This is a genomic window from Aliiglaciecola sp., from assembly GCF_039982535.1.
In the GTDB taxonomy this organism is placed as follows: Bacteria; Pseudomonadota; Gammaproteobacteria; order Enterobacterales; family Alteromonadaceae; genus Aliiglaciecola.
The window spans coordinates 57,672-115,342 of the sequence record NZ_JBDWYG010000041.1 but is presented as its reverse complement, the minus strand read 5'-3'; the positions used below and the strand labels follow the sequence as shown (position 1 = coordinate 115,342).

At 41.0% G+C, this 57,671-nt stretch carries 50 protein-coding genes, 3 tRNA genes and 1 pseudogene (1 of these 54 only partly in view); 14 read left to right on the top strand and 40 right to left on the bottom strand.

The features are described 5' to 3' along the window. Positions 1–262: 262 nt before the first annotated feature. The 6 genes from pspF to ABJV04_RS13730 are packed head-to-tail and all read left to right on the top strand — an operon-like array spanning position 263 to position 6,699. Positions 263–1,372, top strand: a complete 1,110-nt coding sequence (gene pspF / locus ABJV04_RS13755; RefSeq protein WP_348492114.1) for a phage shock protein operon transcriptional activator — start codon at positions 263–265, stop codon at positions 1,370–1,372. Positions 1,373–1,376: 4 nt separating this feature from the next. Then, positions 1,377–3,014, top strand: a complete 1,638-nt coding sequence (gene sapA, locus ABJV04_RS13750; protein WP_348492112.1) for an ABC transporter substrate-binding protein SapA — start codon at positions 1,377–1,379, stop codon at positions 3,012–3,014. Further along, positions 3,014–4,045: an ABC transporter permease gene (locus ABJV04_RS13745; RefSeq protein WP_348492161.1), complete on the top strand. Its 1,032-nt coding sequence runs from the start codon at positions 3,014–3,016 to the stop codon at positions 4,043–4,045. Before sapA ends, ABJV04_RS13745 begins: the two co-directional genes overlap by 1 nt. Further along, positions 4,032–4,925 (top strand): ABC transporter permease subunit, encoded by an 894-nt coding sequence (locus tag ABJV04_RS13740; protein ID WP_348492110.1) that lies wholly within the window; start codon positions 4,032–4,034, stop codon positions 4,923–4,925. The genes ABJV04_RS13745 and ABJV04_RS13740 overlap by 14 nt, the downstream gene beginning before the upstream one ends. After that, positions 4,925–5,920 carry an oligopeptide/dipeptide ABC transporter ATP-binding protein gene (locus ABJV04_RS13735; protein WP_348492108.1) on the top strand — a complete coding sequence of 332 codons (996 nt, stop codon included), beginning with the start codon at positions 4,925–4,927 and terminating at the stop codon, positions 5,918–5,920. Before ABJV04_RS13740 ends, ABJV04_RS13735 begins: the two co-directional genes overlap by 1 nt. Further along, positions 5,917–6,699 (top strand): ATP-binding cassette domain-containing protein, encoded by a 783-nt coding sequence (locus tag ABJV04_RS13730; protein WP_348492106.1) that lies wholly within the window; start codon positions 5,917–5,919, stop codon positions 6,697–6,699. Before ABJV04_RS13735 ends, ABJV04_RS13730 begins: the two co-directional genes overlap by 4 nt. 71 nt (positions 6,700–6,770) lie before the next feature. Here ABJV04_RS13730 and ABJV04_RS13725 read toward each other — a convergent pair whose 3' ends face one another. From ABJV04_RS13725 to ABJV04_RS13685, 9 genes are all read right to left on the bottom strand, one after another. Further along, positions 6,771–7,901: a sodium ion-translocating decarboxylase subunit beta gene (locus ABJV04_RS13725; RefSeq protein ID WP_348492105.1), complete on the bottom strand. Its 1,131-nt coding sequence runs from the start codon at positions 7,899–7,901 to the stop codon at positions 6,771–6,773. 4 nt (positions 7,902–7,905) lie between these two features. Continuing rightward, positions 7,906–9,678: a sodium-extruding oxaloacetate decarboxylase subunit alpha gene (oadA, locus tag ABJV04_RS13720; protein ID WP_348492104.1), complete on the bottom strand. Its 1,773-nt coding sequence runs from the start codon at positions 9,676–9,678 to the stop codon at positions 7,906–7,908. Positions 9,679–9,708: 30 nt separating this feature from the next. After that, the gene (locus ABJV04_RS13715; protein ID WP_348492103.1) at positions 9,709–9,966 is read right to left on the bottom strand and encodes an OadG family transporter subunit; all 258 of its coding nucleotides are present in this window, start codon (positions 9,964–9,966) and stop codon (positions 9,709–9,711) included. A 405-nt stretch (positions 9,967–10,371) separates the two neighbouring features. Continuing rightward, positions 10,372–10,448: transfer RNA gene (locus ABJV04_RS13710), tRNA-Arg, on the bottom strand. Positions 10,449–10,656: 208 nt separating this feature from the next. Beyond that, positions 10,657–10,733, bottom strand: a tRNA-Arg gene (locus ABJV04_RS13705). A gap of 33 nt (positions 10,734–10,766) precedes the next feature. Next, positions 10,767–10,859: transfer RNA gene (locus ABJV04_RS13700), tRNA-Ser, on the bottom strand. A 246-nt stretch (positions 10,860–11,105) separates the two neighbouring features. After that, positions 11,106–11,321, bottom strand: coding sequence for a carbon storage regulator CsrA (gene csrA, locus ABJV04_RS13695; protein WP_216050093.1), 216 nt, complete (start codon positions 11,319–11,321; stop codon positions 11,106–11,108). A gap of 132 nt (positions 11,322–11,453) precedes the next feature. Next, positions 11,454–14,051, bottom strand: coding sequence for an alanine--tRNA ligase (gene alaS / locus ABJV04_RS13690; protein WP_348492102.1), 2,598 nt, complete (start codon positions 14,049–14,051; stop codon positions 11,454–11,456). Positions 14,052–14,183: 132 nt separating this feature from the next. Continuing rightward, a complete protein-coding gene (locus ABJV04_RS13685) occupies positions 14,184–14,642 on the bottom strand; it encodes a regulatory protein RecX (protein ID WP_348492101.1) in 459 nt (152 codons plus the stop codon). A gap of 39 nt (positions 14,643–14,681) precedes the next feature. On the opposite strand from ABJV04_RS13685, the gene ABJV04_RS13680 reads away from it, so the two are divergent. Further along, positions 14,682–15,824, top strand: coding sequence for a GNAT family N-acetyltransferase (locus ABJV04_RS13680; RefSeq protein WP_348492100.1), 1,143 nt, complete (start codon positions 14,682–14,684; stop codon positions 15,822–15,824). Between the two features lie 9 nt (positions 15,825–15,833). Here the strand turns inward: ABJV04_RS13680 and ABJV04_RS13675 are convergent, their stop codons facing one another. From ABJV04_RS13675 to ABJV04_RS13630, 10 genes and pseudogenes are all read right to left on the bottom strand, one after another. Then, positions 15,834–16,421 carry a DUF938 domain-containing protein gene (locus ABJV04_RS13675; RefSeq protein ID WP_348492099.1) on the bottom strand — a complete coding sequence of 196 codons (588 nt, stop codon included), beginning with the start codon at positions 16,419–16,421 and terminating at the stop codon, positions 15,834–15,836. A gap of 22 nt (positions 16,422–16,443) precedes the next feature. Beyond that, positions 16,444–19,080, bottom strand: coding sequence for a methionine synthase (gene metH, locus ABJV04_RS13670; protein ID WP_348492098.1), 2,637 nt, complete (start codon positions 19,078–19,080; stop codon positions 16,444–16,446). Positions 19,081–19,092: 12 nt separating this feature from the next. After that, positions 19,093–20,148, bottom strand: a complete 1,056-nt coding sequence (locus tag ABJV04_RS13665) for a homocysteine S-methyltransferase family protein (RefSeq protein WP_348492097.1) — start codon at positions 20,146–20,148, stop codon at positions 19,093–19,095. A gap of 11 nt (positions 20,149–20,159) precedes the next feature. Further along, positions 20,160–21,086, bottom strand: a complete 927-nt coding sequence (gene metA / locus ABJV04_RS13660) for a homoserine O-succinyltransferase (RefSeq protein WP_348492096.1) — start codon at positions 21,084–21,086, stop codon at positions 20,160–20,162. A 191-nt stretch (positions 21,087–21,277) separates the two neighbouring features. Then, on the bottom strand, positions 21,278–22,918 hold the full coding sequence (locus ABJV04_RS13655; RefSeq protein WP_348492095.1) for a phosphoethanolamine--lipid A transferase: 1,641 nt from the start codon (positions 22,916–22,918) through the stop codon (positions 21,278–21,280). A 183-nt stretch (positions 22,919–23,101) separates the two neighbouring features. Further along, positions 23,102–24,889: a glycosyltransferase family 39 protein gene (locus tag ABJV04_RS13650; RefSeq protein WP_348492094.1), complete on the bottom strand. Its 1,788-nt coding sequence runs from the start codon at positions 24,887–24,889 to the stop codon at positions 23,102–23,104. Continuing rightward, positions 24,873–25,607, bottom strand: a complete 735-nt coding sequence (locus ABJV04_RS13645) for a VTT domain-containing protein (RefSeq protein WP_348492093.1) — start codon at positions 25,605–25,607, stop codon at positions 24,873–24,875. The genes ABJV04_RS13650 and ABJV04_RS13645 overlap by 17 nt, the downstream gene beginning before the upstream one ends. Continuing rightward, positions 25,597–26,325 (bottom strand): glycosyltransferase family 2 protein, encoded by a 729-nt coding sequence (locus tag ABJV04_RS13640; RefSeq protein WP_348492092.1) that lies wholly within the window; start codon positions 26,323–26,325, stop codon positions 25,597–25,599. Before ABJV04_RS13640 ends, ABJV04_RS13645 begins: the two co-directional genes overlap by 11 nt. A gap of 215 nt (positions 26,326–26,540) precedes the next feature. Then, a pseudogene (locus tag ABJV04_RS13635) lies at positions 26,541–26,689 on the bottom strand (type I methionyl aminopeptidase); the annotation flags it as partial. Positions 26,690–26,766: 77 nt separating this feature from the next. Beyond that, entirely contained in the window at positions 26,767–27,366 is a 600-nt protein-coding gene (locus tag ABJV04_RS13630; protein ID WP_348492091.1) for a TetR/AcrR family transcriptional regulator, read from the bottom strand. Positions 27,367–27,585: 219 nt separating this feature from the next. On the opposite strand from ABJV04_RS13630, the gene ABJV04_RS13625 reads away from it, so the two are divergent. Further along, a complete protein-coding gene (locus ABJV04_RS13625; protein ID WP_348492090.1) occupies positions 27,586–28,347 on the top strand; it encodes a haloacid dehalogenase type II in 762 nt (253 codons plus the stop codon). Between the two features lie 222 nt (positions 28,348–28,569). Here the strand turns inward: ABJV04_RS13625 and ABJV04_RS13620 are convergent, their stop codons facing one another. The 15 genes from ABJV04_RS13620 to pssA all read right to left on the bottom strand — a co-directional run bounded on the left by ABJV04_RS13620 (position 28,570) and on the right by pssA (position 43,865). Beyond that, entirely contained in the window at positions 28,570–29,598 is a 1,029-nt protein-coding gene (locus ABJV04_RS13620; protein WP_348492089.1) for a proline iminopeptidase-family hydrolase, read from the bottom strand. A gap of 25 nt (positions 29,599–29,623) precedes the next feature. Next, positions 29,624–30,034 (bottom strand): DUF2802 domain-containing protein, encoded by a 411-nt coding sequence (locus ABJV04_RS13615; protein ID WP_348492088.1) that lies wholly within the window; start codon positions 30,032–30,034, stop codon positions 29,624–29,626. A gap of 32 nt (positions 30,035–30,066) precedes the next feature. Beyond that, positions 30,067–30,561, bottom strand: coding sequence for a chemotaxis protein CheW (locus ABJV04_RS13610; protein WP_348492087.1), 495 nt, complete (start codon positions 30,559–30,561; stop codon positions 30,067–30,069). Positions 30,562–30,586: 25 nt separating this feature from the next. Next, positions 30,587–31,297, bottom strand: a complete 711-nt coding sequence (locus ABJV04_RS13605) for a chemotaxis protein CheW (protein ID WP_348492086.1) — start codon at positions 31,295–31,297, stop codon at positions 30,587–30,589. After that, positions 31,294–32,076, bottom strand: coding sequence for a ParA family protein (locus tag ABJV04_RS13600; RefSeq protein ID WP_348492084.1), 783 nt, complete (start codon positions 32,074–32,076; stop codon positions 31,294–31,296). The genes ABJV04_RS13605 and ABJV04_RS13600 overlap by 4 nt, the downstream gene beginning before the upstream one ends. A gap of 34 nt (positions 32,077–32,110) precedes the next feature. Further along, positions 32,111–33,262: a chemotaxis response regulator protein-glutamate methylesterase gene (locus ABJV04_RS13595; RefSeq protein WP_348492083.1), complete on the bottom strand. Its 1,152-nt coding sequence runs from the start codon at positions 33,260–33,262 to the stop codon at positions 32,111–32,113. 32 nt (positions 33,263–33,294) lie between these two features. Then, positions 33,295–35,589: a chemotaxis protein CheA gene (locus tag ABJV04_RS13590; protein WP_348492082.1), complete on the bottom strand. Its 2,295-nt coding sequence runs from the start codon at positions 35,587–35,589 to the stop codon at positions 33,295–33,297. A 13-nt stretch (positions 35,590–35,602) separates the two neighbouring features. Continuing rightward, on the bottom strand, positions 35,603–36,370 hold the full coding sequence (locus tag ABJV04_RS13585) for a protein phosphatase CheZ (RefSeq protein ID WP_348492081.1): 768 nt from the start codon (positions 36,368–36,370) through the stop codon (positions 35,603–35,605). Between the two features lie 33 nt (positions 36,371–36,403). After that, positions 36,404–36,787: a chemotaxis response regulator CheY gene (cheY, locus tag ABJV04_RS13580; protein ID WP_303474294.1), complete on the bottom strand. Its 384-nt coding sequence runs from the start codon at positions 36,785–36,787 to the stop codon at positions 36,404–36,406. A gap of 38 nt (positions 36,788–36,825) precedes the next feature. Further along, positions 36,826–37,557, bottom strand: coding sequence for an RNA polymerase sigma factor FliA (locus tag ABJV04_RS13575; RefSeq protein ID WP_348492080.1), 732 nt, complete (start codon positions 37,555–37,557; stop codon positions 36,826–36,828). After that, positions 37,554–38,420, bottom strand: coding sequence for a MinD/ParA family protein (locus ABJV04_RS13570; protein ID WP_348492079.1), 867 nt, complete (start codon positions 38,418–38,420; stop codon positions 37,554–37,556). The genes ABJV04_RS13575 and ABJV04_RS13570 overlap by 4 nt, the downstream gene beginning before the upstream one ends. Beyond that, complete coding sequence (gene flhF / locus ABJV04_RS13565) at positions 38,417–39,787, bottom strand: flagellar biosynthesis protein FlhF (protein ID WP_348492078.1); 1,371 nt, start codon at positions 39,785–39,787, stop codon at positions 38,417–38,419. The genes ABJV04_RS13570 and flhF overlap by 4 nt, the downstream gene beginning before the upstream one ends. 54 nt (positions 39,788–39,841) lie before the next feature. Then, positions 39,842–41,938, bottom strand: a complete 2,097-nt coding sequence (gene flhA, locus ABJV04_RS13560) for a flagellar biosynthesis protein FlhA (RefSeq protein ID WP_348492077.1) — start codon at positions 41,936–41,938, stop codon at positions 39,842–39,844. A gap of 267 nt (positions 41,939–42,205) precedes the next feature. Beyond that, complete coding sequence (locus tag ABJV04_RS13555; RefSeq protein WP_348492076.1) at positions 42,206–42,799, bottom strand: PEP-CTERM sorting domain-containing protein; 594 nt, start codon at positions 42,797–42,799, stop codon at positions 42,206–42,208. A 235-nt stretch (positions 42,800–43,034) separates the two neighbouring features. Next, on the bottom strand, positions 43,035–43,865 hold the full coding sequence (pssA, locus tag ABJV04_RS13550) for a CDP-diacylglycerol--serine O-phosphatidyltransferase (RefSeq protein WP_348492075.1): 831 nt from the start codon (positions 43,863–43,865) through the stop codon (positions 43,035–43,037). A gap of 455 nt (positions 43,866–44,320) precedes the next feature. On the opposite strand from pssA, the gene xdp1 reads away from it, so the two are divergent. Then, positions 44,321–45,121, top strand: a complete 801-nt coding sequence (xdp1, locus tag ABJV04_RS13545) for an exosortase-dependent surface protein XDP1 (RefSeq protein ID WP_348492074.1) — start codon at positions 44,321–44,323, stop codon at positions 45,119–45,121. 177 nt (positions 45,122–45,298) lie between these two features. Beyond that, entirely contained in the window at positions 45,299–48,085 is a 2,787-nt protein-coding gene (prsT, locus tag ABJV04_RS13540; RefSeq protein ID WP_348492073.1) for an XrtA/PEP-CTERM system TPR-repeat protein PrsT, read from the top strand. A gap of 130 nt (positions 48,086–48,215) precedes the next feature. On the opposite strand, the gene clpB is transcribed toward prsT, so the two are convergent. The 3 genes from clpB to rluD form a co-directional block, all read right to left on the bottom strand. Further along, entirely contained in the window at positions 48,216–50,786 is a 2,571-nt protein-coding gene (clpB, locus tag ABJV04_RS13535; RefSeq protein ID WP_348492072.1) for an ATP-dependent chaperone ClpB, read from the bottom strand. Between the two features lie 184 nt (positions 50,787–50,970). Continuing rightward, entirely contained in the window at positions 50,971–51,726 is a 756-nt protein-coding gene (pgeF, locus tag ABJV04_RS13530) for a peptidoglycan editing factor PgeF (protein WP_348492071.1), read from the bottom strand. After that, positions 51,719–52,702, bottom strand: a complete 984-nt coding sequence (gene rluD, locus ABJV04_RS13525) for a 23S rRNA pseudouridine(1911/1915/1917) synthase RluD (RefSeq protein ID WP_348492070.1) — start codon at positions 52,700–52,702, stop codon at positions 51,719–51,721. The genes pgeF and rluD overlap by 8 nt, the downstream gene beginning before the upstream one ends. A gap of 231 nt (positions 52,703–52,933) precedes the next feature. On the opposite strand from rluD, the gene ABJV04_RS13520 reads away from it, so the two are divergent. Continuing rightward, entirely contained in the window at positions 52,934–53,701 is a 768-nt protein-coding gene (locus ABJV04_RS13520) for an outer membrane protein assembly factor BamD (protein ID WP_348492069.1), read from the top strand. A gap of 97 nt (positions 53,702–53,798) precedes the next feature. On the opposite strand, the gene ABJV04_RS13515 is transcribed toward ABJV04_RS13520, so the two are convergent. The 3 genes from ABJV04_RS13515 to ABJV04_RS13505 are packed head-to-tail and all read right to left on the bottom strand — an operon-like array spanning position 53,799 to position 55,716. After that, a complete protein-coding gene (locus ABJV04_RS13515; RefSeq protein WP_348492068.1) occupies positions 53,799–54,470 on the bottom strand; it encodes a ChrR family anti-sigma-E factor in 672 nt (223 codons plus the stop codon). Then, entirely contained in the window at positions 54,463–55,077 is a 615-nt protein-coding gene (locus tag ABJV04_RS13510; RefSeq protein ID WP_348492067.1) for a sigma-70 family RNA polymerase sigma factor, read from the bottom strand. Before ABJV04_RS13510 ends, ABJV04_RS13515 begins: the two co-directional genes overlap by 8 nt. Before the next feature lie 57 nt (positions 55,078–55,134). Further along, complete coding sequence (locus tag ABJV04_RS13505) at positions 55,135–55,716, bottom strand: LON peptidase substrate-binding domain-containing protein (protein ID WP_348492066.1); 582 nt, start codon at positions 55,714–55,716, stop codon at positions 55,135–55,137. Between the two features lie 186 nt (positions 55,717–55,902). Between ABJV04_RS13505 and ABJV04_RS13500 the strand changes: the two genes are divergently transcribed. The 3 genes in view from ABJV04_RS13500 to ABJV04_RS13490 are tightly spaced (each overlapping or abutting the next) and all read left to right on the top strand, a layout consistent with a single transcriptional unit that may run on beyond the window. After that, positions 55,903–56,325, top strand: coding sequence for a nuclear transport factor 2 family protein (locus ABJV04_RS13500; protein WP_348492065.1), 423 nt, complete (start codon positions 55,903–55,905; stop codon positions 56,323–56,325). Further along, on the top strand, positions 56,322–57,050 hold the full coding sequence (locus ABJV04_RS13495) for an SDR family NAD(P)-dependent oxidoreductase (protein ID WP_348492064.1): 729 nt from the start codon (positions 56,322–56,324) through the stop codon (positions 57,048–57,050). Before ABJV04_RS13500 ends, ABJV04_RS13495 begins: the two co-directional genes overlap by 4 nt. After that, a protein-coding gene (locus tag ABJV04_RS13490; RefSeq protein ID WP_348492063.1) for an FAD-dependent oxidoreductase crosses the window boundary here: on the top strand, positions 57,047–57,671 show its start. The gene runs 665 nt beyond the window's last position; 625 of the gene's 1,290 nt are visible here — the first part of the coding sequence; it begins with the start codon at positions 57,047–57,049; the stop codon falls past the right edge of the window. Before ABJV04_RS13495 ends, ABJV04_RS13490 begins: the two co-directional genes overlap by 4 nt.

The following is a 57,671-nucleotide window of genomic DNA, read 5'->3' as shown; positions in this document are numbered from 1 at the left end:
CTGCATTAACTTATTCAATATACAGGCCAACTAATCAATTTATATTAACCTTATGATTTTTAAATAAAAATAATTTTATTCCTTAACTTTGTGATTTTAGCGTATTATGATTATCAACCACATATTAGCGGATTAGACCACTTTTTATTTTGATGTACACATGAACGAGTAAAAACCTTGAGGTTTTATCTCTTTGAACATGATTAGCATCTTCGATAAAGTCGTTTAATCTCCACAACTTTCAAATAGAGGACACCTGTCAATGAGCCGATTTCGTCAACAAGACAATCTGCTGGGACAATCCAATAGCTTCCTTGAAGTACTTGAACAAATCTCTCAAATTGCTCCCTTAAACAAGCCGGTTTTAATCATTGGAGAAAGGGGGACAGGTAAAGAACTTGTGGCAGCTCGGCTGCATTACCTATCTAAGCGTTGGGAACAAAATTATTTAAAGCTCAATTGTGCAGCCTTGAGTGAAAGTTTATTAGAAACCGAGCTTTTTGGTTATGAAGCTGGCGCGTTTACAGGCGCACAAAAACGCCGTGAAGGTCGTTTCGAGGTGGCTAACAACGGCACCTTGTTCTTAGATGAACTAGCCAATACCTCTGGTCTGATCCAAGAAAAGCTGCTTCGAGTCATCGAGTATGGTGAATTTGAACGTGTGGGCGGTTCCCGCTCGGTAAAAGTGGATGTTCGAATTGTCGCTGCCACCAACGAAGACTTGCCCTCTCTGGCTGCTTCAGGGGAGTTTAGACCGGACTTATTAGATCGACTCGCATTCGATGTTATTACGCTCCCTCCTCTACGAGAGCGGCTTGATGATATTATGATGCTGGCTGAACATTTTGCCATAAACATGGCTAGAGAATTAGAAATGGAATTGTTTAGCGGTTTTACAGAAAAAGCTAAACGCACATTGCTTGAATATGAATGGCCTGGCAACATTCGTGAATTGAAGAATGTAGTGGAGCGAGCCGTATATCGCAGTAACAACCCCCATGTGCCCGTTCATCAAATCATTATCGATCCCTTTGAGTCCATATATCGCCCAACAGGCAGAATAAAAACCCAAGACAGAATTACCGCTGTTGCACCTACGCCAGCAACCTCTCAACCTGTTGCAGTAGACAACTCAAGCACTAATGATGAACCTAAGGTAGCAGCAAAGGACACTAAAACGTTGCAGTTCCCCGTTGATTTAAAAAACCTATCCCAAGACTTTGAAGTAGATTTAATTAAACAAGCTCTAGCAGATAGTCAATTTAATCAAAAAAAGACCGCAGAGAAACTCTCTTTGACGTATCATCAATTACGCGGCTATCTGAAAAAGTATAATTTGTTGGATACTTCCCCGGAAGATATAGAAGATTAAGGTAATGCATTTTAAAAACGCCAATCGATTTTTGCGCTCCACATTTGCTGCTTTTTCAGCAGTAATCGCGCTGAGTTTAAGCGGTTGCTTTGATAAAACCACTGAAACATCTCCTGTTACGGGTGTGATTTATTGCTCTGAGGGAAACCCGACTAGCTTCAACCCACAACTGGACACCTCTAGCACCACCTCGGATGCATCTTCCCATCAAATTTACGATCGTTTGCTCAACTTCGATCCGCAATCTGGAAAAATCGTCCCCGCATTGGCCAGTAGTTGGCTGATTAGCCAAGATGGCCTGACTTACACCTTTCAACTTAGGCGAGGTGTTAAATTCCACGATACAGAATACTTTTCCCCTTCTAGAACCTTCAATGCTGACGACGTTATTTTCAGTATCGAACGCTGGCGAGTCCCTACTCATCCATATCATTATGTCTCTGGCGGTAATTATCCGTATTTTACGAGCATTGGCCTAATTGACTTAATCTCAAAAGTAAAACGGATAAATGGTTACCGCGTGGAAATTACCCTATCCCGCCCAGACAGTTCTTTTTTGGCTAATTTAGCCACAGACTTCGCAGTGATTCTTTCTGCTGAGTACGCACAAAAACTTACCCAGAGTAAACAAAAAGAACGGATCGATAATTATCCTATCGGCACAGGTCCTTTTAAATTTGTAGAGTACAAAAAGGACCACTATATTCGCTACAAAAAGCACCAAGATTATTGGCAGCATGAAAACGCGCCGGAAAAACTAATCTTCGACATAACCACCACTAGCTCACTGCGATTAGCCAAGCTAATGACCGGAGAATGTGATGCTATCGCTTTTCCAGCCCACAGTGAGCTTGACACTATTCGTGAAAGAGAAGATTTAACCTTAGATGGTAGGCCAGGTCTGAATGTTGGATTTTGGGCGTTTAACACCTCAAAATATCCATTCAATAACCCTAAAGTAAGACGGGCATTGGCCATGGCCATTGATAAAAACACCTTACTTGAAGCTGTGTATTATGGCAGCGCGGTAAGTGCAAAAAGTTTGCTGCCTGAGTCATCATGGGCTTATCAGTCTGATATTAGTGAAACCAATTACAATCCAGTGCTATCCCGCAAACTACTAAGAGAAAGTGGCATAGATGAAGGCTTCACCATGAATATTTGGGCCATGCCCGTTGAAAGAGCTTACAACCCTAATGCTCGAAAAATGGCTGAGCTAATGCAAAACTATCTTATTCAAGTGGGTATTCAAGTTAATATTGTAAGTTATGAGTGGACGACTTTTCGTGAGAAGCTCAAAGAAGGGCAACATGACTCGGTACTCATTGGTTGGTCAGCTGATAATGGCGATCCGGATAACTTTTATCGACCTTTATTATCGTGTTCAGCAATAGAGTCAGGCACCAACCGAGCTATGTGGTGTTCAGATGAATATGACTCCCTTATCAATCAAGCGTTACAATACTCTGAAATTGAACAAAGAATTGAATATTATAAATTGGCCAATAAATTGTTAGCCGAACAAATGCCTTTGCTGCCATTGGCCCATGCTTATCGTTATCGAGCACATCGACGGGAGCTTAATGGCTTAGTCATTAATCCATTTGGTGCAATTCGTTTTGGGGATGTTGATAAACAATGATGCTGATCCAAATTATTCGAAAATTCAATTTGCTAATTCTTACCTTATTTGTATTAAGCGTTTTGTCTTTTTCGTTAGTGTATTTATTTCCTGGCGACCCACTAGTCAATTTAACAGGTATCAAATACACCTCTGACGAAACCCATCAATATCTAACAGAACTCCATGGTTTCGATCATTCTTATATTTATCAATATTGGGTGTATCTAAATAACCTTGTAGAGGGGCAATGGGGGCTGAGCTTTAGTTCTGATAATCCATTATGGGAAGAAATCTCCCAGACCCTGCCAGCAAGCATGGAATTAAGTGCTTACGCGTTACTATTTTCATTGTTAATTGGCGTCCCTTTGGGGTTTTTAGCCGGCTTTCAACACTACAAAACTTCTGATTACAGTTTGTTAGCGGCAAGTGTTATCGGCTATTCCACACCTGTTTTTTGGTTGTCGCTGATTATGATTCTGGTGTTTTCGTTGCAACTGGGCTGGTTTCCATTGTCGGGGAGAATTAGTTTACTGTTTGATATTCCCCATCAAACAGGCTTTATGTTTATCGATATTTTTTTGAGTGATTTTGAGTTTAAAAACGATGCCGCTCGAAGTGCCCTGCAGCATTTAATTTTGCCGACCTTATCTTTAACCATAGTTACTGCATCTATTATTTTTCGCATTACCCGTCGTTCAGTTATCGATGTGATGGCAAGTCAATATATTCTGACCGCTTACACCCGTGGGTTGAGCGGTTTACAAGTGGTTTTTCGTCATGGGGTTAGAAATGCGCTGATTCCTATTATTCCATTATTTGGGATGCAATTTGCAGTGCTACTTACCAACGCCATGATCGTTGAAGTAATTTTCTCGTGGCCAGGCATTGGCAATTGGTTAATTCAGGCCATTTATCAGCGAGATTATCCAGCGATAAGAGCCGGGATGCTTGCAGTTTCAACTATAGTAATTATTTTGACTGTCTGTACCGACTTATTTGCAAAACTGCTTAATCCAGCACTGACGGGAGAACGTCGTGCCCAAATTTGATATCTACCAAGAAGAGTTTCATCCATCACCATTAATTCACACATGGTGGGAGTTTCGTAAGAGCCATATTGCTGTCCTCGGCTTATGGATTCTGGCATTTTTTGTTTTTCTAGTGGTTTTTGGCCCCCTTATCGCGCCTTTCGATCCTGTTTTGCAAAACCCCAATGCATTTTTAGTCAAACCGTCTTGGGATGTAAATGGCTCTATTCGCCACTTGTTTGGTACCGACAGTTTAGGCAGAGACCTGCTCTCGCGGCTGATTTACGGCTGCAGAATGACCCTGGGTATCAGTTTATTGTTGGTCTTATTAGCCATGCTGGTTGGCGTGGCATTAGGAGCGCTTGCAGGTCTAACTCACGGCGTACGTTCTAGTGTATTGAACCACTTATTAGATTCCATTCTTGCTATACCAACGCTGCTTATTGCTATTGTCATAGTCGGTATTTTAGGAGTGGGTTTGGTGAACAGTATGTGGGCCATCAGTTTGGCTCTGATCCCACAGTTTGTGCATAACACCCGAGAAGTAGTTAGAACAGAAATGGCCAAAGAATATATTTTGGCCTCTAAATTAGATGGTGCTAAAAATACCTATCTATTCTTCTACTGTATTTTACCTAATATGTACGAAATGTTGGTTGTACAGGGAACCATGGCTTTATCCATTGCGATTTTAGATATTAGTGCTCTAGGATTTTTAGGTTTGGGGGCACAAGCGCCAGCACCAGAGTTGGGAACAATGCTTTCTGAAGGCTTACGTGTAGCTTACAAATCTCCTTGGAGTATTGCCTTGCCCGGCAGCGCGATATTCTTGATGGTGTTATCAGTTAATGTAGTAGGTGATGGACTTCGCTCTGCCCTTCGAAATAGGCTGCAACGATAATGGCTTTATTAGACATCAAAAACCTAACCTTGGAAATCAACGGTTCAACGGGCTGGATTAAAGCCCTCGATAAAGTGAACTTACGTATCGAAGAAGGAGAAATCCGTGCCCTCGTGGGTGAATCTGGTTCAGGTAAAAGTTTGATCGTTAGAGCCGTGGTTGGCGCAATACCCGAAAACTGGCGACTAACCGCAGATAGGCTCACGTGGAAAGGACGAGACTTACTTAAAATTAGCCAATCTGAAAGACGTAAAATAATGCGTAGTGAAATAGCGGTAATATTTCAAAACCCCGTGGCGTCACTCGATCCCTCATCCACCCTTGGTGAGCAATTAATAGAAAGTATTCCAGGACATATTTTAAAGGGCAAGTGGTTTTGGCAGAGAAGCCAACACAAGCTGCAAATCGCAATAAAACTGCTGCATAAGGTTGGCATTAAGGATCACAAAAAGTATTTACAGGCTTACCCTAACCAAATTGCCGATGATATAGGTCAGAAATTTTTAATCGCATGTGCATTAGTGTCATCTCCCCAGTTATTAATCGCTGATGACCCAACCCGAGGCATGGAAATCACCACGAAAATACAAATATTAAAATTACTTGCGCAACTAAATAAGACCCGTAATTTAAGTATTTTATTCGTAAGTCACGATTTACTCGCCATCTCCAGCATGGCAAACAAAATGACCGTTTTATATTGTGGGCAAACCGTAGAAGATGGCAAAATGGCGCAGTTGCGCAAGCGTCCGTTGCATCCATACACTAAAGCACTGTTAGACAGTGCGCCAAGTTTTAGAAAAGACTTACCACCTAAATCGCCTCTTTCGACCCTTGATGGCACCATCCCTACTTTGCAACATTTACCCATAGGTTGTCGCTTAGGCCCACGCTGTCCTCGAGCCCAACGAGAATGTGTAAAGGTCCCTGAGTTACGATACGTTCAAGATCATTTTTACAGTTGCCACTTCCCTTTGATACGAGAAAAAGAATGACAGCTTTACTGAAGGTTGAAAACCTCGAGTACACCCAAAAACCCGTAAGAAGTCTGTTTAAGAAACAGTCCGGATTCACCTTAGGTAAAATAAACTTTGAGCTTAATGAAGGAGAAACCTTAGCCATACTCGGCGAGAATGGTTCGGGAAAATCACTTTTAGGCAAACTTTTAGTGGGAGCTGAAAAACCCACGTCGGGTAATATTTACCTGAATAATCAGAAGTTATCCCCGCACAATTTACGACAACGCTGTTTAAATATTCGCATGATTTTTCAACACAGCAATGAGTCCTTAAATCCAGGCATCAACATCGCCAAAATATTGGAAGGACCGTTAATTCTTAACACCAAACTAAAAGCCTCAGAACGACTACAAAAAATTGAACAAACCTTGAAGTTAGTTGGTTTATTGCCTGACCACATGTTCTTTTATCGGCATATGTTATCCGATGGTCAACGACAGCGCCTAGCTTTAGCCAAAGCCCTGATCCTAGATCCGCAAGTCATAGTCGCCGATGAACCTTTTGCAGCCTTAGATCCGTCTGTTCGTTCACAAACCATAAACCTAATTATGAAATTGCAAAAAGACCTAGGTTTGGGGTTTATCTTTATTTCCCATAATTTAGGCATCATTCGTCATATTAGTGATCGCGTATTAATTCTTCAAAACGGTAATTTGGTGGAAGCGGGTAAAACCGATGTGGTATTTAACTGGCCTAAAAGTTCATACACCGAAAAACTTGTCAAATCTCACCAGTCTCTTATTACCCCCAATTAACTTTGCGCATAAAAAAACCCGCAGTGATGAACAGCTGCGGGTTTTGTTGATGTTTTTAAGCAGTCGCTAACTTAGCCAACCAAAGCTAGCAATATACCTGCAGCTACAGCTGACCCTAATACGCCTGCTACATTAGGTCCCATGGCGTGCATCAGCAAAAAGTTATGGGGGTTTGCTTGTAGCCCCACTTTGTTAACAACTCTTGCCGCCATAGGAACAGCTGAAACCCCTGCTGCACCGATTAACGGATTAATATCTGCCTTGCTATACTTATTCATTAATTTTGCCATTAGAACGCCTGTGGCGGTTCCTATGGCAAATGCAACGGCACCTAAAGCTAATATACCTAGGGTTTCTGCTTTCAAAAATTTATCAGCAGACAATTTAGAGCCCACTGCCAAACCTAAGAATATCGTAACGACATTAATCAACTCGTTTTGCGCGGTATTACTTAGTCTATCCACTACCCCACACTCTTTCATTAGGTTGCCTAAACAGAACATACCAACTAAAGGCGTTGCGGTAGGTAAGAACAAAATAGTCATTAGTAGCACCGCTAGTGGGAAAACGATTTTTTCTCGTTTTGAGACTATACGTAATTGCCCCATCTGAATTTGTCGTTCTTCTGGGTTAGTTAGTGCTTTCATGATTGGCGGTTGAATTATCGGCACTAAGGCCATGTAGGAATAAGCGGCAACGGCTATAGTTCCTAATAATTCAGGGGCTAGTTTTGACGCTAAGAAAATAGCTGTCGGTCCATCCGCACCACCAATGATGGCAATAGCAGCGGCATCTTTTAAGGTAAACTCAAGACCCGGCACAAAATTAAGTAGTATTGCCCCTAGTAGGGTGGCAAAAATACCAAACTGTGCTGCAGCGCCAAGTAAAAGCATACGCGGGTTTGCAATAAGCGCACTAAAATCAGTCATTGCTCCTACGCCCATGAAAATAAGCAGAGGGAACACCCCTGTATCGATTCCAATAGCATAGATGTAATGCAGTAACCCACCAGCTTCACTAAAACCGGCTAACGGGATATTGGTTAGTAGGGCACCAAATCCGATAGGCAATAATAATAATGGTTCGAATTTTTTAACGATGGCCAGATAAAGCAGCAATAGGCCAACCACCATCATGATCACCTGACCGGCTTCGAAATGCGCAAGGGCAGTGCTTTGCCACAGGATTTCTAACTTCTCCATGGAATTATCCTACACTCAATAAAGGTTGGCCAGATTGAACTGCTTCACCTTCGGCAACAAACACTTCGGTAATAGTGCCGCTTTCGGTAGCCCGTATTTCTGTCTCCATTTTCATCGCTTCCATAATAATGACCACATCACCTTCACTTATCTCATCTCCTTCACGGACTAAGACTTTGAAAATGTTACCGGCTAAAGGTGCATTTAATTCAGCACCTTGAACTGGGTATAAAGTAGGGATGGGAGTTTCTGAGCTTTTTACTGAAGACAACTGCCCACTGGGTGCCACTTCGACTTCATAAGACTTACCATCAACCCGTACTGAGTAACTTTCCGCTTTTCCTTGGGCGGGTGCTGCAGCAGCTGCCTCGGGCTTAGTGTCGGCCACACCAGTAGGTACAGGTTCAAATGCGTCAGGATTTCCTCTGTTTTGCAAAAACTTAAGTCCAATTTGTGGAAACAGTGCGTAAGTCAACACATCATCCACTTGGTCATCTGCTAAGGTGATATTTTGCTGTTGAGCAATATCTGTCAACTCAGCCGTTAAGCTAGCTAATTCAGGCTCAATCAGATCAGCAGGTCGACAACTAATGGGTTCTTGACCATCCAGTACTCTGGCTTGTAATTCTGCATTCACAGGGGCTGCAGTTGCGCCATACTCACCTTTAAGTACGCCAGCCGTTTCCTTAGTGATACTCTTGTATCGCTCGCCTGTTAGAACATTTAAGACAGATTGAGAACCAACAATTTGTGATGTCGGCGTTACCAAAGGAATAAAACCAAGGTCTTCTCTTACCTTAGGAATTTCTTTAAGCACCTCATCCATTTTATCTTCTGCGCCTTGCTCACGAAGTTGATTTTCCATATTGGTCAACATTCCGCCAGGGACTTGGGCGATGAGAATTCGAGCATCGACGCCTTTCAAGCTTCCTTCGAATTTCGCGTATTTTTTCCGTACTTCTCGGAAATAACTGGCGATTTCAGCCATTAAGTGCAGATCTAAGCCAGTATCTCTGTCTGTACCTTCAACAATTGACATTATGGTTTCAGTGGCACTGTGTCCGTAAGTCATACTCATAGAAGAGACAGCACAATCAACCATATCAATACCGGCATCAATGGCCTTCTGATAAGTTGCAGTACTTAAACCTGTGGTAGCATGGCATTGCATTGCAATAGGCACACTGATAATTTCTTTCAAACGAGTGATTAACTCTTCACATTCATAGGGCTTCAACAAGCCCGCCATATCTTTAATGCACAAGGAATGAATCCCCATATCCTCTAAAGATTTAGCCATATCTAACCAGCGCTCAAGAGTATGTACAGGGCTTACAGTATAAGAAATAGTCCCTTGTGCATGGGCCCCTACCGAGACCACAGATTTAATTGCAGTCTCTAAGTTTCGCGTATCATTCATAGCATCAAAAATACGGAAAACATCCACACCGTTGGTATGCGCTCGCTCTACAAACTTTTCAACCACATCATCAGCATAGTGACGGTAACCTAAAAGGTTTTGCCCTCTTAACAACATCTGTTGAGGTGTGTTTGGCATCGCTTTTTTCAATTGACGGATACGATCCCAAGGATCTTCGCCAAGATATCGAATACAAGAGTCGAATGTAGCGCCTCCCCAAGATTCCATTGACCAAAAACCAACTTTATCTAATTTATCTGCGATGGGTAGCATATCGTCCAAACGCATTCTGGTGGCTAATAAAGATTGATGTGCGTCGCGCAGTACCAATTCAGTTATTTTAAGGGGGTTACTCATGGAGGCTCCTAAAAGATCGATTTATTTAGTCTATCTATTCTTTCGATATTGATGAACTGCTGCGGTTATAGCTGCAATTGGTACAGAAGAACTTGATTTATCAGTAGTGACTTTCCTTTGCGTCCTAGCGGCAGCCGCAGGTACGACTTCTTCAGGAAGTCTACGGTTAATGGCAGCAATTAAATTGACTGCACCGATTAGTAGCGTTAGAAAGACAAACACCACAACCATGCCCACTACCATCAAGTTGGCAGCTTCAATTAGTAATTCAGAAATGGACGCTTGCATATAATTCACACTATTATTTATTTAGGTAAGGATAAGTATCACCTAAGCATTGAAAACTCAACTAAAATCCACAAAGTGAACTTTAATTTGGCGGTATTTATTCAACTTTTTTGAATCTTTACCCAAGCATATTAATCATGTGGCTAGTTCCAGCAATCAATCAGCAAGCCTGTTTATTTGAATATGGCGAACATCTATTGCTTCTATAGCTAAGTTAATTTTAATGCAAAGGCAGGCTATCATATCAATCGTGGGGTTTAGATTAATATTATTTATTGGGAATTACTTATAAATATTTAATTTAGTTTAATTTACAGGCATAAAAAAACCGCTTTTAAAAAAGCGGTTTTTTTAAAATCGTTACTCACGATTTTGTTGAAGTTCCTGTGGAGCTTCGATTCAATGTGGCGCGTGTGGAAGGATTCGAACCTCCGACCGCCTGGTTCGTAGCCAGGTACTCTATCCAGCTGAGCTACACACGCGTGGTTTCTAACTTACTCTGTACTAACTGTTAAAACCTAAAAGCGATTCTAACATTATCGAACCTCCTGCGGAGCTTCGATTTAATATGGCGCGTGTGGAAGGATGATTTCAGGCATCCTGCCTTACACCCCTCCGGGGCCGCGCTTCGCACGTTCAAAATCGTTCCTGACGATTTTGTCGAACCTCCTGCGGAGCTTCGATTTAATATGGCGCGTGTGGAAGGATTCGAACCTCCGACCGCCTGGTTCGTAGCCAGGTACTCTATCCAGCTGAGCTACACACGCGTAAAACATTTATCAACCATCTCTAAAAAGAAATGGCGGAGAGAGAGGGATTCGAACCCTCGATAGGGCTATAAACCCTATACTCCCTTAGCAGGGGAGCGCCTTCAGCCACTCGGCCACCTCTCCAAATGTGGGAGCGAAGTTTACTGAATCACGAAAGGAAGTCAAACCTTTTTTTACACTTTACTACCTGTATGCTGGGATTTTAAACGATCAGCTTAAAACTGCAATGTTATGCTGGGTTTTTAACCGATTTTTCAGCGTAATAATTATTATCTGCCCTGAAAGTTTTTTTAAAATAATTGAAAATATTTAAAAAAAAGCAAAAAAAAAGACTGGTAAACCAGTCTTTTTTAACGTTTTTACTTCGTTTTACTCAACATCTTCGCTTGAATTGCCAGAACGTTCGCTAGCTGTTCCATTTTTTTCTGCTTGAATGCGCATGTAAATTTCTTCTCGATGCACAGATACTTCTTTAGGAGCATTAACCCCTATTCTTACCTGATTCCCTTTAACACCCAATACGGTTACGGTGACTTCATCACCTACCATCAAGGTCTCACCTACACGACGGGTTAAAATTAGCATTCTATTGCTCCTTTTGCGTTATACCACAATGTTCCCTAGTTAAAATTAGCATATTTACCAGTTCACTCCAGAAAATACACAATTAGCATTCCTTGTTTTTGTCGTCACTTACAAAAACTCTCTAATAAATACTTATAAGCGTTCTTCTAACCAACTATGTACTGAGTTAATAGCTGCATCAAGGTTTTCAGGCTGACTCCCTCCAGCTTGCGCCATATCGGGTCTACCACCACCTTTTCCACCTACTTGACTGGCTACATAATTAACTAACTCACCAGCTTTAACTTTACCAACTAGATCTTTGGTTACACCAACAATAACACTTACTTTATTATCAGCCGGTAACCCTAGAACTATGACACCACTGCCTATTTGATTCTTCAGGTCATCGACCATTGTACGCAAAGTTTTAGATTCTACCCCTTCAACTTTAGTCGAAAGAACTTTCACTCCCTTCACATCAGTGGTCTGAGACGCTAAATCGGTTCCAGCTTGAGCAGCCATTTTCTGCTTCAACTTGGACAATTCCTTTTCTAACTCTTTAGCATGATCAACTACAGTCACGATTCTACTTTGCAAATTAGCAGTGTCTGTTTTAAGTAGACCCGAGACATTGCTAATTAATTTCGATTGGTCTTGCACATATTGTAATGCAGCTTGACCGGTAATCGCTTCTATCCTTCTCACACCAGAGGCAATGCCACTTTCGCTGACAATTTTAAATAAACCGATGTCACCTGTTTGATTGACATGGGTCCCACCGCAAAGTTCCATAGAGAATGGTCCCATAGATACAACTCGCACGTCATCGTCGTATTTTTCGCCAAATAATGCCATTGCACCGGCATTTTTAGCGTCCTCTAATCCCATCAGTTTAGTTATTAAACGATGATTTTGACGAATTTGATCATTTACCAGCGTCTCAATGTCTTCAAGTTGCTGCGCAGTCACCCCTTCCATATGGGAAAAATCGAAACGTAAACGCTCAGCATCGACTAAAGAACCTTTCTGATTAACATGCTCACCTAAGATGGTTTTTAACGCCGCATGCATTAAATGGGTCGCACTGTGGTTAAGTTTGATGGCAGCACGACGTTGCCCGTCAACTTGTGCTTCAACCATATCCCCAACCTTAATATCACTTTGGGCAATACCTTTGTGAGCCACGGCATCATTTAATTTTATCGTGTCGGTAACTTTGAATTCAGTAGACACACCTTGCAACACGCCAGTGTCACCAACTTGACCACCTGATTCGGCGTAAAATGGTGTTTTACTTAATATAACGATGCCTGACTCACCCGCTTTGAGAGATTCAACAGAACCGTTTTCAGCAAATAACTCGGTAACTTCAGAGCTATCCGTCTCAGAATCATAACCGCTGAATTCGCTAATGGTTTTAGCATGCAAAGTGTCATTATAATCTTTACCAAAATTGCTGGCCTGTTGAGCGCGTTCACGCTGTTGTGCCATCGCTTGGTCAAAACCATCCTGATCAATAGTAAAACCTTTCTCACGAGCCACATCATTGGTTAAATCAGCAGGGAAACCATAAGTATCATAGAGTTTGAATGCTAACTCTCCTGGCAGCACTTCACCTTCTAACTCAGACAATGCTTCATTAAGTATTGTCATACCGCGCTCTAATGTACGAGAGAATTGCTCTTCTTCAACTCGCAAAACTTTTTCAAGCACAGGCTTTTGCGCGATAAGTTCAGGGTAGGCTTCGCCCATTTGAACGCCTAATTCATCAACTAATTTATAAAAGAAGATGTCTTTCGCACCTAACTGATACCCGTGTCTTACTGCACGACGAATAATTCGACGAAGTACATAACCACGGCCTTCATTGGATGGCATTACTCCATCACAAATTAGAAATGCACAAGAACGAATGTGGTCAGCTATTACTCGTAACGATTTATCTTCTAAATCTTTAGAGCCTACGATTTTGGCAGCAGCAGCAATCAATTCTTGAAAAATATCGATTTCGTAATTGCTGTGCACGTTTTGCATAATTGCCGAGATACGTTCTAGCCCCATACCCGTATCGATTGATGGCTTAGGCAGTGGATGCATAACGCCATCAGCAGTGCGATTAAACTGCATGAATACCAAGTTCCAAATTTCAATGAAACGGTCACCATCTTCTTCTGGTGAGCCTGGAGGTCCACCCCAAATATGTTCGCCGTGATCATAGAATATTTCAGAACAAGGACCACATGGACCGGTATCACCCATTGACCAGAAATTATCTGAGGTGGCTATGCGAATAATCTTTTCCGCTGGAATACCAATTTCTTTATTCCAAATATCAAATGCTTCATCATCTTCATGATAAATAGTAACCAGTAACTTTTCTTTTGGTAGCCCAAGAACATCAGTTAAAAAGTTCCAAGCATAATGTATTGCTTTTTGCTTAAAGTAGTCGCCGAAACTAAAGTTACCCATCATTTCAAAAAATGTATGGTGACGAGCGGTATAACCTACGTTCTCGAGGTCATTATGCTTTCCACCTGCACGCACACAGCGTTGTGAAGAAACTGCTTTGTTATATTTGCGAGTTTCAGTGCCTAGGAAAACGTCTTTGAATTGATTCATTCCGGCATTGGTAAACAAAAGCGTAGGGTCATCCGCCGGGACCAATGAAGAACTGGGTACAATTTGATGACCTAAATTGGCGTAATAATCCAAAAAGGCACTTCTAATTTCAGCGGTAGTTTTACTCATTCATTTTCCTGATTATAAAGTTAGTTCCGACAAGTACTTAGACTTGCTCGTAAAGGGCTATAGGCGGCGAACGATAGCATAAATTAGGGAACCTTGTTAAGCCGTGAATTCGTTACGCCCCATTGTTAATTCTTATTCATCCGATTCGCCTTTTAATGCAAGTCGTATTTGTTCATGGTTAAAACCGCGATATTGCAAAAAACGCATACGTTTTTGTTTGTCCTGCCAGTCTTGTATTGGTTTACTACCGTACTTTTTACGATAAGCTTGAATGGCTGTCTCAGCAAAGTCAGTTTCACTCTCTGCGAAGGCATTTGAAACTGTTATTTCATCAATATTATGTTGTTGTAATTCAACTTGGATACGCTTCAGCCCCTGCCCTTTGAGTGCACGATGCCGGATAAAGGCTTCAACAAAACGTTTATCACTTTGAATATCTTTTTCAGCAAACAAAGCTATCTGCTGTTTTAGTAAATTCCTATCTAGCCCTTTTAACGCCAGCTTTGAGACTAGTTCATGCTGACTGTGTTCTCGACGAGCTAACAGACGAGTTATAGAATGATTGATGATCTTCACATCATTGTCTGACATATTAATAGCCTATCAACTAGATTCACCGGAACCTTTGCTTTGTTTTTTCAATTTATCCATTCAACTGATGCCATACCTAAACAGATCTGGGATGATTTAAACCAAAATCAAGCACTGTTTTGCAATTATGAATTTTTAATCGCCTTAGAACAGTCGGGTTCTGTTGGCGGTGATACAGGTTGGACTCCCCATCATTTGGTAGCTTATCAGGACGACAAGGTTATAGGTATCCTACCTATGTACAAAAAAAGTCATAGTTATGGTGAATATGTGTTTGATTTTGCATGGGCGGAAGCTTATCAGCGCTATCAAAAACAGTATTACCCTAAATTAATCAGTGCTATTCCCTTCACACCTGTTACCGGTATTCGTTTATTAACAGATCATGCAGTTGATGCTAAAGTTTTATTAGGCAAGATGTATGAATTTATTAAACAACAACTGCCTGTATTAAACCTATCGTCGGTACACTTTCTTTTTCCAAAGGAACAAGTGAGTCAACAACTACAAGAGTTTGGCGCGGTGCAAAGACGAAGTGTCCAATTTCAATGGTTTAACCGCGACTACCCGCACTTTGATGATTTCTTAGCCACATTTACTGCTAGGCGCAGAAAAAGTGTGCGTAAAGAAAGGCAAAAAGTGGCGCAGCAAGGGTTAACGGTAAAACGCTTTCACGGCGATAAGTTAACCTCGGTTGAAATGGACTTCTTTTACCTTTGTTACTGCCAAACCTATTTAAAACGTAGCGGTCACAGTGGCTATTTGAGCAAATCATTTTTTTCACAGATTCTCGACACTATGGCAGACAACATTTTGTTAGTCATCGCCTCTGTGCAAGATACTCCCGTTGCTGGGGCACTTTATCTATATGACCAAAATCAGCTTTGTGGGCGCTATTGGGGCGCGCTGGAAGAATTTGATGGCCTGCACTTTGAGTGTTGTTATTACCAAGGCATTGAATTCTGTATTGAGAAAAAAATAAGCAGCTTTAATCCCGGCACCCAGGGCGAACATAAAATTTTAAGGGGCTTTGAGCCCATATTCTGTTACTCAAACCATTGGCTGCACGATCCTTCGTTCCAAGACGCAGTATCACGCTTTGTTGAACAAGAATCCCCAGGCATTGAAGCCTATAAAGTGAATGCAGCTGAAGTGTTACCCTTTAAAAAAGCACAAGACTAACAAAAAGGCTTATTTACGCCACACTAACAAATGATTATTGGCCGGCATCTGAATCATATCATCTAAGGTTAGAGGCACGGCCCAGCTTTTTAACTCGGTAATGTCACGGATGCCGCCATAACCTCGCTGACGCAAGCTTTGATCAAATTGTGCATTGCTATCACTGGTAAAGTTACCGTCAATTTTAAACGGGCCATACTGACAAAACACGCCAGACTTGGGCAAGTTAACTGCGATAGTTTCCATCATTAGCTGGGCTTCATGGGGCTGCATAATATGGGTAGTGTTTGCGCTAAACACACTATCAACACCACTGAACGTCCATTTATCCTTGCCAATAAAAAACTCTACAGGCGACAACACATTGCTGCATTGTGATTCCGCTACCCAAGCATTTATACTGCCATGGTTGTCTGGAATATCGGTAGGTTGCCAAGTTAAATGAGACAATGCAGGGGCGAAAAACGCCGCATGCTGTCCTGTACCTGAACCAATTTCCAATACTTTGCTTTGATTAGCAAAAAGCTCTCGCAGCTGCGTTAAAATAGGTGTTTTGTTATTCTCACAAGGTTGGGAAAAATCTTTGTTATCGAACATCTATCACCTATATGTAATCAAATTAACCGTTTAGATTCGGCGCTAACCACTTCTGTGCAAGTTCTAACGTCCAGCCTTTACGCTGTGCGTAGTCTTCTAGCTGATCTTGTTGAATTTGCGCAACCGCAAAATAACGGGCATCTGGGTGAGAGAAATACCATCCAGATACAGCAGCACCTGGCCACATGGCATAGGACTCTGTTAGTTGCATACCGGTTGCGTTTTGGGCATCTAACAAATCCCAAATGGTTTGTTTCTCAGTATGTTCAGGACAGGCTGCATAACCTGGAGCGGGACGAATTCCTTGATACTTTTCTCGGATCAAATCGTCATTGCTTAACTGCTCATCTTCAGCATAACCCCAGATTTCCTTTCTGACTTTTTCATGTAGATATTCCGCAAAGGCTTCAGCTAAACGATCGGCAATGGCTTTGACCATAATCCCGTTGTAATCATCACCATCATCAATATAGGCTTGCGCTAACTCATCTTCACCAATACCAGCTGTCACCGCAAAAGCACCAATGTAATCCGCCTTTTTACTGGCTTTAGGGGCAATATAATCACTTAAGCAATAATTGAATCCTTTCGGCTTTTGGGTTTGTTGGCGTAAATGATGGGCAACATGAATCACCTCTTGGCGACTGTCATCGGCGTAAATTTCTACGTCATCTCCCACTCGATTGGCAGGGAAGATGCCCACTACACCTTTAGCAGCCAAGCTACCTTCTGCACAAAGTTTATTGAGCATGTCAGTGGCATCTTGAAATAGCTTTTTCGCTTCTTCGCCAACCACTTCATCTTCGAGAATACGCGGGTATTTCCCGGCTAAAGACCAGGTTAAGAAAAAGGGTGTCCAATCAATGTAATCAATCAAATCCGCTAATTCAACATCGACAGTTTGCACACCCAATGCCTTAGGCACAGGAGGATGATAAACCTGCCAATCACATTCAAAGCGATTTTCTCTGGCAGACTCTAACGTCACAGGTTTAGAGCGCGGCTTTTTGCGTGCGTGCTGTTCCCGAACCACATCATATTCTTTTTGTAATTGGGCAATATATTCAGGTCTAAACTCATCAGAGATCAGTTTTTGACAGACCCCAACCGCACGGCTGGCATTCGGAACATAAACCACTGGCCCTTGATAATTTTGTTCTATTTTAACCGCAGTATGGGCTTTTGAAGTGGTAGCTCCACCAATGAGTAGTGGTAAATCTAACTCTAAACGCTGCATCTCTTTCGCCACATGCACCATTTCGTCTAATGACGGAGTGATCAAGCCCGACAAACCTATCATGTCAACCTTTTCATCTTTGGCTACCTGCATAATTTTAGCCGCAGGCACCATCACTCCTAGGTCGATAATTTCATAGTTATTACACTGTAAAACCACACCCACAATATTCTTACCAATATCGTGTACATCGCCTTTTACCGTGGCTAATAATATTTTGCCGTTGCTGCTGCTTTGGTCTTTTTCCAATTCGATGTATGGTTCAAGATACGCCACGGCTTTTTTCATTACCCGCGCTGACTTAACCACTTGAGGTAAAAACATTTTACCCTCACCAAATAAATCCCCTACTACGTTCATGCCGTCCATTAACGGACCTTCAATCACATGCAAAGGTTTATCAGCTTCTAGCCGTGCAGCCTCAGTATCTTCGATAATAAAGTCGGTAATCCCTTTAACCAACGCATGTTCAAGGCGCTTGTTAACTGGGTATTCCCGCCATTCTAGATTTTCTTTGACAACGGCTTTGCCATCACCTTGATATTTTGGCGCTAAGGCTAACAAGTTATCGGTGGCATCTGGATGGCGGTTGAGGATCACATCTTCAACGGCGTCTTTTAATTCTTTGGGAATATTATCGTAAACTTCTAACTGACCCGCGTTGACGATGGCCATGTCCATACCAGCTTTAATGGCGTAGTACAAAAATACCGAGTGCATTGCTTCACGAACCGGGTTATTACCTCTAAACGAAAACGAGATATTCGATAAACCACCAGATATATGGCAATGGGGTAAGTTTTGTTTTATTTGACGAGTAGCTTCGATGAAATCAACCGCATAATTGTTGTGCTCTTCAATACCGGTTGCAACGGCAAAAATATTCGGGTCAAAAATAATGTCTTCTGGTGGAAAACCAATTTTTTCCGTCAACAGCATATAACTGCGCTCACAGATTTCATATTTTCTAGCTTGGGTGTCGGCTTGACCTTTTTCATCAAAGGCCATGACCACAGTAGCCGCGCCATAACGTTTTAACAGTTTGGCTTGTTTTAAAAACGGCTCTTCACCTTCTTTTAAGCTAATGGAATTAACGATGGCTTTACCCTGAACGCACTTTAATCCCGCTTCGATAACACTCCATTTAGAGGAGTCGATCATAATAGGCACGCGGGAGATATCCGGTTCAGAAGCAATCAGACTTAAAAAGCGCACCATTGCCGCTTCCGAATCCAACATGGCTTCATCCATATTAATATCGATAACTTGTGCACCGTTTTCAACCTGCTGACGAGCAACATCTAAGGCTGTCTCATAGTTATCTTCGAGGATCAGGCGTTTAAACATTGCTGAACCTGTTACGTTGGTACGTTCACCTACGTTAACAAAGGTTGCACTGGAATTTTGTTGTTGTTGAGACACGAAAAGCTCCTGTTAATGCACGAAGGGTTCTAAACCAGACAAGCGCATTCTAACTTCTTTTTTAACTGGGACTCGAGGCGCAATGCCTTCTACGACTTTGGCAATTTCTGCAATGTGTTCAGGTGTACTGCCGCAACATCCGCCGACAATATTAACTAACCCTGATTTTGCCCACTCTTGAATATGTTCTGCCATTTCATGTTCATCCATATCGTATTCACCAAACTCGTTGGGTAAACCCGCATTAGGATGCGCTGAAACCAGACATTCTGCTTGATTGGCAATCTCTTCCACATACTGACGTAATAGATCGGGTCCAAGGGCACAGTTGAGTCCAAATGACACAGGGTTGATATGTCGCAAAGAATAATAAAAGGCTTCGGCAGTTTGCCCCGATAGGGTGCGGCCAGAGGCATCGGTAATAGTGCCTGAAATCATAACCGGTAAACTTATGCCTAGCTCATCAAACACAGTGTCTACAGCAAAGGCTGCGGCTTTTGCATTTAAGGTATCAAAAATGGTTTCGATTAAAATAATATCCGCACCACCTTCAATTAAGCCGTGCGTTGCCTCTGAATAGGCTTCGACTAACTGATCAAAATTAACATTACGTTTGCCAGGATCATTAACATCGGGAGAAATAGACGCCGTTCGGTTAGTTGGCCCTAACACGCCCGCCACAAAGCGTGGTTTATCTGGTGTTTTCGCGGTGTATTCATCTGCCGCTTTACGCGCCAACTTTGTGGCTTCAATATTGATTTCTTTGGCCAGTGATTGCATATCGTAATCAGCCATGGCAATAGTGGTGGCGTTAAAGGTATTAGTCTCAATTATATCAGCGCCAGCTGCAAAGTACTGGCAATGAATATCATAAATAATTTGCGGTTGGCTCAACACCAATAAATCGTTGTTGCCTTTGACATCACAATGCCAATCAGCAAAGCGATCACCTCGGTAATCGTCTTCTTCCAGTTTATGCCGCTGAATCATTGTTCCCATTGCGCCATCAAGAATAAGAATTCGTTCTTTGGCAATAGAATACAGTTTATCGGTGTTATTTTGCGCCACGCAATTACCTCTTATTTTTTACTTGGAAGATCTGCAAGATCAAATGGTGTCGTCTGATAAACATAGTAGTTTAACCAGTTTGTTAACAGAAGCGAACCATGGGAGCGCCATGTTACATGATAGGGCTGGCTAGGGTCATCATTTTCGTAATAGTTTTCTGGTACCTTAGGGCTTAAACCATTATTAATATCCCGCTTAAACTCCTGATCCAGAGTATCAGGATCATATTCAGGGTGCCCAGTTACACACACCATGCGTTTATCTTTCGAGGCAACTAAGTAAGCCCCGGCTTTTTCCGAACTGGCCAATACATTCAGTCCCTCAACACTTTTATATATGTCGATGGGAATTTCCCCAAAGCGAGAATGCGGGGCATTAAACTGGGGATCGAAGCCACGCATTAACGCATCATGGGGATCATTCACATTATGGGTGTAAACCCCAGATAGCTTATCGTCTCTAAGTCGACGATTGTGGCCGTAAAAATGGAACATCGCCGCATGGGCAGCCCAACAGGAATATAACGTCGACTGCACATGACGTTGAGTCCACTCCATAATGGTGGTGATTTTGTCCCAATACTTCACCGCAGAATAATCTAGATGAGCAAGGGGCGCGCCTGTGATAATAAAGCCATCGTAATTTTTATGGGCCACATCATCAAATGACAAATAAAACGCATCCATGTGAGCTTTAGGGGTATTTTTAGGTGCCTGATTATCAATGCGAATAAGGTCTATATTAATTTGCAAAGGCGTATTGGAAAGCAGACGCAGAATCTGAACTTCAGTTTCAATCTTGTTCGGCATTAAATTCAAAATCCCCACTTCTAGAGGACGAATGTCTTGCTTAGCAGCCGCTTCGCTGTCCATCACGAATATATTTTCCGCGTTCAAGACCCCTTGGGCGGGAAGATCACTAGGTATTCGAATAGGCATAAGTTCTCCAATGTGGTGGTAAGGCAACAAATTTCGCTCATTCACACTGAAAAGTCAACATCTTTACGTCTAGACGTCTAAACGTTTATCCGGCTTATAATGTTTACACCTGAGAATTGATGTTTCGAACATCTAAAATAAGCTCAATTATTATTCCCGCCCTTAAAATTCGATAACTGAAATTGGCTCATCTAGTTATTTTTTGCCTCTATTGCAGTTGTTCTGCACTGCTGAAATATATCCATTTCTGGTTGATAAATACTGCTTTTCACATTAGCCAACCCTAACAAGGTGTCAAAAATATTGTCTTGAGAGAAGTCAGAATTCAATTTTCTAGACATACAGTCTTTAAAATTAGCATTGGCTAAATCGGTACTCCAGTACAACATAGGCACATGAGTTTGTTCTTCAGGAGCAATACTGTAAGGAAACCCATGTAGATAAAGTCCATTTTCACCTAATGATTCGCCATGGTCTGAAATGTATAACAAGGATTTATTAGTTGCATTACTTTGCTGTAAAACGCCAATAACTTTACTCAGAACAAAGTCGGTATAGGCAATAGTATTATCATATGTATTTTTTAATTGCTCTGCGCTGCAATTTTGAATATCACTTTGCGGACAATCTGGCATAAAACGTTTAAATGTATCAGGATAGCGCTGAAAATAAGTAGGCCCATGGGAACCAATCATATGTAAGACGAAAAGTTGATCAGCGGATTTTTGTTGGCTAATTTGTTGATGTAATTCTTCGATAAGAATTTCATCAAAACAAGCATCACCATTACACAAAGGTGAGTTTTGCGTTGGATCAAAGCCTATCTCACTAACTCTTTCACATACCCCTTTACAAGTGCTGTTATTGTCAACCCAAGTGACATCCACCCCAGCCCGTTGAATTATATCTAAAGCATTATCTTGACTACTGGCCACTCGACTTTCGTAATTGCTTCGTTGTAAACGAGAAAACATACATGGCACTGACACTGCTGTTGCGGTGCCACAAGAACTGACCTGTTTAAAACTGAGTATTGGAATTTGCCGCAAAAACGGGTTGGTATCACGTGTATAACCATTTAAAGAAAAGTTCTGTGCACGGGCCGTTTCCCCGACCACGACTATTGTTAAGTTTTGTTGGCCTTGGTTTGACGGATTGATGGTTGGCGATCTATCTAAAACTTTGAAGGGCAAAGGGGGATAAAAATAATTGTCTCGTAAATACCTAAATCCAGAATCATAAAATGCAAAGGGGACAATATACTTAAACAAATTATGATTATTTCTACCTACCGCTGCGTAATCTTTATACAGGGAAGTAAAAATCGAAGCTGTGACGATTAATGCAAGCAGATTTAACGCTAACACACTTTTGATTCGGCTTTTTAAATCTCCTTTAATCTTTATTTTAAAAATCATTGCTGAAGGGACAAGTCCCAGCAGAATAAAGTAGATAAGAAAACTAATATTCAAATAAGATGATGCTTCACCAGAATTGGTTTCAGCAATATTTTGAATCATGCTTTTATCAAAAATAACCCCGTACTGAAAAGTCGCATAAAACAATAGACATGACACTATCACAGTGACCGCCAGTATAGTTCTGGGAAAAATTATTCCTCCTAAAATACTAGTAATTATTATGGTTAGACAAAACAGTAATAAAATAACTGAAGCGTAAAAACTCCATTGTGACAAATTGTTTGGTTCAATGGCTTCAAATACGCCATTTAAAAAACAATAATTAAATACAAATACAATAAATAACGAACTTATTGCGATTATTTGCGCGCCAGAATATTCATGTCGCATTGCTTTTAAAATTATATTCATCTTGTCTCATTCATGCTTGATTAGACGACTATTTTATAAGCCTAACCTTAGCTGAAACTGAAGATAACCTAATGTTATACAATAATTTTTTAGAAAAATGACTTTATAATTTAATTGCAACTTTCTACTACATACGTTGAACTTTTTGCGGTTATTACTATCTTTTTTGATTCAAATAAACGCTTACGGTTTGGGAATATACTGGTATTCAATAATATTTCCCTGCGGTTTATGAAGCTGCGGTTTAGGACACCCTTCTATGCGACTAGCGGTATCTAATAATACCCAGTCGGTTCGATGAGCAAACCCAAGATGTATGGCTTTATTTTTATCAAAACAAAGCCCCTCAACTAACTCAAAACTTAACAATATAAATCGGTTTTTAGTGTTTCCTATCCATTGGTAAGCTGCTTTGACTTGCTCTGCATTGTCAGTGTGATAACCAAAATGAGTAATAGGATAAGGGGAAAATAGAATAAATTGCTCAGCAAAATCGACTAGCCCTAATTCTGCATTTTGGGGGAGCACTTGTTGGCTAACCAGTTCTTTCTGTATTTGGCTAAATATATGTTTAGGGGTTTTAACAGTTTCGAGTAACCCGTAGCCCCATGTACAATACAATATCCATAAGCCACTGAAAAATATCGGCCAACTCCGCCACTTTTGCTGTTTGTAGGTAATAAAGGCGCCAAAAAGCCCCACCAAACCAATACTCATAAAAAAGTACCAAGGTGAAATAGCGTATTCAGTCACTAGTTTTTCGGTGAAACTGAGATTGTTTAACCCAGCGAGCGCAAAAACTAATAACCCAGTAGATAAACCAACCACCAGTACCCATACAATCCAACTAACTGCCCTTCGCTGTAAAATTTGTCGCACATATGGTGCACTGTTCAAGGCTAACATTGGCAAAGCAGGCAATATATATACGCCCCTTTTGCCAGGGCTGATAGTGAAAAACACTAACACTAATATAATCCAAGCTAGCGGCAGAATGACACGGGCATCTTGCTTTTTGATTGCCCGTAGCCAATGCGGAATTAACCACGGAATGAGAATACTTAGGGGTAACCAAAAGGCTGGGATTACTGCAACGAAATAGTACCAAAACGGTTTAATATGATGCCAAGAATCCGCATAACGAGTGACGGTTTGTTTAAACAAAATATTATCGCGATATTGTTCTAGTAACGGATTCTGGCTTAGTTCAACCAATGACAACATAGGTACAAACCACAAACCTATTGCTAACAGCATCACCAATAGTCCCACCAGCCACTTAACAATAGACTCATTATTCGGTTTACGTATTGAGTGGCAATGGCAAATAAAGCGCATAAGCAAATACGGGATCAGTATCAATATAGGTAAAAAGCCTACGCCTTTGGTGATAACCCCAATTCCCATAAAAAAACAGGCCAAATAGAACCATCGCCATTTAGCGTCAAATAACAAAAACCTCAACAAACCATAACAACCAAGGGTGACCCACGCACATTCCATTGCATCAATTTGTGCACTTTTAGCCTGCAACATAAATTGAAAGCTAAACACTAATAACAGACCTGCTATAAAACCAGTTTCTGGATTCCAGAGCTTACGTCCAATATCAAAAACTAAATAAATAGTCAGTAGTGAGCACAAAGCAGAAGGTAATAAGAAAGCTATATTTAATGAGCCGAGCAATAGGTAAAAAATCGCGATTGACCACATAAACACAGGGGGTTTATCTGGATAAAATTCACCAGCTCTAGCAGGGAAAAACCATTGACCAGTTTCTACCATCTCTTTGGCAATTTGTGCGAAACGAGGTTCATCTGCAGGCCATGGATCGCGAAACCCTAAGCCGACAAAGATCAATGTGATGGCAATAATAAAAAGCAACGCCAACAGTTGCCATTCGCGAGCATGTTTTTGAGAGGATAATTGGAACAGAAACACATTAACCATCATTTCACTGTTTATGCCCATTGCTAGGGCTTAGATGTAGGCTACTTTGAGGGTTAACACTGGTGTTTAAATATTTATCAGCCTTAAATTTTTTATAGACATAAAGACTTAACAAACTGGATATGGCGAGAATTACAACACTGAGAATTATTTTCCAATAAGATTGCACCACCACACCTTTTCCCATAAGGGCAAAAATAGCCATCTGCGGGACGTAGCCAAACATAGACCCCATCACAAACGGCCAAATTTTAATTGTGCTTACCCCGGCAGTGATATTAGTAATGAGGTTATTACCTACTGGCAACAACCTAACAATCATAGTTTTCAGAAAAACTTGATTGGTCAAAAACCGATTGAGATCCATCACCTTGTTTGGAAAAAAGTGCATGACCACAGGTTTAGCATAAAAACGAGAAACAAGGGTGGTGAGTAAACAACTTAAGGTAATGGCAAAAGTCGAATAGATCACACCTTCTGTAAAGCCAAAAGCATAGCCGCTTAAAAACGCAATAAATTGTCTAGGGGCGCCTAATGAAGCTAATAAACAACTCACCAAAACAAAATTCGTTACCCCTTGCCATCCATTATGTCGGGTGTGAGCGTCTATCCAAGTTTGATTAAAGCTGTCGATAGATGGGATCTGCGCTAATAATTCACTGCCAATTAAGCAAATTAACAACAGTGGTAAAAAACGCCCTAGAACACTGATACATAACCTTAAAAAGTCACTGTTCATGAATGGTTTCAACTAACGCGGAGTTGCTGCGTCTTTGTAACCACATCACCCCAAGTAAATCCACGATCCCGACCCGTAATCTCCCCAACATATTATACTTGGAAGTACCTGATTGACGGTCTCGGTGGCTGACCTCAACCACCACAATAGTTCCGCCAAGGCGACGAACTAAGGCCGGAAGAAAGCGGTGCATATGATCGAAGTATGGAAGTTGTAAAAAAGTATCTTTGGGAAAGATTTTTAAGCCGCAACCAGTATCAGGGGTATTGTCACCCAAAATTCGACTCCTAATATTGTTGGCAATCTTAGATTGCATGCGCTTCCAAGCCGTATCTTTGCGGTTTTTGCGGTAACCGGCGATACAGAAATCAGTGCCAACGGGAAGTTTTTGAGCTTCTTTCAATAACTGCGGAATATCAGCAGGATTGTTTTGGCCGTCGGCATCTAGGGTAACGATCAGCTTTCCCTTGGCATAACTGACGCCAGTATGAATCGCTTTGCTTTGGCCAACAGAATACTTATGTCGAATAGGATTTACTTGCGGATAGTCACCTGAAGCAGCTAAACACAAGTTACTATAGGTATTATCATCGCTGCCATCGTCCACATAGACTATTTCAAACTGGTTATTGCTATCAAGAACAGTAACAATTTCTTTTATCAGTGGAATGATATTGTCTTGTTCATTTTTTGCGGGGATAACGACAGAAATATCCACAATATCAACTCTCCGAAGTGTATTGATTTGATGTTTGTGGACTATATCCAACTAACCTTAAGATTAACTGAAGTTAAAAAGATATTGTTTGGGGAATACCAGTTTGTATTTTTAAGTAACGGTTTTCTTTACGTTTTTGTGGAGCTTTGCCAAATAAGCTGATTCATTGCTTTGCTGATTCCTCTGGTGAGAAATAAAAGGTCACAATATTAAATTCACGTTTCTTCGTCACGTAAGGTCAATACTTTACCCCCCCCCCCGTTGCTGTGACTAAAACCGTGTGCTCCCATTGCGCGGATAACTTGCGGTCTTTGGTGATCACCGTCCAGCCATCTCTTTTTTGTTTGGTTTTAAAGCTACCTTTTATGAAAGTCTTACCTATAAATAAAACAGGTATGTGTATATGAGAGTTTGTGAAAGCTCTCCCCAGCAAGGGTTAATTTAGTGGAATGACTTATTGCTAATATAAGGGGCGAATATATTGTCAATAATTTCCTCGGTGGGCACTTGTGCGCCATACACTCTGATATAAGTGCGTAGTCCCGAAAAGTTTATTTGCACATGCCGAGCAAGTTTTTTGCTGTCCTGACTCTGAACTAATTCACCGGCTAATTGCGCTTCAATTATCAATGTTTCAAAGCTGCTTTCCATTGCTTTTAATGAGGCTTTAGCTTGCTCTAACAGTTCTGGATTCTCGTCGGTTAATTCCGCAATTGTTTTAGCTAATAAACAAATACAAGTGGGTGACGACATTTGCGTGTCAGTTACTCGGCTAAGCATAAAATCTTTTAATGCCGATAATGGTGATGTGGTTTTGGAGCGGCATTGTTGTAAATGTTCTGAGCCAAGCTGGGTATATCGGATAAGCGCTTGTTTGAATAGGCCTTCTTTACTTCCAAATGCAGCATAAATACTACCGGGCCGCATATCAATTTCATCCTGCAATATGCGCATAGAAGTACCATGAAACCCGCGACGCCAATAAAGTTGCAATGCTTTATCAATCACCTGATCACGATCGAACTTTGTATTGTTTGCCATCCATAACCTCCTTTGAACATCTGTTCAATTTTAACTTGAACGATTGTTCAAAGCCAGATATATTAACGCCATCGAACAATTCGTTTTGATTCGATACAGGTAAACTAAGTGTGTTTTAAAAATTTATCTAAGAACTCAAATTCGAATCTAGTTGTCTAGGTCCAAATTAATACACCCCATGCAACTAATTTTCCCACCTTATTAATGTAGCGAGTACCCATGAATTTTAATGTGTTATCCCAATACTTACGTTTTTTGTTATTAAGTGTTGTTTTAGTGACTATCAGTTTTACTAGCCAAGCTGCGAGTAAACCCAAAGTCATTGTATTTGATGTGAATGAAACCTTGCTTGACCTTGAGTCTATGCGCACATCCATTGCAGAGGCATTAGATGGCAAGGACGATCTCATCAGCTTATGGTTTTCAACGATGCTACATCACTCACTTGTGACGACTGTGACTGGCGATTACCACGACTTTGGCAAAATTGGCGTTGCCGCACTTATGATGGTGGCAGAAAGTAACAATATAGAGATTACCCAAGAGCAAGCTTTAACGGCAATTAAAACCCCTTTATTATCGCTGCCGCCCCATCCCGATGTTAAGGAAGGTTTAGCGGCTTTAAAAGCTCAGGGTTATATGATTGTGAGTTTGACCAATTCATCAAATAAAGGGGTAGAGACACAATTCAAAAACGCCGGTTTAACCGAGTTTTTTGATAAACGTTTGTCCATTGAAGATATTAAAATCTACAAACCTGACCTGAGATCCTACGCTTGGGCACTGGAAAAACTTGGAGTGAAACCTGAGGAAACATTGATGGTTGCTGCTCATGGTTGGGACGTTGCAGGGGCAAAAGCAGCTGGCATGCAAACCGCGTTTATTGCACGTAAGGGAAAAGCCCTCTACCCGCTCGCTGAAAAGCCAGATTATATTGTTGAAGATTTGCAGCAACTAGTAACAATTTTGGAATCGAAATAAAAACATCCATAATCAAAATGAGCAATTTAAATTATTCGAAAATGGGTGTTAATAGGCACTGATAACATTCGCTCATATCAGATATTACAGGTTGAATGAATAGACCTCTTTCCTTCAACTAAGCTGATATGAGCGAATAACAACACCGGCCTTTGTTTCACCTAACCTAGTAATGCCAGTGTTAAACCTTTCCGTAAAATCCACATATTTTAAAAAGACGTTTTATCTATTTATTTCAAAACCAGAATCTTTTCGAGTAAGCCAGTCTTTCAATATGGCTTGGGTAATTATCGGCCGATCGGAATAGAAGCCATGTGCTCCTCCTGGCACCACAGCCAGCTCAGCCCCCGACGTTAGTTTGATATAGTCTTGCACAGTATCAATGCGCGCCGAGTCATATTGGCCAATCATAAAAAGAGTGCGGCTGCCATCAATCTCAGTCAATAAATGGGTAGCATCGTAGTGTTTAAGCACACCTGTAGAAGAAAATTCACTTGGTCCCCACATTTGATTATAAATAAGCGGATTAAACCCTTTTCCACCGACGTTTTCGTAGTATGCTAAAGCCGCTTCAGTGGGTGGTTTAGGCTGGTAATAAGATGAATACAAAACGGTGTAGGCATTATCACAAATATCTTCGTTCGGAGGCGAGTTAGATTCACAGTGTTTAAGGGTTTCTCTTATTGTTTTCGGTGCGGCTTTAACAAGCAAGTTGGCATCCATGATCCAGTGTGGTGTAGAGATAAATGTTCCCCCCAAAACCGTGGATACAGTATGCTGAGGATATTTAGCCGTATATTCGAGGGCCAGCGCAGAGCCCCAACTATGTCCAACCACGTTCCAGCGCTCAATTTTAAGTGCTAGGCGTATTTTATCCAATGATTCTACAAAGCGTTCAACTCGCCAATTTTCTGGGTTATTAGGCTGATCAGATTTACCACTGTCGAGCTGATCATACATTATCACCATACGCTCACTCGCCAGTCCTAGCATTTCAGCAAAGCCGTTATGTGTGCCACCAGGCCCTCCATGTACAAAAATAACCGGGATAGCATCACTGTGAGAAAGGCCATTTAGCCGGACATACACTTTACCGCCTTCGACTTCGACCATTAATTCCTGTTCAGGTGGACCAAAAGGCTCTGTGATATCGGTGCTGCTTTCAGTTTCAGTACCTGTTGCTACCAATGGCACTAGGGAAAATTGAACAGCCATCAAAAAAGCCAGTACGTGTAAAACAGTGGTTTTCATAAGTGTATATCTCATTAGGGAAATTTTACTGAGGCTTTTTCACCGCTAGTAGCAACTCAGCTTCTGCTCGAGGAAGTTCGCACTCGCGCATGAGTTCTTCTACGCTGGCACCCGCATCAGCCATTTTAGCCGCTTGTGAGTATAATTTTGTGTCAGGATCTAGAAATTCAATTTCTTCTAATTTATCTTGCATCAAGCCTATTTTAACTACCAGATCCTTTACTTTCGCAGCCACTCCCATGGCTCCCGAACGCACTTCATGTAGTTCTTCTTGAGAATAGGAAAGTTGCTGCTGTAATTGTTGAATTTGTAGCTGCAACTCGTCAATGCGCTGACCGTTTTTTTTATTGCGGAGGGAAAAAACGTAGCTAACCACAGCAGTGACAATAATGAAGAAACACACCATTACGATAGCTGTTAACTGCCAAGTAAGCATTCAACGATTTCCTTTAGCCAAAATAAAACGACTTACAAGCCACTAATTTCATCCCACTCTTCATCACTGAGCAATTTATTCAAATCTACCAAAATCAGCAATTCACCATCACGATTACTCACCCCTTGAATAAACTTGGCACTTTCTTCGGTGCCAACATTAGGTGCGCTATCAATCTCAGAGGAACGTAAGTAGACAACTTCGGCAACACTATCAACCAATATACCTACAACCTGTTCTTCAGACTCAATAATAACTATGCGTGTACTATCTGTAATCTCGTGAGGGGGAAGCCCAAAACGCGTTCGGGTATCAATGACAGTGACAACGTTACCACGTAAATTAATAATACCGAGCACATAATCTGGCGCACCAGGAACAGGAGCGATTTCTGTATGCCTAAGCACTTCTTGTACTTGCATCACATTAATGCCATAGGTTTCATCACCTAATCGATAGGTTACCCACTGCAGTACTTCATCGTTACTATCAGCAGCAGCGTTTTTAGCATTTCTTTCATCACTCATTTGACTCGCTCCCTACAAGCTGGGTCTAGTTATCATTGCTATTTTGGCCCTTGTCTAACAATTTAATCAATTGTTTCACATTAACCAGTGCACACATTTTATCTTTTACCATTCCAGCCAACCACGGACGCTTGTTGTTGGCCTTACGCCATTTAACATCATTTGGCGCTAGCGTTGAGGTGGTAATTAAACTTTCACAAGCTAATCCCCAGCCACTTGAATCTAACATTATCAAATACTGGTAATTCAATGATTCTGCCAGTTCATCGGTATATTTTTCTGGCATCACCCATAAAGCTGTATCAACAACTTTTAATTTTTCGTCTCTATGAAGCATAACACCTTTGAACCATTTAGGTTTAGCAAACAAAGGGCCCACTTTTTTAATTTTATGAATCCCTCCCAACTCCGTAAGAGGCAATGCCAATGTTAAGCCTGCCACTTCAAAAAATAACGCTTGAAAATCAGAGGTGGGTACGGATAACGCTTCGTCAGTAGAGACACTTTCTGTTGTATCTTTTGTAGTTTCGACCGCGTCAGAGGTTTCTTTAACTTCCGGCGCTTTAGGTTCAACAACAGGAGTAATAATTTCTTCTTGCTTGTGCACAACATCGGCTGTTGCCAGTAGCTTAGCAACACTATCTAACTGCACCGTATCTTCAACGACCTCGTCAGTCAGTAATGACGTCAGATAATCTTCAACAATATCTTCTTTTGCAAAAGTACCTTTACTCATTTGACATAATCGATTTTATTTTTAAGTTGTGACAGTAAATTTTTATACGCAAAAACCCCTCGGGTTTTAGGACTAAATAACGAAGGAGGAGACTGAGCCTGACTGGCATCCCGGAAGCGCGTATCTACGGGAATAATGCCTGACCACACTCTACCCTTATAATTATTGCACAAATCTTTATATGCATCAGAAGCCGCATTCACACGTTTATCATACATAGTAGGTACAATAATATAATCAAAATCCCGTTTTTGCGACCTCGACATTATTTTTAATGTCTGCATCATTCGCTGCAAACCTTTGAGTGCAAGAAACTCTGTTTGTACCGGTACTATTAATTTGTCACACGCGGCAACGGCATTTACCATCAATACACCTAAAACAGGCGGACAGTCGATTAGCACATAATCAAATTCATCTTCAATTTTTGCAAATGCCTTTTTTAAGATCAGCCCCATGCCTGGGCGCGTACCCATTGTTCGATCTAAAGTAGCTAAGGCCATCGAAGCAGGTAGAATGAATAAAGAATCAAGTTTAGTTGAACACAAACTGTCCAGCACTACATCTTTGTCTAAGTCATCTCCAGCCATAAAAACGTCGTGAACACTATGGGATAACTCTTCTGCGTCAACCCCAAAGTAATAACTCAAAGATGCTTGGGGATCAGTATCAACCAATAACACCCGCTGACCTTGTTGAGCTAAAATGCCTCCTAAGGTTACAGTTGTTGTGGTTTTTCCGACACCACCTTTTTGATTAGCAACCGCCCAAACTATCACCAGATAACTCTTTCTAAACGACGGACTAAAATCATCATTTTATCCGCATTTCCAACATTATACTCTTGGCGATATCAAATAATGGCAAGTTGCGCTCAGAAATATTCGCTTTAGTAATAGCTTGAGGCATACCATAAACGACACTTGTCTGCTCATCTTGGGCCCAAATTTTAGCACCTTTTTGTTTTAAAGCTGCACAGCCTTCTTTTCCGTCTGCGCCCATCCCCGTTAAAATTATGCCTAACACTTTATCGGCGTACACCTTACTCAAAGATTGAAACGTTAAATCCACACTTGGCTTGTACAAATGATGGTCACGACTAACATCCTCAACTATTTCAACTCTAGCACTGCGGCTTGTTCCCTCGATAAGCATTTGTTTACCACCAGGTGCTAAATATGCACAGCCACTAACAAGCTGTTCACCCTGTGTGGCCTCTTTCACAGTTATTTTGCATATCTGGTTCAATCGGTTGGCAAAGGCTTTTGTAAAGCTACCTGGCATATGTTGCACAAGAACAATGGGATGGGGAAAGTGCTCTGGTAATTCGGTCAGAATATTTTGCAACGCAATGGGCCCTCCCGTGGAAGTGCCGATAGCTAATAATTGATACTCTTTTCCGGAAGAGCGACGAACGCTGGTAAATGTCGGTTCTAATTTTGTTTGCGCTGTAGCTGGCGCGACTGCAAGGCTAGAACTTGTCATAAAGACTTGGGTTTTTGCGGTTTTGCCAGGAGAATTAAGTGCAGTATTCGATCTTGCTCCTAGACGACGAGCAACCAGTCCTCGTTTAGAGGCTAAAGTTCGTACCCTAGATTGCAGTAGCTCACTAGACTCTTTACTATTTCTAGCAATGTCTTCAAATTTTTTAGGTAAGAAATCCAACGCACCAGCATCAAGGGCGTCTAAAGTAGCTTGAGCCCCCTCTGAGGTTAAGGACGAAAACATTAAAATTGGCAGTGGGTGAGACTTCATGATTCGCTTAACCGCAGTGATACCATCCATCACGGGCATTTCCACGTCCATTGTCACAACGTCCGGTTTTAACTCAGCGACCATTTTAATTGCTTCTTCACCATTGCGAGCTATACCTATCACGTCTAGCAAGCGGTCTTGGTTTAGAATATCTTTTACGCGTCGGCAAAAAAAACTGGAATCATCAACAACTAATACCCTATATGCCATTACGAAAAAGCGTCCTATTATTCATTTAGTTGTTATTTCTTTTTAGCGTATCGCTTTAATAAGCTAGGAATATCAAGAATTAAGGCAATACCGCCATCACTAGTAATGGTTGCGCCAGCCATGCCCGGAGTACCTTGTAGCAACGCGTCAAGGGGTTTGATAACCACTTCTTCTTGACCTATCAAGCTATCTACAACGAAGCCAACTTGTTGAGTACCAATTTGTACAACCACCACATGCCCTTGATTTTTATCATCACCACTAGTTTGTTTCGTTAACCAGTCGCGCAGATAAAAAAGAGGAATCGCTTTTGAACGCACAATCATTGTCAATTGACTATCAACCGTATTGGTTTTAGTTAAGTCCATATTGATAATTTCATTGACCGCGCCAAGGGGTAAAGCAAAGGTTTGTTTACCCACAATAATCATCAACGTAGGTAAAATCGCTAAGGTCAACGGCACTTTAATTTCCAAGCGTGTGCCTTTGCCTAACTCGGAACTAATATTAACCGTTCCATTAAGTTGATTGATCTTAGTTTTGACCACATCCATCCCTACACCGCGTCCAGAGATATCAGATATTTCTGTTTTGGTGGAGAACCCTGGAGCGAATATCAAATTGAATGCTTCTTCATCCGTCATTCGAGCCGCTGCATCAGCATCTAAGACACCTCGGCTGATAGCGATATCTTTTAACTTATCAGGATCCATGCCCTTACCATCATCTTCAATGGTAAGTAGTATGTGATCACCTTCCTGAGAAGCTGCAAGTTTTACAGTTCCCAATGAGGGTTTACCGACAGCTAAGCGTTCTTCTGGCATTTCAATGCCGTGATCGACAGAGTTTCGCACCAAATGGACGAGTGGATCCGCCAAAGCTTCAACTAAATTTTTATCTAAATCTGTTTCTTCACCTTCAAGATTCAAAGAGATTTCTTTTTTAAGACTTCGCGCTAAATCTCTTACCACACGAGGAAAACGACCAAATACTTTTTTGATTGGTTGCATGCGGGTTTTCATTACCGCACCTTGCAAATCTCCAGTGACAACATCAAGGTTAGCAATGGCTTTAGTCATGCTTTCATCATTGATGTTAACACCTAAACTTAATAGCCTATTTCTAACCAGTACCAATTCACCTACCATATTCATAATCTGGTCTAGACGCTTAGTATCTACCCTGACAGTTGTCTCACCTTGAGCACCGGCAACTGGTTTTTTGTCTTTTTCGTCTTTTTTAACAGCAGACTTAGCTACGGTTGGTTTAGGTGTAACAGGTTTTTCAGCCTTAGATACTGGCGCTTGGGGCTTGGGTGTTGATATTGGTTTTGCAGGTTGTTTTGCTGCAGCAGTGGGAGCTGGCGGTTCAGCCTTAGGTGTTGGACTCACTGCGGGCCCCTTACCTTCCCCATGCAATTGATCAAGCAATGCTTCAAATTCATCATCTGAAATATCATCGGAATCGGCACTATCATCTGATGCAGAAGGTGTTGGTGCTACCGGCGAAGAAGCTGCTTTAGAGGTCACTGATGACTTCGAAGGCTCGGGAGTCTCTGCTTTATCAGTTGAAAAACTGCCTTGACCATGAAGTTGATCAAGTAAAGCTTCAAATTCATCGTCAGTAATATCTTCATCACTGGCACCACTCATAAGATCCATTGGAGTGGAGCCTTCAGCGGGTGAGGAGCCTTCAGCGGGAGAGGAGCCTTCAGCGGATGAGGAGCCTTCAGCGGGAGAGGAGCCTTCAGCAGTACCCTCCCCTAGATCTGATTTGTCCGCAGAAAAGCTTTTAGCGCCATGCAACTCATCCAACAAGGCTTCAAACTCATCTTCTGTAATGTCTTCCATGTCATCATATGATTCGTCCTTTTGCACCTCAACCACTTCTTCAGGCATTTCAGGGACGTCAGGAAGTGCCGTAGGTGTATCTTCTGATTCAGGTTTACTTAAACGGTGCAGGGTTTCTATAAGTTCAGGGGCTGCGGCTTCCAATGGTTCGCGTTTTTTTACATCTTCGAACATTTGCACAACCACATCTGTGGCTTGTAAAATGACATCCATTAACTCAGGCGTTAAGGTGCGTTGTCCATTACGCATGGTATCAAAAACGTTTTCCGCACCATGACAAATATCTACCAGTTCAGTGAGAGATAAGAATCCGGCACCACCTTTAACAGTATGATACCCGCGAAAAATCGCATTTAATAAATCAGAGTCTTCAGGGTTATTTTCAAGATCAACAAGTTGCTCTTGCAATTGCTCTAATAGTTCACCTGCCTCAACTAAAAAGTCTTGTAGAATTTCTTCGTCAACTTCAAAAGACATGAATACGTTCCCCTTAAAAACCTAGGCTAGACAATAGGTCATCTACATCGTCTTGACTGGTCACCACATCATTTCGCGATTCTGCATCAATAATTGGCCCTTCAGCTTTCACAACATCTGTCTCAGCTTTCGATTTATGAGAACTTTCATCTGCTTTTGCAATTAATGAACTGGTTTCAGAAGCGCCAAACACAGTCAGCATATGAACTAAACTGTCTTCCACTTCTTTTACCAAATCAATCACCCTACGAATGACCTGCCCTGTAATGTCTTGATAGCCCTGTGCCATCAGTATATCGGTCAGCAATCCAGTTAATTTATCTGTATCTTTTGAAGACTGCTCTAATAAGTCATCTAGATCGGTACACAAGGATTTAAATTCTCCCAGTTGTAACTCTCTGGTCATCAACTTTTTCCATTCAGGCAGTAAATTAGTGATGCCTGTATGGAGTTTCTCAGCAATAGGCATGCTCGCTTCCACGGCATCCATAGTGTTATTTGCTGCTTTTTCAGTAGTTTCTAAAACATAATTGAGGCGACTTTGCGCATCAGGAATATCTTCATTAGCTAAATTAGAAATGCGCTCATCAAGTTGAAAGCTGTTAAGAGAATCATGGAGTTGACGGGTTAATTTACCCACCTCAGCAAATAACTCAACAGAATTGGTCAAAGAGGTTTCTTCCAGTAATTCACTGGCAGCCTGATTATCTCCATTTTCCAATAACTCAACTAACTTTCTAGCATCATCAAGAGACATTGGAGCTTTATTAGAGCCGGTCATACAGACACTCCTAACTTCATTAAAGATTAATTATCAGCCAAGTCTCTCAAAAATTTTGTCTAGCTTTTCTTTCAGCGTTGCCGCAGTAAAAGGCTTAACAACGTAACCGTTAACACCAGCTTGTGCTGCCGCTACAATTTGCTCTTTTTTCGCTTCAGCAGTTACCATCAGTACTGGTAAATGTTTTAAACTATCATCTGCGCGTATTGCTTTGAGTAAATCGATGCCTTGCATTCCGGGCATATTCCAATCAGTTACCACAAAATCAAAATCGCCTTGTTGCAACATAGGTAATGCAGTACTGCCGTCATCGGCTTCTTGAACACTGGTATAACCCAGGTCTTTAAGTAAATTCTTGATGATACGTCTCATCGTTGAAAAGTCATCAACAACGAGGATTTTCATATTTTTATCCAAAACTGTCTCCAATGAGGATTAAATCAAATGGTATTTTATTATTCTTCGTTAGCTCGCCAAGATTGCATTTTGCTTTTCAGCTTTAACATGGCTTGGCTGTGAATTTGGCTGACTCTAGACTCACTAACTTCGAGCACTTCGCCAATTTCTCTGAGATTCAACTCCTCATCATAATACAATGACAGTACGATTGCTTCTCGTTCGGGTAAAGTAGTAATAGCATGTGCTAATGCTTTTTGAAATGAGCCTTGTAACAAATCCTGAAATGGCGTATCGCTACCTTTATTTTGTTCAGTAGCAATTACGTCTTCGGTAATTCCTAAATCTTCGATACCGATGATTTTACCGGCGTTAACCTCATTCAACATTTGATGATATTCGGCGAGGCTAACATTCAACTTTTCAGCAATATCTACGTCTCTGGCATCTCGGCCGGTTTCACGCTCAACTTCATTGATAGCCTGGGTAATTGCCCGACCATTTTTATGTACAGACCTAGGTGTCCAGTCGCCTTTACGAATTTCGTCAAGCATGGCTCCGCGAATACGGATACCAGCAAAGGTTTCGAAACTGGCACCTTTAGAACCATCGAAATTTTTTGCAGCTTCAAGTAAACCAATCATGCCAGATTGAATTAAGTCATCCACCAATACACTAGCTGGTAACCTGGCTAATAAATGATGTGCAATACGCTTAACCAAGGAAGCATGTCTTTCTACAAGTTGAGCCAAATCGGCTTGTTGTTGATAAGCTGCTGCCTTTTTAATCACCGTTGTTCACCTACCGCTTTTTCGGCAACAAGTTGTTCCAGGAAGAACTCTAAATGTCCACCGGGTTGATTAGGAATGGGCCAATGCATCGCTCTATCTGCAAGCCCTTTAATGGCGATAGATGCCGGAGAACCAGGGAATGCATCAACGATAGCTTTTTGCTTTCGCACTGAGCGACGAATATTTTCATCGTAAGGCACAGTGGCAACGAGCTCTAAAGCAACATCAAGAAAGCGATTGGTGACTTTAGATAACTTAGCAAAGAGTTCTTGTCCTTCGCGCATGTTGCGCACCATATTGGCGACAATTTTAAAGCGAAATACACCATGTTCTCTATTCAGTAACTTAATCAGTGCATATGCATCAGTTAGTGATGTGGGTTCATCACACACCACCATCATAATATCTTGAGATGCCCGAGAAAAGCTCAACACCATGTCGGAAATACCCGCAGCGGTGTCTACAATCAGCACATCTATATCGGTACGTAATTCACTAAAAGCACGAATTAATCCAGCATGTTCGGTTGGACTAAGCTCGGTCATTGATTGGGTACCTGAGGTTGCTGGCGCAATAAGTATGCCATGTGGGCCCACAACTAAGACTTCATCCAATGTACACTCACCAGATAAAACATGGGAAAGGTTTTTTTCTACTCGCAAGCCTAACATTACGTCTACGTTTGCCAACCCTAAGTCAGCATCTAGCACCATAACGCGCTTGCCCATTTTAGCCATTGAAATAGCCGTATTTAAGGTGATGTTAGTTTTACCAACTCCACCTTTACCGCCGGTTACCGCAATAACTTTAATTAATCGAGATTGATTCATTCGTCTTAAGCTTCTCGCTTGGTCGTCGATCATATTGCTAATGCCGATTTTTTCTGTTCTGACTTAGCAGTATGGATCAAACCATATTTTTTATAAAGCTTAGCCGCCGCAGAGATTAAAAACTTCGCATCTGCTACTTTAATATCTTCAGGGACACGTTGCCCATCCGTTAAATAACTTACAGCTAGCTTGTGTTCAATTGCTACACTCAACGCTTCTCCGAGACTATAACTCTCATCGAGCTTGGTTAAAATACATCCCTGCAAATCAATTGCGCTAAATGCGCTAAGAGTATGTTCCAACACTTTATATTGAGCATTGGCTTGAATTACAACATACTTCTTGATGTTAGCACATGAATGTTGATTTAAGGTATCTAACTGCTTGATTAATCGAGAATCTCTTTGTCCAAAACCAGCAGTATCGATTAGTACCAAACGTTTGTTGCGTAGTTGAAAGAGTATATCTGACAATTCTTCTGCATTTTGTGCTTTTTTTACGCTACAGCCAATAATTTTTCCATAAGTGGCCAATTGTTCAAAAGCGGCAATCCGATATGAGTCAATTGTTACCATAGCAATTTGATCTGCACCATACTTTTGAGCAGCTCTAGCAGCCAACTTAGCAATAGTAGTGGTTTTTCCGGTACCCGTAGGACCAACTAAAGCAACCACTCCTTTATCTGCCAGAATAGCATTACCTGTGGTTTGAATTCGATTAGACAATAGTTTAAGTAAAAATAACCAAGCTTGCCGTTCATCGGCGTTCTCTGGTGTATATGAGACTATGTCGTCAGCAATTTGACTACTAATCCCCATATCCATCAATCTTGAGGTTAAATAGCCATGCATTGGGTGCGCACTTTGACGCTCTTGTTTAAGTAAACCTGAGACTTGAAATTGGAGTACATTGCGCAACGAGTTTAATTCGCTTTTTAGTTCATTTATCGCAGAATCAGATACGCTTTCAGGGGCTGAGTGTTGTTGCCTATTTACATTATTCGTCACTTGATGATTATCAGCATACTGCGATTCAGAGGCATTTGCAGAAGCTTGTTTTTCAAGTAACTCTCGTAAGCTGTCTGGTCCAGAGTCACCAATAATTTCGCTCAAACTCGGTACCTTTTGCGTTGCTGCACGGGCACTTTGCGGCTGAGCATCTTTTGCATTGCCTGCTCCAGCATGCATTGACATAGATGCCGTTTTGTTTTCACTAGCAAATTTACTTCTTTGATTAGGTTCGCTAATAGCTTCCGGCTTGGCTTGGTCGTAGGCCGCTACAATTTCAATGCCTTCGGAAGTTTTCTTGTTGGACATAATGACCGCATCACCACCAAGTTCTTTTTTTACTTGGTTAAGCGCATCGCGCATATCTTTTCCAATAAATCGTCTAATTTTCACATTGTTCCCCAAAGAAGCATTTGGTCTGGTTTAAATAAATTAGTTTGTGCCATTTTATTGACCCACTGCACTTACAATTCGAATTTGTTTGTCGCTTGGTATTTCTTGATAGGAAAGTACGTGCAATCCCATCACTGAGTGTTTGAAGAACTTTGATAACACCGGTCTCAGCATGCCTGAAGTAAGCAAAACAGCTGGTTCACCTTCTAGTTCTCTTTGCTGTGAAGCTTCAGTTAAGGACGTTTGCAATTTTTCGGCCAACCCGGGTTCTATTCCGGCACCATCTTCTCCACCGGCTTGTAATGATTGATGCAGCATCTGCTCTAGATCAGGTGCCAAGGTAATAACAGGCAATTCTTGTTCGTTATTATTGATTTCCTGCACTATTAAACGTTTCAAGGATATTCTGACGGCAGACACCAACACATCTGGATCTTGAGTTTTAGGACCATATTCGCAAAGGGTTTGTACGATACTGCGCATATCACGAATGGGCACACCTTCATAAAGTAAGGTTTGCAGTACTTTCACTACGGTACTCAAAGGTAAAACTTCTGGTACTAAACCTTCAACTAATTTAGGACTGTTTTTAGCCAGCATATCGAGCAATTGTTGTACTTCTTCATGGCCTAACAGCTGGTATGCATTGTTGGTGAGTAATTGGCTAAGGTGTGTAGCAACCACAGTAGCAGCATCCACAACGGTGTAACCTAATGTTTGAGCGTGCTCTCGCTGTTGAGGGCGGATCCACACGGCTTCTAAACCAAAGGCAGGATCTCGAGTTGCTTTACCTTCTAACTTCCCAAAGACTTGACCGGGATTAATAGCTAATTCATCGTCATGGCTAATTTCAGCATCTCCCACCGTAACTCCAAGCATGGAAATGGTGTAGCTATTTGGGTTTAGGTCAAGGTTGTCACGAATATGTACTGGAGGAATTAAGAAGCCCAACTCTTGAGACAACTTTTTACGCACTCCTTTAATTCGAGTTAGTAGTTCACCACCTTGGGTTTTGTCTACCAGTGGAATAAGACGATAGCCCACTTCTAAGCCAATAGTGTCAACATGTTGCACATCGTCCCAACCAAGCTCTTTAATTTCTTGAGGTTGGCTTGGCTCCTGCGTATTTTCTAAGGCTTGAGGCTCAGTAGCTTGTTTCTTCGCGTTCCAAAAATTGTAATACGCTACAGCGCCAACAAAGGCACTAAAACCAAGAAATGCTAAATGCGGCATACCTGGTACTATGCCCATTACGAACAATATTGCTGAGGTCACGTAAAGGGCTTTTTGATTACCTAATTGACGTCTCATTTCCTGACCCATTTCTTGAGAGTCATTCTCGCGCGTCACAATAATTGCCGTTGCTACTGAGAGTAATAACGAAGGAATTTGTGCTACTAGGCCATCACCTATAGTTAGAATTGTATATATTTCAATGGCTTCACTAAATGCTAAGTCATGTTGAATAATACCAATAAACAGCCCACCAACGATATTGATAAGCATAATGAACAAACCCGCTACGGCATCACCTTTAACAAACTTTGATGCACCATCCATTGAGCCATAAAAATCGGCTTCACTGGTAATTTCTAAACGTCTTTTTCTGGCTTCGTCTTGATCAATATAACCCGCGTTTAAATCGGCATCTATTGCCATTTGTTTGCCAGGCATTGCATCCAAAGTAAAACGCGCACTAACTTCAGAAATACGCCCGGCACCAGCGGTTACCACTTTGAAGTTGATGATCAGTAAGATAGCAAATACCACTATACCCACAGCATAATTGCCACCGATCACTACTTCACCAAAAGCTTGAATAACCTTACCGGCGGAATCACCACCTTCATGACCTTCTAACAACACAATTCGAGTGGAAGCCACATTTAGGGCTAAACGCAATACCGTCGCCACTAACAAAACTAGAGGGAAAATACCAAAATCGACGGGTTTATTGGTAAACACCGCCACCAAAATCACCATAAGTGATAATGCGATATTGAAACTAAAGAGTATATCCAGCAGAAATGCAGGCATGGGCAGAATAACCATACCCATAATGGCTAGCACTACGATAGGGGCGCCAATCCCATTCATAAAGCTTTTAACCTGATTTTTATCTACTCGATTGAGGTAACCTGCAAGTTCCATAAACAATTTTTTGACGGTTGTGAATATGATCTTGGGTTTTGCAACAAACGCGCCAAAAAATATCGTCTGTTAATTGACGTTTTGCCAAGATAAATAAAAACGGGGTAATTGAAGTTAGTTGGGTGAAGTAAGATGACTAAAATAAACCAAAAACAGCCGTGTTCTAGGTAAATGAGACTTTAGATTGGCTGAATATCAAAATAAAACGAAAGAACAGACATAAAAAAACCCGGCAGAAGCCAGGTTTTTTTAAAACATCAGTGTGACTTATTTAGCTGCAACTTTTCTGCGAACCAATAAACCAAGACCTGCTAGCATAAGAACCAATACTGAAGGCTCTGGAACGTAAGTTACAGCGCCTAAAGATGTTTCTGCTAGTGCCAATGGGAATACAAAGTCAATATTACCACTACCGTCGTAGAAATACTGGTCAAGAACTAATGCTCCACCAAATGCACCAAGCTCTAAAGTTAAAACGTAGTCAGGTGTATCACCGAATAAACCAAATGTTTCAATGAAGACGTCTAAACCAGCTAATGTATCAAATGGATTGATAGCTGCTACGACTGGCAAACCAAATTTTGCAGCATCACCATCAGCCAAGGTCAAATTCAAACTACCTATCGATAAATCTAGTTCAACGGTACTTAAAAACCCTGAAGGGTCAGCGTCTTCAGTATTAAAAGTAACAGAACCAATTAGTCCTGAATCTGATCCAACACCATATGGGTTTGGATCTGCATAAAGAAAGTCTGCATAGATATCTTGTTGAATAATTGCACCAGCGTTAGCTGAAAGAGACATTCCTAATGTAGTGGCGATAAGACCTGTTGCGAGCAAAACTTTTTTCAAATACTTCATACTAGTGAACCTTAATTATTGTTTTAAACGATTTCGTTCATTATTTATTGTTATTGTTTTATTGTTTTTCGGTCACAATCTAAGCAGTGCGACCTCTGCCACTAAGTAAAGCAATTACTGAACCACTTTATTTTTATTATATTAATCAGTAATTTATTATTACCTAGTAGAATTAGTCACTGAAGATCGTTAAAATTTTTGACACTTAACTGCTTTATCACTGTTCACTTTCTGATTATTTTTTGGACACATCGTCTTGTTTTGAGGATTTTTCCTGGGTCGATTCAGACTCATTATCCCCTGTTAAGGGAAAATCACAATCAGACTCTTCATGGTCGCCTACCACGTCCTCTAGTCGCACTTTATCAACACTTCGGAACGTATTGATTGGTCCCGCTAACGCATATAAAGCGAAGACTAAAAACAAAACTAAAGAAGGTGCGGTTGCAACGATAATAAACACCAGCATTACAATGAGTAAACCAACAAAGGGTACTTTACCGTGCCAATCCACCTCTTTAAATGAATTGTATTTAAAGTTACTCACCATTAATAAACCTGCTAGGCCAGTTAACACAGCGACCACAATCCCGAAGTCTTTACCGTCAACATCGTATTCCACACCAACCCAGACCATACCGGCTACCAATGCAGCTGCGGCAGGACTCGCTAAACCTTGGAAGAAACGTTTGTCAGCCACCCCTAACTGGGTATTAAACCGTGCCAATCTAAGTGCAGCCCCAGCTACGTATATAAATGCAGCCAACCACCCTATCTTGCCTAAATCAGTTAATCCCCAATTATAAGCAACAAGAGCCGGTGCCATTCCGAAAGACACCATGTCGGCCATAGAATCGTATTCAGCACCAAATTCGCTTTGGGTATTTGTCATTCGCGCAACTCGACCATCAAGGCCATCAAATATCATTGCCACAAAAATCGCGACCGCAGCGGCTTCAAATCGACCGTTCATTGACGCGACTACAGCATAAAAACCAGAAAACAGACCAGCCGTTGTCAGCAAGTTCGGTAACAAATAAATACCTTTACGTTTAGAATCCGACATTATTCCCCCTTCAAAATGAGCGCACAAGATAGCATAATCCTGAATTAGCTCAAAATCATACACACCCTAGCACGGACTAATTTTAACGCTTCTTTGAACAAATACACTTTTTCTTTTTGAAAAATGTTGCCTATTTGAGCGTTTCTTTTTAGTAAACGCTTATATCTCAAAATACTTATGCTACGAAAGTCATACATAACTCCCCTTAACCTCACGGTATACTTGTTTCAAGAAAGATTAGAACGATAAGGTTTTACCATGTCGCCATCTGGAAACAGGTAAAATTTTTACTGTCCATTATTTTTACAGGGAGACAAATTAACCTGGAAAAATATTACCGAAAAAGCACTTAAACTATTGTTTACACTACACTTACAATAGTTGGTTTGTTTTTTGCTTAGCCTTACTCAGTGAAGGTCTCAGCCTTTAGTTTGGAAGATGTAGGAATATTAGTTATGGTTAATAAAGTTTTAGCAGGTTTTTTCGCACTGGCGGTAGCAGGATACGCTTCAGCCGGCACTACAACCTATGAAACCCAATCTTGGAACTTAGGTTCTGGTGGTAGTTGGGATTCTAATTCACTTAGCTTTACTTCTGGTACAGTTGGTATGACAGTAACGGCTTGGTCATCAAGCGGTAACTACAGCTGTGACTCTGGTCCAGAATGTGATTCTAGCAATGTGTCTTATGACAAAGACCCGTACATTGAGAGCGCAGTATTAACGCGTTACTCATCAGGTTTAGGGGCAGTGAATGATGATGAAGATTACTCCTCTCCACATCACGCTTTAGACAACAAAGGCAGCGCAAATAGTTGGATTGATTATGACATGGTGCTGTTTGAGTTTGATACAGCGGTTGAATTAACCAGTGTTCAAGCTGGATGGTATAGTAGTGATTCAGATATCAGTATTGTTGGTTATACAGGTACCGGCTCTTTAGATGATACACCGTTTTCAACAGACACTAAGTGGAGTGACTTGTTTGATGATGGTTGGACATACCAGACTGACAAATTCAATATTGGTACTAACGTTGCCAATATCTCACCAGGATTTGAATCTAAATACTGGTTAGTTGGTGTGTATAATTCTGTGTTTTCTGGTAATGCTGGAGACAGTAAATATGACGCAGTTAAACTAAAAGGTATTACAACAACTAAGAGCGAAGCTCAGACCCAAGTTCCTGAGCCAGCAACATATGCGTTATTGCTTATTGGTGCTGCAGCGATATTTAGACGTAAATTATCTGCTTAATTCGATGTTTTAGTTAAAAGAGACGGTTCGCCGTCTTTTTTTATGCCTAATTATTAAAAGATCCCCCTTGCCTAGGTGCATAATTTTATCCACTAACGGTGTAAAGTGCGAAAGCTTTACGGTATCTTGTCAAACAACATAGCAATCCATACGTACATAATGATAGAGAGATATTACGTGGTGAAACTGGCCAGAAAAATAACCGTAGCAGCCTTCCTATTAATCAGTAGTCAGGTTATCGCACAGAGTAGTAGTGAATTTTACGAAAAGGCACTTGCATCATTTGAAGAAAAAGATTTTGATACTGCTTATATTCATCTAAAAAATAGCTTAAAAGAAGACGAAGATAGCCTCCCCGCTAAAATATTAATGGGTAAGGTATTATTAATTAGTGGCTATATGTACGAGTCCGAAGAAATACTAGAAGAAGCACTTGCTATGGGTGCAGACCCAAGTTTAGTTGTCGATACCCTTGGAAAAGTTTGGCTCTACACTAAACAAAATGAAAAAATCATAGACAGTCAATTTAATAACTTAAGTGCCAAGAGCTTTAATGATTGGCAAGTTATAAAAGCCACCGCTCAACTTAATCTTAAAAATATTGATGCAGCACGTGAAGGCTACGAATTAGTCTTAAAGAATGACCCTGCTAATATTCGTGTACTCAATGCTCTTTCTTCTCTTGAAATGCGAGATGCACAGTTTGACAAATCTTTATCCTACATAGAAATGTCCATTGCTTTAGAGCCTAACAATGCGCAAACGTTGCGGATCAAAGGTGATTTATTCCTGTATCAAAAGGAAATGGATGAGGCGATTAAATATTATCAGCAAAGTTATGCTATTGAACCAGAAGACCCAATCATTAAGCGCTCATTAGTCAGTGCTTATTTACAAAACCAAGATATTGATTCAGCCAAACAGCTGTTAGACGAAATATTAGAGCAAACCCCAGGTGATCCTACAGGCATGTTATTGAAAGCTTGGTTATTAGCTAAAAATCAACTGAATGACGATGCTGCTAGTGAGCTAGAAAAATTAAGCTCTCAATTAGCAGGTTTAAGTGAAGAAAGCTTGCAGGATGACCCATCACTATTTTATGTGAGTGCATTATCCGCCTATGCTCTACAAAACTACATTCAAGCAAAATCATTTTTCATTCAATACCTCAATTTTGTTCCCAATAATATAGAAGCTATTGCCCTATTAGCGAAAACCCATTTAAAGCTAAATGAGCCAAAACTCGCATTAGAGGTTATGCAGCGCCATGAACGTAAACTTATCGAAAAGCTCGAAAATGCATTGCTACTTGCCGAGCTATACTTAGCTAACGATAAGGCCTTTAAAGCTGTAGAGATATCGGGAAAATTAAAACAACAATACCCTGAAGATCCGAATGTTGAATTATTAGAAATTAAAACCTTACAGACCCGAGGTAAAGTTGAAGAGGCATTAGCAAAATTAGACGACTCTAAACATGCCAATACTAACCTTCGTTTTGTTATTTTGCGTAGCGAATTACTTATGAGTTTAGGGCGATTGGCTGAAGCAGATGAAATTGCCGATCAACTTCTACAAGCAGTGCCAGAAAATATAGACTTTTTGAATTTAAAAGCAGGTGTACAGATTCGCTTAGGTAACCTCAAGGCAGCTGAAACCTTCTTAGATAAAGCACTAACCATCAATCCTGAACACTTTTCAGCTCAATTCAATAAGGCGAACCTATTAAGCTCTCGAGGCGAACATAAAGACGCGCTACAAATTGTCGAAAAACTTAACACCATTCAACCAGACAATGTTCGTATTCTAACCTTATTGGCGCGTTGTCAATTCAATGCCAGCATGGTCGAAGAAGCAGAAAAAAACTTACAAAGAGTCCTGCAAAAAGATATTAATAATTTAACCGCACTTGAATTATTGGCGACGATTTATACTCAACAAGGTGAACTCGAAAGAGCAATAAGACAGTTAAATATAGCGATTAAAGCGGAACCCGATGCGGCTGTTTATCAAATGCGTCGAGTAGAGTTATATATTGCTTTAAAACAAGCAGACCGAGCAGCTAGAGAAATCAAAAAAATTAAATCGTTAGTACAAGGTAACGCCACTGGATTACTCGAATTAAGTAAACTGCAATACAAAGCCGGACTAGTTGACGACGCTAAAACGAGTATTGCTGAAGCTTATGATATTTATCCAGACAGCTTGTTCTTAGGGATTGAATATATTCGTTTACACTTAGCCAGCAACGATCTGAACAGCGCTGGAGAAATGGTTGCCACATGGTTGAAAAAAGCCCCTCAAGAACCTAGGCTGTTGATATTATCTGGAGACGTAAACGTCGCCAAGAATAATCTAGACGACGCATTTGAAAACTACCTAAGCGCATTGGAAATCAACAACCTAAATAGAAACGCTATATTCAAGTTATATCAATTGGCGTCCAGAAATATCCAAAGCAAAAAATTTGAAGACTTTACACAAGCGCTATTAGAGCAGAACCCTGAAGAGCATTTTCAACGTAGTTTGTTTGCAGATTTTCTGCTAAACCAAAGCCGCTTTGAAGAAGCGTCTACTCATTATGAGAAGTTAATCAAGGTTGACAGTATTCCTAATAAAGCATTTATGCTCAATAATTTAGCGAATATCACCATTGATAAAGACTTGCCTAAGGCAAATCAATATATTGAGCAAGCGCTGGCGCTAGAAGCAGAGAACGCTGCGCTTTTTGATACTCAAGGTTGGATTAAAACCTTGCAGGGTAAATACGAAGAAGCACTTACCATCTTGCGCAAAGCCTATGCGATGGATTCCAATTCCCCTTCCAACCAATATCATCTTGCCGTTACTTTGCAAAAGCTCGGCAGAACTGGGGAAGCTAAAGCGTCTTTGGAAAGAGCCTTAAACTCAGAGCAGGACTTCCTAGAAAAGAAGCAGGCCCAAGACCTTCTAAAACAGCTTTAACACAACCATTTTGCTGCAGTACAGACTATGTAGCAAATATCTAAAATTAAAAAACGCCGACTATCAATCAATAGGCGGCGTTTTTGTTAGTTGCTTTGCACTGTCCTTAACAGGAATGCTAACGAATTAATTAACTAATTTTTAATGCATCCCCATCCATATCAATTCGAATAGTACTATCAGCTTGAATATCTCCTGCTAACAAGCGTTGTGCTAAGGGATTTTCAATTTCAATTTGAATGGCTCGTTTAAGGGGTCTTGCTCCATACACGGGATCAAAACCAGCTTCAGCAATTTTTTCTAAGGCAGCTGCAGACAAGTCTAATTCAAAGCCTTTTTCCAGCAAGCGTTCACGTAAGGACGATAACTGTATTTTCGCAATCGCTTTGATTTGCTCCAAACCAAGTGGGTGGAATACCACAACATCATCGATACGGTTGATAAACTCAGGTCTAAATTGCTGCTCAACAGTTTGCATCACCATACTTTTCATTTCATCATACTGGCTCTCTTGATGTTTATCTTGTATCACGTCAGAACCAATATTAGAGGTCATGATGATAACCGTATTTTTAAAGTCCACGGTTCTGCCTTGTCCATCAGTTAGACGACCATCATCAAGCACTTGTAGTAAAATATTAAACACATCAGGGTGCGCTTTTTCCACCTCATCCAGCAAAATTACCGAGTAAGGTTTTCTTCTCACCGCTTCGGTCAAATACCCGCCTTCTTCGTAGCCCACATATCCTGGAGGTGCTCCAACTAAACGAGAAACAGAGTGTTTTTCCATAAACTCTGACATGTCTATACGAACCATTGCCTGCTCTGTATCAAACAAGAAATTGGCTAAAGATTTACATAACTCGGTTTTACCCACACCGGTAGGACCTAGGAACAAGAATGAACCTATGGGTCTACTTGGATCAGATAGTCCCGCTCTGGAACGTCGAATAGCGTTACTGACCGCATTTACCGCTTCAGTTTGGCCGATCACGCGGCTTTGCAGCGCTTCTTCCATGCGTAGTAATTTATCTTTTTCCCCTTCAAGCATTTTGCTTACCGGGATCCCCGTCCAACGAGACAATACATCAGCTATTTCGTTTTCGGTCACTTTGTTTTTTAGTAGCTGGGTTTCCGTTTGTTCAGCTTCCGCTGCTTGTTCTAGTTTTAACTCTAGCTCAGGAATACGGCCGTATTGTAATTCTGACATGCGATTAAGATCAGACGCTCGGCGGGCAATTTCCATATCCAGTTTAGCTTGCTCAAGTTCCGATTTGATGTGTTGGGTGCCCTGCATAGCACTTTTTTCAGTATTCCAGATAGTTTCAAATTCAGAAAATTTGTTTTCTAACTGTTCACGTTCCAACTCAATCAGCTCTAGACGTTTATGACTGGCATCATCTTTTTCTTTCGATAACGCCTGTTCTTCCAGCTTCAACTGTATGATTCTGCGCTCTAAGCGATCCATATCTTCGGGTTTTGAATCCATCTGCATACGAATACTTGACGCGGCTTCATCAATTAAATCAATGGCCTTATCTGGTAATTGTCGGTCTGGAATATAACGATGAGACAAGGATGCCGCAGCAACAATCGCTGGATCAGTAATATCCACTGAATGGTGCAGTTCATAACGCTCTTTCAGTCCACGCAGTATGGCTATGGTGTCTTCGACACTAGGTTGGTCAACAATGACTTTTTGGAAACGACGCTCTAAGGCAGCATCTTTTTCAATATATTGACGATATTCATCTAATGTAGTCGCCCCCACACAGTGTAACTCGCCTCGGGCTAATGCTGGTTTAAGCATATTACCGGCATCCATAGCGCCTTCGCCTTTACCGGCTCCCACCATAGTGTGCAATTCATCAATAAACAGGATGACCCTGCCCTCTTCTTTAGAAAGTTCGTTCAATACCGCTTTTAAACGTTCTTCGAACTCCCCTCTAAATTTCGCACCAGCGATAAGTGCGCCCATATCCAGTGACAAGACCCGCTTATCTTTTAATCCCTCAGGTACTTCAGAATTAATAATCCGCTGGGCTAAACCTTCGACGATGGCAGTTTTACCCACACCGGGTTCACCAATTAATACGGGGTTATTTTTGGTACGACGTTGTAACACTTGAATAGTACGACGAATTTCCTCATCTCGACCAATTACAGGATCAAGTTTGCCTTGTTCGGCGCGTTCGGTGAGGTCCGTTGTGTACTTTTCAAGAGCCTGACGGACATCTTCAGCATTAGGGTCTGTGACTTTCTGACCACCGCGCATTGTCTCAATACCTTTTTCGATTTGCTCTTGAGTAATGCCCAACTGACGGAAAATCTCGCCTAATTTGCCTTTATCTTGTAACGCTGCCAATACAAATACTTCAGAACTGATGTATTCATCTTTGCGTTTCTGCGCAATCTTATCGCTCAGGTTAAGCAAAACAATAGTGTCTTTACTGAGTTGCACATCACCGCCGATACCTTCAACTCTAGGCAATCTCTCAATTGCTTCAGCCAAGGACGAGCGTAATCCATTCACATTCGCTCCAACACTATCAAATAGCGGCCGAATAGAGCCTCCCTGTTGATTAAGCAGAGCTGTCATTAAATGTACGGGATCAATATATTGATGATCTCTGCCCAATGCTATCGATTGTGCGTCAGAGATTGCCATCTGAAATTTACTGGTAAATCTATCTAATCGCATAAAATTTCCTCAAAAATGATTTACTCAATTAATGGGTACTTTTTATATCCAATTCAAGGTAAGCAATGAATATTGATTGATCTAGATCAGTAAATTGGCGAAAAATGCGGAGTCATTTACCCTTGAATATTTAAAACTGATAATTAGCCAGTTTTAAGCAATATGAGTTTCATAATTGTGGCTTTTATTGCAAATAAATCCCACACACAAACCGACCAGTTTGAGATTGACCATGATGCTGAGCGTAACGATGAGAATAAAAGTCGCCGTGATGAACATAGGTACAGATACCGCTTTCAACAAAGCTTGTTATGCCGATAGCGCGGCATTTATCGCGGGCAATCTTGGCTAAACTGCACAAGTACTTTCCCTGTTCCACATCGCGTACAAATGCTTCGGGATACTCTGCAAAAACTTGCCTGAGATCTTCAGATACTTGGAAATGCCGTTGTGAAATATGCGGACCAACCCAAACCGTGAGTGTTTCTGGTTCACAATTCATGGCAGCAATAGTATTTTCAATCACACCGTTAACCAAACCGCGCCAACCAGCATGAATTGCGGCAACACAAGTACCCGCCTTATTAGCAACTAAAATGGGCATACAATCCGCGGTCATCACCGCACAGACACTTTTAAGTTCAGTTGTAAAACTAGCATCTGCTTTGGCTATTTCTAACGGAACAAAATAATCTTTTGTTATACGTACGCAACGAATGCCATGGACCTGGGTTAACCAAGCAATTGAATCACTCAGGGGCAGCGCATCACGATTGAATTGCACATCAGCGGCATTATCGCCAACATGCATTGCCAAATTATTACTGTCGTAGGGAGGCTGACTCATGCCCATTTTTCGCGTGGTATAAAACGCCTTAACCCCTTTAGGCAAGTTCCAATGAGGGGTGCGAATAGGGCTTGATAAAACAGCCTCAGTCATCAGCTATTCCATGTTCTTTGGTATCTTCTTTTAGTACCGATAGTAGCGCTACCATATCGTCAGGTAGCGGCGCTTGCCAACTCATCCACTCGCCTGTTGTGGGGTGAGAGAGTTCTAGTTGAATAGCATGCAATGCCTGGCGTTTAAAGCCCCTTAACATGTTAATCATATCTTCAGAACACGCCTTAGGTAAACGAGGTCTACCGCCATATAACACGTCTCCCACTAAGGGGTAACGTAAATGAGACATATGCACACGAATTTGGTGAGTACGACCGGTTTCTAGCTTTAAACGCAGGTGAGTATGGGCTCGAAACTTTTGTTTTATACGATAGTGAGTAACCGCTGGTTTTCCAGTCTCGCGCACCGCCATACTGGTTCGTTTAGTTGGGTGGCGACCAATGGGTGCATCTACGATTCCACCAGCGACCATAGTGCCGTAGACCACAGCTTCGTATTCTCGACTAATTTCTCGAGCTTGAAGCTGTTCAACAAGGTGAGTTTGGGCTGGTACAGTTTTGGCAACTACCATCAACCCCGTGGTATCTTTATCAAGACGATGGACTATGCCAGCTCTAGGTACACTAGCAACCTCGGGAGCATGATTTAAAAGAGCATTTAATATAGTGCCGTCTGCATTTCCAGCGCCAGGATGAACAACCAAATCTGTGGGTTTGTTAATCACCAAAATATGCTCATCTTCGTAAACTATGTTCAACTCAATATCTTGTGCTTTGTGATTTTCCTGTACTTGCAACAATGCATCGATGGAAATTTGTTCACCACCAAAGACTTTTTCCCTTGGTTTGTCACAAACAGAGTCATTTAAACGGACATTTCCGGCTAAAATCCATTCTTTTAAGCGAGATCGTGAATAATCAGGGAACAATTCGGCTAAAGCTTGATCTAACCTTTTGCCAATTAACGTTTCTGGTACATCTGCAGAGAGTTTTATCGCTTGTGGATCGCTGGGCATGTAAAATTGTGTCCTATAAGAGCTGTAAAATATAATGTCCCGCAACTGGCGATTTGATTTACATTATGCGGGGACAAATGCAAACACCAGATATCACCGTAAAGTGATTTATAACAAAACGTGCATCCCATGGATCCCTAGGGTAGAATGCCTCGGATCGATGGATTACTGAAAACAAAGTTTAGCGGATTTTTTAATGCCTGCTAAATCCCTGTATAGAATAAGAGTAACATGACATTTAAAAATTCATTCTACAAACTAATCGTTCTAATTTCTGTTGCCACTATGTATGGCTGTTCATCTTCACCTGATGAAGAAGACATCTTAATTGGTAACAGAAGTGAAAGTGCGCTGTATGATCAAGCAAAAGAAAGTATGTCGCAAGGTAATTTCAACGTTGCCACAGAAATTTTAAGTACACTTGATTCCCGATTCCCTTTTGGCCCCCATTCACACCAAGTGCAATTAGATCTGATTTACTCTTATTATAAGGTAGGTAAAACAGACGAAGCTATCGCAACTATTGATAGATTTGTGCGCCTCAATCCTAATCACTCAGATGTGGATTATGCATTATACATGCGTGGTCTAACAAATTTGGATGCCGATAAAAATCTTTTCCAAGAACTCGTTGGTATTGACCGTTCGGACAGAGATCCGAGCCGCTCAAGAGAAGCATTTTCTGATTTCCGTCGTTTAATTAACAAATTCCCCGACAGTAAATACGCTGCAGATGCCAAAAAACGCATGGTATTTATTAAAAATCGATTGGCCAAATATGAAATAGCCATCGCACGTTTTTATATGCGCAGAGAAGCTTATGTTGCAGCTGCTAACCGTGGGCGCTACGTACTTGAATACTTCCCTGACTCAAGCGAAATTCAAACAGCGTTGGAAATCATGGTTGAATGTTATGACCGACTAGAACTTGACGATTTGAAAAATAATGCATTAAAAACGTTAAGACTTAACTATCCAAATAGTAGTTATGTGAGTTAATTTTCGAAGTAGCACCATTTTCTTTGAGTTAAATAAAAACCGCCGTTAACTAATCGTTAACGGCGGTTTTTTTTAGCTTGTATATTTTCCTAGCAGACTAGAAAAACAAATGGCTAAACGGGTTCAGTAAACGAGCTATACCCGAGGTAAAGTGCAATGGTGCATCAACAATAGTAAACACTAAACATCCCTCACTAGCTTCAGAATACGGAGCGTGGGTGTTGTTAGAATCCATTAAGATAAAATCACCAGTGTCATAGTGTGATATACCATCACTAAACTCACCATCAATCACTAGAGTCAACTCTGTCCCTCTGTGAGTGTGCTCAGGAACTCTGCCTTCTTTTTGCATGAAAATAAAGTTGGCTTTGCCTACTGGACCTAGATCAACAGGCGCTTGCCAAAGATTTCCTAAAAGATGTGAGAAATTACCGGTTTTTTCCACATAACGTTTCAACGCTCGCGGCACAGTAAATTTGCGGCCATCCAATTCGATTTGCTGGTTTTGACTATTTACGCTTGGAACCTCTGCCGCGGGAAGACAAGTAATATCAGCCAGCATAGATGCGAAGTCGACAGATTGCTCAGAACCACCTAGTAATTTAGGTTCATCAAGTACTTTCGCAGACTCGCTTTCCATTTGAGAAAGTTGTTTTCTACATTGGGGGCACATATCCGCATGAGCGGAAATAACCAACGAAAGCGCTGGTGCGCACAAGCCTTGGGAAAATTCTCTCAACTGTTGTTGAGAAGGATGGAAATTAATCATCGTCTTTAATCAACTCTTTTAAGCGCTGTAACGCTAATCTAGTACGAGACTTAACAGTCCCTAAAGGAATATCCAACTCAGAAGCAACTTCCTGTTGTGACTTTCCTTCTATATAAATTGCTTCTATTACTACTTTTTGCTTCTCTGGTAGGGAATCAAACATAGTATTGATTTGCTGCATCGTCATTTGTTGCTCTAACGATACCTCATTGACATCAGCGGTGTGCTCGCACAACACTGGCCATAAATCATCTGAACAAATATCTTCTTTGCGATTTTGTTGTTTACGCAACATATCAAACCGTAAGTTTCTGGCGATCGTAAATATCCAAGTGGAGGGTGACCCTTTCTCAGCATTGAATAGATGCGCTTTTTGCCAAACATTGGACATGGTGTCTTGCACCAACTCCATAGCGATTGCTTCGTTACCCGTCTGTTTTAAACAGTAAGACCTGAGCCTGGGGGCAAAATAATTGAATACTTCAGCAAATGATCGCTTACACCGGCTTTCAGCCACAGTAACCAAATGTTGAGACATTTCTTTTGCGCATTCTTTGGGCGTTGGTATGTTTGCATTTTTCGACTGCAATGGAATTCCGACTAACATGCGTATTTTCCTGAAATCAATCTAGTTCCAGTTTTTACGCGGTAAAATAGATAAGGATCACTTTACCAGTTGTGATATAAATTCCAAGGCTGGGAGACAATCTTTCTGCTTTAAAAATGCTTGTTTCTGATCTGCATCCACAGGCAGCAGCTCTAACCAGCGATAAATTACCCAAACGGTATTATCAAATTCTGGTTTAGGATACAAAGACATCACTTCAGGGTACTTTTCGAAAATTTCTTCCAATTTTAAATCAATATTAGAATCCTCCATGTCAGCTTCTGGAGATGTCCAAACTTGTTGTTTGTGACACTGGCCTACCCTGAGGTCATCTTTTGCCGTTTTAACAGACTCAATAGAAACACAAAAGTGTCCCTTAACTGTAATACCAAGCAAACCGTCTTCTAATAAATCAAAATCTTCAACAGTGACGAAAGTCCCGATAGGATAGAAATGTTGATTTAAGGTTTTATTCCCCATTGCATTGGACATGCAAATAACGAATCCAGATTGTTGCGCACAAGCCTCTTTCACCATCCGAATATACCTAGGTTCAAAAATGCGCAACGACATTACTCCGCCAGGCAATATGTGAGCAGATAATGGAAACAATGGAGAAGTTAAAATTTCAGAAGCCAAATTGCTGTTCCTATTAATTCATCACAGTCACTTACGCTAAGTGACGCAAATTAGATCCAATTAATTCACCTGATTTTTCAGTGTAATTTAAATTTAACCGCAAACTAGACTATTTTTACTTTAAATATGATCCCAATGAAAGTGACCTAAGTAATTCTAAACATGGTCGAAAAAAAATGATTGTTTATGAGTTTACTAAAAGAGTTCGAAAATTTTTATCGAAATATGTCTGTGACGTCAATTGCACGCTTGGGTGATATTTATGCTCAAAACGCGACTTTGATTGACCCACTGAGCGAACACCAAGGACTTGAAAATATTCAAGGTTATTTTGAAAACTTACTCACAAACACATCCAAATGTGAATGTTCAATTCAACATATCACGCATCAAAGTACGGATATTTTTGTTACTTGGAAAATGTTAATTGTGCACCCCAAGTTAAATTCTGGAAATGAGTTTTATATTGATGGTATTAGTCATTTAAAGAGTAATGATGAAAAAATTGTTTTTCACCGAGACTACTATGATTTAGGTGAGATGATTTATGAGCAAGTGCCAGTCTTAAAATTCGTAATTAAAACTCTCAAAAAAAGGTTAGTTTCGTGAAAACAATCTTAATTACTGGCGCGACTTCAGGAATAGGCAAAGCACTGGCACTTTTGTGTGCTCAAAAACACTATAAAGTCATTGCTTGCGGACGAAATGAAACTGAACTTGAAATGCTGGCAACACATGACAATATTTCAACCCTCAAATTTGATACATCAGACCAACAGCAAGTAGCCGAAACGTTAACCGATGTTAACGCAGATATTGCTGTATTAAATGCTGGAGTATGCGAGTATGTTGATGTAGATACCTTCGACGTAGCGCTTTTTAAACGAGTATTCGACGTCAATTTTATGGGCGTAGTGAACTGTACAGCAGCTTTACTCAACGAATCCCAGCCACCCGCGCAAATCGTCATAGTAGATAGCTTAGCAAGATTGCTCCCATTCACCAAAAGTCAGGCTTATGGAGCAAGCAAAGCAGCACTGCATTATTATACGAAGTGCATGGAAGTTGATTTAGCAGCCAAAAACATTTTGGTGCAGAGTGCTTCACCGGGTTTTGTAGAAACGCCATTAACCGATAAAAATGATTTTGAAATGCCCATGAAAATTGGTGTCGAAGAGGCAGCCCAGGCGTTCTTACGCGGTATTGAACAACGTCATTCGAGTATATATTTCCCTAAAAAACTAAGTTTAATTTTGCGCTTTCTAAATCTCTTTCCTGCGTGGGCGAAATTCAAAATTAGTAGTAAATTAAAAAACAGTCAGGACAGTAAATGAAAAAGCGAATAGCGATTATTGGAAGTGGTATTTCAGGCATGACATGTGGTCACTTGCTCCATGAAAAGTTCGATATCACTGTTTTTGAAGCGAATAACTATATAGGCGGACATACCGCAACTGTTGATGTGGAGCTTGAAGGAAAACAGTACTCCATAGACACGGGTTTTATTGTGTATAACGATTGGACTTACCCTAATTTTATCAAGTTATTATCTAAAATTGGGATCCAAGGTCAACCTACTGAAATGAGTTTTAGCGTCAAAAACCTAAGTGAAAACTTAGAATACAACGGCAATACCATTAACAGCTTATTTGCCCAACGTAGAAACATTATCCGTCCTAAATTCCATCGAATTGTCAGAGACATTCTACGTTTCAATAAGTTATGTAAACAACTTTTTCAAGACCAAACCCCAGAACAGATTGGTGATATCACCCTCGGTGAATTTTTAATCCAACATAAATTTAGCGAAGATTTTAATCATAACTATATTTTACCTATGTGCGCAGCGATTTGGTCGGCAACTTTGGAAGACATTAAAGAGTTTCAGCTGGCATTCTTTTTACAGTTTTTCAATAACCATGGACTCTTGAATATCACTGATAGGCCACAATGGT

Excerpts from the sequence above, each read along its gene's own strand:
- pspF (WP_348492114.1), top strand. The coding sequence starts at position 263 with ATGAGCCGATTTCGTCAACAAGACAATCTGCTGGGACAATCCAATAGC.
- sapA (WP_348492112.1), top strand. The coding sequence starts at position 1,377 with ATGCATTTTAAAAACGCCAATCGATTTTTGCGCTCCACATTTGCTGCT.
- ABJV04_RS13745 (WP_348492161.1), top strand. The coding sequence starts at position 3,014 with ATGCTGATCCAAATTATTCGAAAATTCAATTTGCTAATTCTTACCTTA.
- ABJV04_RS13735 (WP_348492108.1), top strand. The coding sequence starts at position 4,925 with ATGGCTTTATTAGACATCAAAAACCTAACCTTGGAAATCAACGGTTCA.
- ABJV04_RS13730 (WP_348492106.1), top strand. The coding sequence starts at position 5,917 with ATGACAGCTTTACTGAAGGTTGAAAACCTCGAGTACACCCAAAAACCC.
- ABJV04_RS13725 (WP_348492105.1), bottom strand. The coding sequence starts at position 7,901 with ATGGAGAAGTTAGAAATCCTGTGGCAAAGCACTGCCCTTGCGCATTTC.
- oadA (WP_348492104.1), bottom strand. The coding sequence starts at position 9,678 with ATGAGTAACCCCCTTAAAATAACTGAATTGGTACTGCGCGACGCACAT.
- ABJV04_RS13715 (WP_348492103.1), bottom strand. The coding sequence starts at position 9,966 with ATGCAAGCGTCCATTTCTGAATTACTAATTGAAGCTGCCAACTTGATG.
- csrA (WP_216050093.1), bottom strand. The coding sequence starts at position 11,321 with ATGCTAATTTTAACCCGTCGTGTAGGTGAGACCTTGATGGTAGGTGAT.
- alaS (WP_348492102.1), bottom strand. The coding sequence starts at position 14,051 with ATGAGTAAAACTACCGCTGAAATTAGAAGTGCCTTTTTGGATTATTAC.
- ABJV04_RS13685 (WP_348492101.1), bottom strand. The coding sequence starts at position 14,642 with ATGTCAGACAATGATGTGAAGATCATCAATCATTCTATAACTCGTCTG.
- ABJV04_RS13675 (WP_348492099.1), bottom strand. The coding sequence starts at position 16,421 with ATGTTCGATAACAAAGATTTTTCCCAACCTTGTGAGAATAACAAAACA.
- metA (WP_348492096.1), bottom strand. The coding sequence starts at position 21,086 with ATGCCTATTCGAATACCTAGTGATCTTCCCGCCCAAGGGGTCTTGAAC.
- ABJV04_RS13655 (WP_348492095.1), bottom strand. The coding sequence starts at position 22,918 with ATGAATATAATTTTAAAAGCAATGCGACATGAATATTCTGGCGCGCAA.
- ABJV04_RS13650 (WP_348492094.1), bottom strand. The coding sequence starts at position 24,889 with ATGGGCATAAACAGTGAAATGATGGTTAATGTGTTTCTGTTCCAATTA.
- ABJV04_RS13645 (WP_348492093.1), bottom strand. The coding sequence starts at position 25,607 with ATGAACAGTGACTTTTTAAGGTTATGTATCAGTGTTCTAGGGCGTTTT.
- ABJV04_RS13630 (WP_348492091.1), bottom strand. The coding sequence starts at position 27,366 with ATGGCAAACAATACAAAGTTCGATCGTGATCAGGTGATTGATAAAGCA.
- ABJV04_RS13625 (WP_348492090.1), top strand. The coding sequence starts at position 27,586 with ATGAATTTTAATGTGTTATCCCAATACTTACGTTTTTTGTTATTAAGT.
- ABJV04_RS13620 (WP_348492089.1), bottom strand. The coding sequence starts at position 29,598 with ATGAAAACCACTGTTTTACACGTACTGGCTTTTTTGATGGCTGTTCAA.
- ABJV04_RS13615 (WP_348492088.1), bottom strand. The coding sequence starts at position 30,034 with ATGCTTACTTGGCAGTTAACAGCTATCGTAATGGTGTGTTTCTTCATT.
- ABJV04_RS13610 (WP_348492087.1), bottom strand. The coding sequence starts at position 30,561 with ATGAGTGATGAAAGAAATGCTAAAAACGCTGCTGCTGATAGTAACGAT.
- ABJV04_RS13605 (WP_348492086.1), bottom strand. The coding sequence starts at position 31,297 with ATGAGTAAAGGTACTTTTGCAAAAGAAGATATTGTTGAAGATTATCTG.
- ABJV04_RS13595 (WP_348492083.1), bottom strand. The coding sequence starts at position 33,262 with ATGGCATATAGGGTATTAGTTGTTGATGATTCCAGTTTTTTTTGCCGA.
- ABJV04_RS13590 (WP_348492082.1), bottom strand. The coding sequence starts at position 35,589 with ATGTCTTTTGAAGTTGACGAAGAAATTCTACAAGACTTTTTAGTTGAG.
- ABJV04_RS13585 (WP_348492081.1), bottom strand. The coding sequence starts at position 36,370 with ATGACCGGCTCTAATAAAGCTCCAATGTCTCTTGATGATGCTAGAAAG.
- ABJV04_RS13570 (WP_348492079.1), bottom strand. The coding sequence starts at position 38,420 with ATGATCGACGACCAAGCGAGAAGCTTAAGACGAATGAATCAATCTCGA.
- flhA (WP_348492077.1), bottom strand. The coding sequence starts at position 41,938 with ATGGAACTTGCAGGTTACCTCAATCGAGTAGATAAAAATCAGGTTAAA.
- ABJV04_RS13555 (WP_348492076.1), bottom strand. The coding sequence starts at position 42,799 with ATGAAGTATTTGAAAAAAGTTTTGCTCGCAACAGGTCTTATCGCCACT.
- pssA (WP_348492075.1), bottom strand. The coding sequence starts at position 43,865 with ATGTCGGATTCTAAACGTAAAGGTATTTATTTGTTACCGAACTTGCTG.
- xdp1 (WP_348492074.1), top strand. The coding sequence starts at position 44,321 with ATGGTTAATAAAGTTTTAGCAGGTTTTTTCGCACTGGCGGTAGCAGGA.
- clpB (WP_348492072.1), bottom strand. The coding sequence starts at position 50,786 with ATGCGATTAGATAGATTTACCAGTAAATTTCAGATGGCAATCTCTGAC.
- pgeF (WP_348492071.1), bottom strand. The coding sequence starts at position 51,726 with ATGACTGAGGCTGTTTTATCAAGCCCTATTCGCACCCCTCATTGGAAC.
- rluD (WP_348492070.1), bottom strand. The coding sequence starts at position 52,702 with ATGCCCAGCGATCCACAAGCGATAAAACTCTCTGCAGATGTACCAGAA.
- ABJV04_RS13520 (WP_348492069.1), top strand. The coding sequence starts at position 52,934 with ATGACATTTAAAAATTCATTCTACAAACTAATCGTTCTAATTTCTGTT.
- ABJV04_RS13515 (WP_348492068.1), bottom strand. The coding sequence starts at position 54,470 with ATGATTAATTTCCATCCTTCTCAACAACAGTTGAGAGAATTTTCCCAA.
- ABJV04_RS13510 (WP_348492067.1), bottom strand. The coding sequence starts at position 55,077 with ATGTTAGTCGGAATTCCATTGCAGTCGAAAAATGCAAACATACCAACG.
- ABJV04_RS13500 (WP_348492065.1), top strand. The coding sequence starts at position 55,903 with ATGAGTTTACTAAAAGAGTTCGAAAATTTTTATCGAAATATGTCTGTG.